The organism is Stenotrophomonas maltophilia group sp. P373 (genome assembly GCF_053295075.1).
Map to the genome: position 1 here is coordinate 3,364,566 of NZ_CM129994.1, position 57,671 is coordinate 3,422,236.

The 57,671-nt window shown below is 66.8% G+C and carries 47 protein-coding genes (1 of these 47 only partly in view); 15 read left to right on the forward strand and 32 right to left on the reverse strand.

The window, feature by feature from the left end; translation table 11 throughout:
• The 9 genes from ruvB to aspS all read right to left on the reverse strand — a co-directional run.
• A protein-coding gene (gene ruvB, locus ACSYHF_RS15655; RefSeq protein ID WP_005418515.1) for a Holliday junction branch migration DNA helicase RuvB crosses the window boundary here: on the reverse strand, window positions 1-382 show its 5' end (the start). 659 nt of this gene lie to the left of the window's left edge; 382 of the gene's 1,041 nt are visible here — the first part of the coding sequence; the start codon lies at window positions 380-382; the stop codon falls past the left edge of the window.
• A gap of 125 nt (window positions 383-507) precedes the next feature.
• Complete coding sequence (locus ACSYHF_RS15660; RefSeq protein WP_032954420.1) at window positions 508-2,427, reverse strand: potassium transporter Kup; 1,920 nt, start codon at window positions 2,425-2,427, stop codon at window positions 508-510.
• Between the two features lie 49 nt (window positions 2,428-2,476).
• Window positions 2,477-3,070 carry a Holliday junction branch migration protein RuvA gene (gene ruvA / locus ACSYHF_RS15665; protein WP_005418517.1) on the reverse strand — a complete coding sequence of 198 codons (594 nt, stop codon included), beginning with the start codon at window positions 3,068-3,070 and terminating at the stop codon, window positions 2,477-2,479.
• Between the two features lie 13 nt (window positions 3,071-3,083).
• Window positions 3,084-3,605, reverse strand: coding sequence for a crossover junction endodeoxyribonuclease RuvC (gene ruvC / locus ACSYHF_RS15670; protein WP_005418518.1), 522 nt, complete (start codon window positions 3,603-3,605; stop codon window positions 3,084-3,086).
• 105 nt (window positions 3,606-3,710) lie between these two features.
• A complete protein-coding gene (locus ACSYHF_RS15675; RefSeq protein WP_138952693.1) occupies window positions 3,711-4,442 on the reverse strand; it encodes a YebC/PmpR family DNA-binding transcriptional regulator in 732 nt (243 codons plus the stop codon).
• 175 nt (window positions 4,443-4,617) lie between these two features.
• Complete coding sequence (locus ACSYHF_RS15680; protein WP_032954421.1) at window positions 4,618-5,250, reverse strand: esterase/lipase family protein; 633 nt, start codon at window positions 5,248-5,250, stop codon at window positions 4,618-4,620.
• Between the two features lie 75 nt (window positions 5,251-5,325).
• Complete coding sequence (locus tag ACSYHF_RS15685; RefSeq protein WP_049415346.1) at window positions 5,326-5,847, reverse strand: GNAT family N-acetyltransferase; 522 nt, start codon at window positions 5,845-5,847, stop codon at window positions 5,326-5,328.
• Between the two features lie 31 nt (window positions 5,848-5,878).
• Complete coding sequence (locus tag ACSYHF_RS15690) at window positions 5,879-6,196, reverse strand: DNA primase (RefSeq protein ID WP_065178902.1); 318 nt, start codon at window positions 6,194-6,196, stop codon at window positions 5,879-5,881.
• A 16-nt stretch (window positions 6,197-6,212) separates the two neighbouring features.
• A complete protein-coding gene (gene aspS, locus ACSYHF_RS15695) occupies window positions 6,213-7,964 on the reverse strand; it encodes an aspartate--tRNA ligase (RefSeq protein ID WP_049415340.1) in 1,752 nt (583 codons plus the stop codon).
• Between the two features lie 158 nt (window positions 7,965-8,122).
• Between aspS and ACSYHF_RS15700 the strand changes: the two genes are divergently transcribed.
• Window positions 8,123-8,869, forward strand: coding sequence for a DUF3011 domain-containing protein (locus ACSYHF_RS15700; RefSeq protein ID WP_188218891.1), 747 nt, complete (start codon window positions 8,123-8,125; stop codon window positions 8,867-8,869).
• A gap of 133 nt (window positions 8,870-9,002) precedes the next feature.
• On the opposite strand, the gene ACSYHF_RS15705 is transcribed toward ACSYHF_RS15700, so the two are convergent.
• From ACSYHF_RS15705 to blaL2, 4 genes are all read right to left on the reverse strand, one after another.
• Entirely contained in the window at window positions 9,003-9,644 is a 642-nt protein-coding gene (locus tag ACSYHF_RS15705; RefSeq protein WP_005418527.1) for a hypothetical protein, read from the reverse strand.
• Window positions 9,645-9,703: 59 nt separating this feature from the next.
• Window positions 9,704-11,260, reverse strand: a complete 1,557-nt coding sequence (locus ACSYHF_RS15710; protein ID WP_134956125.1) for a glycosyltransferase family 39 protein — start codon at window positions 11,258-11,260, stop codon at window positions 9,704-9,706.
• A gap of 104 nt (window positions 11,261-11,364) precedes the next feature.
• A complete protein-coding gene (locus ACSYHF_RS15715) occupies window positions 11,365-12,594 on the reverse strand; it encodes a cation:proton antiporter (RefSeq protein WP_065196681.1) in 1,230 nt (409 codons plus the stop codon).
• A gap of 84 nt (window positions 12,595-12,678) precedes the next feature.
• Complete coding sequence (gene blaL2, locus ACSYHF_RS15720) at window positions 12,679-13,593, reverse strand: L2 family extended-spectrum class A beta-lactamase (protein WP_111127270.1); 915 nt, start codon at window positions 13,591-13,593, stop codon at window positions 12,679-12,681.
• A 173-nt stretch (window positions 13,594-13,766) separates the two neighbouring features.
• On the opposite strand from blaL2, the gene ampR reads away from it, so the two are divergent.
• Complete coding sequence (gene ampR / locus ACSYHF_RS15725; RefSeq protein ID WP_053501019.1) at window positions 13,767-14,633, forward strand: LysR family transcriptional regulator AmpR; 867 nt, start codon at window positions 13,767-13,769, stop codon at window positions 14,631-14,633.
• 78 nt (window positions 14,634-14,711) lie between these two features.
• Here the strand turns inward: ampR and ACSYHF_RS15730 are convergent, their stop codons facing one another.
• Window positions 14,712-16,577 (reverse strand): ABC-F family ATP-binding cassette domain-containing protein, encoded by a 1,866-nt coding sequence (locus ACSYHF_RS15730; RefSeq protein ID WP_005418533.1) that lies wholly within the window; start codon window positions 16,575-16,577, stop codon window positions 14,712-14,714.
• Window positions 16,578-16,910: 333 nt separating this feature from the next.
• Between ACSYHF_RS15730 and ACSYHF_RS15735 the strand changes: the two genes are divergently transcribed.
• Window positions 16,911-19,298: a TonB-dependent receptor plug domain-containing protein gene (locus tag ACSYHF_RS15735; RefSeq protein WP_065178907.1), complete on the forward strand. Its 2,388-nt coding sequence runs from the start codon at window positions 16,911-16,913 to the stop codon at window positions 19,296-19,298.
• 104 nt (window positions 19,299-19,402) lie between these two features.
• Here the strand turns inward: ACSYHF_RS15735 and ACSYHF_RS15740 are convergent, their stop codons facing one another.
• The 3 genes from ACSYHF_RS15740 to ACSYHF_RS15750 form a co-directional block, all read right to left on the reverse strand.
• Window positions 19,403-20,254, reverse strand: coding sequence for a hypothetical protein (locus ACSYHF_RS15740; RefSeq protein ID WP_235646723.1), 852 nt, complete (start codon window positions 20,252-20,254; stop codon window positions 19,403-19,405).
• Between the two features lie 156 nt (window positions 20,255-20,410).
• A complete protein-coding gene (locus ACSYHF_RS15745; protein ID WP_447575789.1) occupies window positions 20,411-20,908 on the reverse strand; it encodes a hypothetical protein in 498 nt (165 codons plus the stop codon).
• Window positions 20,909-20,952: 44 nt separating this feature from the next.
• On the reverse strand, window positions 20,953-21,492 hold the full coding sequence (locus ACSYHF_RS15750; protein WP_197599053.1) for a hypothetical protein: 540 nt from the start codon (window positions 21,490-21,492) through the stop codon (window positions 20,953-20,955).
• Window positions 21,493-21,973: 481 nt separating this feature from the next.
• On the opposite strand from ACSYHF_RS15750, the gene ybaL reads away from it, so the two are divergent.
• Entirely contained in the window at window positions 21,974-23,671 is a 1,698-nt protein-coding gene (gene ybaL, locus ACSYHF_RS15755) for a YbaL family putative K(+) efflux transporter (protein WP_053501185.1), read from the forward strand.
• Window positions 23,672-24,342: 671 nt separating this feature from the next.
• On the opposite strand, the gene ACSYHF_RS15760 is transcribed toward ybaL, so the two are convergent.
• Window positions 24,343-25,629, reverse strand: a complete 1,287-nt coding sequence (locus ACSYHF_RS15760; RefSeq protein WP_053500794.1) for an O-acetylhomoserine aminocarboxypropyltransferase/cysteine synthase family protein — start codon at window positions 25,627-25,629, stop codon at window positions 24,343-24,345.
• Between the two features lie 180 nt (window positions 25,630-25,809).
• Between ACSYHF_RS15760 and ACSYHF_RS15765 the strand changes: the two genes are divergently transcribed.
• From ACSYHF_RS15765 to ACSYHF_RS15775, 3 genes are all read left to right on the forward strand, one after another.
• A complete protein-coding gene (locus ACSYHF_RS15765; RefSeq protein ID WP_005418539.1) occupies window positions 25,810-26,547 on the forward strand; it encodes a response regulator transcription factor in 738 nt (245 codons plus the stop codon).
• Complete coding sequence (locus ACSYHF_RS15770; RefSeq protein WP_095377240.1) at window positions 26,544-27,833, forward strand: ATP-binding protein; 1,290 nt, start codon at window positions 26,544-26,546, stop codon at window positions 27,831-27,833. The genes ACSYHF_RS15765 and ACSYHF_RS15770 overlap by 4 nt, the downstream gene beginning before the upstream one ends.
• 140 nt (window positions 27,834-27,973) lie before the next feature.
• Window positions 27,974-28,774 (forward strand): MipA/OmpV family protein, encoded by an 801-nt coding sequence (locus tag ACSYHF_RS15775; RefSeq protein WP_197599052.1) that lies wholly within the window; start codon window positions 27,974-27,976, stop codon window positions 28,772-28,774.
• A 39-nt stretch (window positions 28,775-28,813) separates the two neighbouring features.
• Here ACSYHF_RS15775 and ACSYHF_RS15780 read toward each other — a convergent pair whose 3' ends face one another.
• The 3 genes from ACSYHF_RS15780 to ACSYHF_RS15790 form a co-directional block, all read right to left on the reverse strand.
• Window positions 28,814-29,359, reverse strand: a complete 546-nt coding sequence (locus tag ACSYHF_RS15780) for a hypothetical protein (protein WP_242441304.1) — start codon at window positions 29,357-29,359, stop codon at window positions 28,814-28,816.
• Between the two features lie 93 nt (window positions 29,360-29,452).
• Complete coding sequence (gene clpB / locus ACSYHF_RS15785) at window positions 29,453-32,038, reverse strand: ATP-dependent chaperone ClpB (protein ID WP_005418568.1); 2,586 nt, start codon at window positions 32,036-32,038, stop codon at window positions 29,453-29,455.
• A gap of 181 nt (window positions 32,039-32,219) precedes the next feature.
• The gene (locus ACSYHF_RS15790) at window positions 32,220-33,041 is read right to left on the reverse strand and encodes a DUF3014 domain-containing protein (protein WP_197599051.1); all 822 of its coding nucleotides are present in this window, start codon (window positions 33,039-33,041) and stop codon (window positions 32,220-32,222) included.
• Window positions 33,042-33,210: 169 nt separating this feature from the next.
• Here ACSYHF_RS15790 and ACSYHF_RS15795 point away from each other — a divergent pair, with 169 nt between their 5' ends.
• Window positions 33,211-33,921 carry a glutathione S-transferase gene (locus tag ACSYHF_RS15795; protein WP_197599050.1) on the forward strand — a complete coding sequence of 237 codons (711 nt, stop codon included), beginning with the start codon at window positions 33,211-33,213 and terminating at the stop codon, window positions 33,919-33,921.
• 165 nt (window positions 33,922-34,086) lie between these two features.
• Here the strand turns inward: ACSYHF_RS15795 and ACSYHF_RS15800 are convergent, their stop codons facing one another.
• The 4 genes from ACSYHF_RS15800 to ACSYHF_RS15815 all read right to left on the reverse strand — a co-directional run bounded on the left by ACSYHF_RS15800 (window position 34,087) and on the right by ACSYHF_RS15815 (window position 39,665).
• Window positions 34,087-35,697, reverse strand: a complete 1,611-nt coding sequence (locus ACSYHF_RS15800) for a hypothetical protein (RefSeq protein ID WP_005418574.1) — start codon at window positions 35,695-35,697, stop codon at window positions 34,087-34,089.
• Window positions 35,698-36,443: 746 nt separating this feature from the next.
• Complete coding sequence (locus ACSYHF_RS15805; protein ID WP_005418578.1) at window positions 36,444-38,162, reverse strand: thiamine pyrophosphate-dependent enzyme; 1,719 nt, start codon at window positions 38,160-38,162, stop codon at window positions 36,444-36,446.
• A gap of 126 nt (window positions 38,163-38,288) precedes the next feature.
• On the reverse strand, window positions 38,289-39,146 hold the full coding sequence (locus tag ACSYHF_RS15810; RefSeq protein ID WP_447575790.1) for an XAC2610-related protein: 858 nt from the start codon (window positions 39,144-39,146) through the stop codon (window positions 38,289-38,291).
• A 36-nt stretch (window positions 39,147-39,182) separates the two neighbouring features.
• The gene (locus tag ACSYHF_RS15815; protein WP_021202058.1) at window positions 39,183-39,665 is read right to left on the reverse strand and encodes a DUF3574 domain-containing protein; all 483 of its coding nucleotides are present in this window, start codon (window positions 39,663-39,665) and stop codon (window positions 39,183-39,185) included.
• A gap of 214 nt (window positions 39,666-39,879) precedes the next feature.
• Here ACSYHF_RS15815 and ACSYHF_RS15820 point away from each other — a divergent pair, with 214 nt between their 5' ends.
• From ACSYHF_RS15820 to otsA, 4 genes are all read left to right on the forward strand, one after another.
• Window positions 39,880-42,315: a TonB-dependent receptor plug domain-containing protein gene (locus ACSYHF_RS15820; RefSeq protein WP_197599136.1), complete on the forward strand. Its 2,436-nt coding sequence runs from the start codon at window positions 39,880-39,882 to the stop codon at window positions 42,313-42,315.
• 165 nt (window positions 42,316-42,480) lie between these two features.
• Window positions 42,481-43,239: a trehalose-phosphatase gene (gene otsB / locus ACSYHF_RS15825; RefSeq protein ID WP_053499173.1), complete on the forward strand. Its 759-nt coding sequence runs from the start codon at window positions 42,481-42,483 to the stop codon at window positions 43,237-43,239.
• Between the two features lie 41 nt (window positions 43,240-43,280).
• Window positions 43,281-45,062, forward strand: coding sequence for a glycoside hydrolase family 15 protein (locus ACSYHF_RS15830; protein ID WP_053499222.1), 1,782 nt, complete (start codon window positions 43,281-43,283; stop codon window positions 45,060-45,062).
• Window positions 45,059-46,423, forward strand: coding sequence for an alpha,alpha-trehalose-phosphate synthase (UDP-forming) (otsA, locus tag ACSYHF_RS15835; RefSeq protein WP_065178921.1), 1,365 nt, complete (start codon window positions 45,059-45,061; stop codon window positions 46,421-46,423). Before ACSYHF_RS15830 ends, otsA begins: the two co-directional genes overlap by 4 nt.
• A 71-nt stretch (window positions 46,424-46,494) precedes the next feature.
• On the opposite strand, the gene ACSYHF_RS15840 is transcribed toward otsA, so the two are convergent.
• The 4 genes from ACSYHF_RS15840 to rluD are packed head-to-tail and all read right to left on the reverse strand — an operon-like array spanning window position 46,495 to window position 49,193.
• The gene (locus ACSYHF_RS15840) at window positions 46,495-46,932 is read right to left on the reverse strand and encodes a thiol-disulfide oxidoreductase DCC family protein (RefSeq protein WP_005418590.1); all 438 of its coding nucleotides are present in this window, start codon (window positions 46,930-46,932) and stop codon (window positions 46,495-46,497) included.
• On the reverse strand, window positions 46,907-47,413 hold the full coding sequence (locus tag ACSYHF_RS15845; protein ID WP_188239674.1) for a DUF4166 domain-containing protein: 507 nt from the start codon (window positions 47,411-47,413) through the stop codon (window positions 46,907-46,909). The genes ACSYHF_RS15840 and ACSYHF_RS15845 overlap by 26 nt, the downstream gene beginning before the upstream one ends.
• A gap of 20 nt (window positions 47,414-47,433) precedes the next feature.
• A complete protein-coding gene (gene pgeF / locus ACSYHF_RS15850; protein WP_111126800.1) occupies window positions 47,434-48,204 on the reverse strand; it encodes a peptidoglycan editing factor PgeF in 771 nt (256 codons plus the stop codon).
• Entirely contained in the window at window positions 48,204-49,193 is a 990-nt protein-coding gene (rluD, locus tag ACSYHF_RS15855; protein ID WP_083297626.1) for a 23S rRNA pseudouridine(1911/1915/1917) synthase RluD, read from the reverse strand. The genes pgeF and rluD overlap by 1 nt, the downstream gene beginning before the upstream one ends.
• Window positions 49,194-49,306: 113 nt before the next feature.
• Here rluD and ACSYHF_RS15860 point away from each other — a divergent pair, with 113 nt between their 5' ends.
• Both ACSYHF_RS15860 and ACSYHF_RS15865 read left to right on the forward strand, forming a co-directional pair.
• Complete coding sequence (locus tag ACSYHF_RS15860) at window positions 49,307-50,194, forward strand: outer membrane protein assembly factor BamD (RefSeq protein ID WP_032960726.1); 888 nt, start codon at window positions 49,307-49,309, stop codon at window positions 50,192-50,194.
• Between the two features lie 199 nt (window positions 50,195-50,393).
• Entirely contained in the window at window positions 50,394-51,599 is a 1,206-nt protein-coding gene (locus ACSYHF_RS15865) for a lipase family protein (RefSeq protein WP_447575791.1), read from the forward strand.
• 114 nt (window positions 51,600-51,713) lie between these two features.
• On the opposite strand, the gene ACSYHF_RS15870 is transcribed toward ACSYHF_RS15865, so the two are convergent.
• The 3 genes from ACSYHF_RS15870 to sucC form a co-directional block, all read right to left on the reverse strand.
• The gene (locus ACSYHF_RS15870) at window positions 51,714-53,348 is read right to left on the reverse strand and encodes an NAD+ synthase (protein ID WP_069139321.1); all 1,635 of its coding nucleotides are present in this window, start codon (window positions 53,346-53,348) and stop codon (window positions 51,714-51,716) included.
• Window positions 53,349-53,528: 180 nt separating this feature from the next.
• The gene (gene sucD / locus ACSYHF_RS15875; RefSeq protein ID WP_005418610.1) at window positions 53,529-54,404 is read right to left on the reverse strand and encodes a succinate--CoA ligase subunit alpha; all 876 of its coding nucleotides are present in this window, start codon (window positions 54,402-54,404) and stop codon (window positions 53,529-53,531) included.
• Window positions 54,405-54,428: 24 nt separating this feature from the next.
• Window positions 54,429-55,598 (reverse strand): ADP-forming succinate--CoA ligase subunit beta, encoded by a 1,170-nt coding sequence (gene sucC / locus ACSYHF_RS15880; RefSeq protein ID WP_005418614.1) that lies wholly within the window; start codon window positions 55,596-55,598, stop codon window positions 54,429-54,431.
• Window positions 55,599-56,006: 408 nt separating this feature from the next.
• Between sucC and ACSYHF_RS15885 the strand changes: the two genes are divergently transcribed.
• Window positions 56,007-57,620, forward strand: coding sequence for a sensor histidine kinase (locus ACSYHF_RS15885; protein ID WP_061480577.1), 1,614 nt, complete (start codon window positions 56,007-56,009; stop codon window positions 57,618-57,620).
• Window positions 57,621-57,671: the final 51 nt, after the last annotated feature.

Sequence of the window (57,671 nt, forward strand, 5' to 3'; positions counted from 1 at the left end):
CCGGGTACAGCACTTCCTCGACCACCGGCGACAGGCGGTGGATCTCGTCCACGAACAGCACGTCGTGCGGCTGCAGGTTGGTCAGCAGTGCGGCGAGGTCGCCGGCCTTCTCGATCACCGGGCCGGAGGTCACCCGCAGGGCCACGCCCAGTTCGTTGGCGATGACGTGGCTGAGCGTGGTCTTGCCCAGGCCGGGCGGCCCGAAGATCAGCACGTGGTCGAGCGCGTCGCCACGCCCCTTGGCCGCTTCGATGTAGATCTCCATCTGCTCGCGCACCGGGGCCTGGCCGAGATAGTCGGCCAGGCGCTTGGGGCGGATGCTGGCGTCGGCGGCGTCATCCTCGCGGGTGGCGCCGGCGCCGATGATGCGGTCGTCGGTCATGCCGTGATTATGCGGTAAATAGTTGCATTCCGGGGCCGGAAGCACGGTAGTGCCGGCCGCTGGCCGGCAACCCATGAACACCGGTGGTGCGGCGGATGCCGGCCAGCGGCCGGCACTACCAGACCTCAGATCTCGACCTGGGCCCCGAGTTCGACCAAACGGTTGCCGGGAATGCGGAAGAAGCCCGTGGCCGGCGCGGCGTTCCGGTGCATCAGCGCGAACAGCTTGTCGCGCCAGATCGGCATGCCGCGGTTGGCGGTGGCCACGATGGTTTCGCGGCTGGCGAAGAAGGTGGTGTCCATCGGGTCGAAGTAGATGCCACCGTGGTCGCACGAGCGCATCAGCGCCAGTGGCACGTCCGGGGTCTCCATGAAGCCGAAGCGCACGTAGACGCGGTAGAACTCGTCGCCCACCGATTCGATCTTCAGCCGCTGCCCTTCCATCGCATACGGGATCGGCAGGGTCTCCACGTGCAGGAACACGTTGCGCTCGTGCAGCACCTTGTTGTGCTTGAGGTTGTGCATCAGCGCATGCGGGGCCACGGTCGGGTCGGCGGTGAGGAACACTGCAGTGCCCGGCACGCGCACCGGCGGTGCCAGCATCAGCCCAGGCAGGAAGGTATCGAGGCGGATGCCGTCCTTGCGGATCTCATCGCGCAGCAGCTCGCGGCCACGGCGCCAGGTCCGCATCATGGTGAACAGGAAGATGCCCAGTACCACCGGGAACCAGGCGCCCTGAAGCAGCTTGGCACCATTGGCGATGACGAAGCCGAGGTCGATGATGAAGAACACCACGCACAGCGGCAGGATCCACTTGCGCGCCTTCGGCCACAGCGACCGGGCCACCAGGGCCAGCAGCAGGGTGTCGATCAGCATGGTGGCCGACACCGAGATGCCGTAGGCCACTGCCAGGTTGGACGAGCTGCGGAAGGCCAGCACCAGGCCGATCACCATTACCGCGATGCCCCAGTTGATGCCTGGGATGTAGATCTGGCCGATGGTGTCGTGCGAGGTGTGCTTGATGCGCATGCGCGGGATGTAACCCAGCTGCATCGCCTGGCGCGAGACCGAGAACGCACCGGTGATGACCGACTGCGAGGCAATCACCGCCGCCATGGTGGCCAGGATGATCATCGGGTACAGCGCCCACGGCGGCACCGCCTCGAAGAACGGGTTTTTCAGCGCCTCGGGGTGGTTGAGCACCAGTGCGCCCTGCCCCAGGTAGTTCAGCACCAGGCACGGCAGCACGAAGAAATACCAGGCGTGGCGGATCGGTTTGGCGCCGAAGTGGCCCATGTCGGCGTAAAGCGCCTCGCCACCGGTCACCGCCAGCACCACTGCGCCGAGGATGAAGATCCCATGCCAGCTGTGCTCCATGAAGAAGCGGATCGCCCACCAGGGGTTGAACGCCTTGAGCACTTCCGGCGCATCGACGATGTTGTAGATGCCGATCGCCGCCAGCGAGATGAACCAGACCGAGGTGATGGGGCCGAAGGCCTTGCCGATCTTCTCGGTACCGAAGCGCTGCGCCGCAAACACCATCAACAGCACCACCACCGTGATCGGCACGATGAAGGCATGCAGGCCCGGCGCGGCCACCTCCAGGCCCTCCACCGCACCCAGCACCGATATCGCCGGGGTGATCACGCCGTCGCCGAAGAACAGCGAGGCACCGAAAATGCCGAGGATGCCGACCACGTAGGCCGAGCGCGAGCCGTTGCGCAGCGTGCGCTGGGTCAACGCCATCAGCGCCATGATGCCGCCCTCGCCGTCGTTGTCGGCGCGCATGATGATGGTCACGTACTTCAGCGTGACCACGATGTTCAGCGCCCAGAACGCCAGCGACAGCACGCCCAGCACGGTGTCGTGGTCGCTGTTGAGCCCGTAGTGTGGCGAGAACGCCTCCTTCAGCGTGTACAGCGGGCTGGTACCGATATCGCCGAACACCACGCCGATCGCACCGATGATCAGCGCCATGCCTCCTGCTGGAGGGGCGTGACCGTGGCTGCCGGGGGCAGCTGCGTGCGGGGTTTGACTGCTGGACATGGGACTCCTGGCGACGCTCAGGCGGTTCGTTGAAGGAAAGGGACGCGGCTCAGCGCAGCGCCGACTGCAGCGCCTTGCGGATCACGGTGGCCACTTCGTCGCCTTCATTGAAGGCGTCGCGGGCCATGCGTGCCGCTTCGGCCGGCTTGTAGCCCAGCTGCTGCAGGGCCACGGTGGCATCGGACAGCGGGTCGGCCGGGGCCGGGCCGCTGCCGGTGGGCAGCGCGCCGCCGGCACCGAACTGGGCGGCACGGTCACGCAGTTCCAGCACCATGCGCTCGGCAGTCTTCTTGCCGATGCCGGGAATGCGGGTCAGCGCGGTGATGTCACCGGCCTGGACCATGCGCGCGAACTCCTCGACGGAAACGCCGGACAGCACCGCCAGCGCGATCTTCGCGCCAATGCCACTGACCTTCTGCACGTCGCGGAACAGGCGCCGCTCCCCCTCGCGCAGGAAGCCGTACAGCGAAACGCTGTCTTCCTTCTGCGCGTAGTGGGTGTACAGCGTGACCTCGCGGCCGAGCTCGGGCAGGTCGTAGAAGGTGCTCATCGGCGCCTCCAGTTCGTAGCCCACCCCGTTCACGTCCACCACCAGCCACGGCGGCGCCTTGTAGGCGACGATGCCGCGCAGTCGACCGATCATTGCGTGCAGCTCCTCATTTGCGGCCCCACGCCTGGCGGGCACTGAGCCCCAGGCGGTTGGCCGTTGCCCGTACGTGGGCATGGGTGATCGCCACCGCCAACGCGTCGGCCGCGTCGGCCTGCAGCTTGGTTTTCAGGTTGAGCATGAGCCCGACCATGTGTTGAACCTGTTGCTTTTCGGCGCCACCACGGCCAACCACGGCGAGCTTGATCTCACTGGCGGCGTATTCGTGCACCGGCAGGTCGCGCAGCACCACGGCCGAGATCGCCGCGCCCCGGGCCTGGCCCAGCTTCAGCGCCGAATCGGGATTACGGGCCATGAACACCTTTTCAATGGCCACTTCCTGCGGCTGGTACTCGCGGCACAGGTCGGCCAGGCCCAGAACCAGCAGCTTCATGCGCTGCGGGAAGTCGTCGGCGCCCAGCAGCACCAGTGGCTGGTGGTGCACGTAGGTGACGCGGCCGGCGGCATCGACATCGATGATGCCGACCCCGGTCCGCTGCGAACCGGGGTCGATGCCGAGGATGCGGGTCATGCTGCACTCCTGGCGGGGCGGAACGGGATGCGCTGGCAGGCGTAGGGGCTCATGACTGTCCGCGGTGACCGTTCAACGGCCCGCGCCCAGGCCGTCGAAGACGGCTCAGGCGTAGGCGTCGGCGCCGAGTTCGGCGTTGGAATACACGTCCTGCACGTCGTCCAGGTCTTCGAGCATGTCCAACAGCTTCTTGACCTGCAGGGCGACGTCGCCTTCAACCTTGATGTCGTTGTCCGCGCGGAAGGTGATCTCGGCGTGGTCGGCGACATGGCCGGCGGCGGCCATCGCATCCTTCACCGCGTTGAACGCGTCAGGGCTGGTGACCACATCGATCGAGCCGTCATCGGGGTAGACCACGATGTCATCGGCACCGGCCTCAATGGCCGCTTCGGTGATGGATTCCTCGTCGGCCCCTGCGGCGAAGCTGAGCACGCCCAGGCGCTTGAACATGAAGGCCACTGAGCCCTCGGTGCCCATGTTGCCACCGCACTTGCTGAACGCATGGCGGACGTCGGCCACAGTGCGCACGCGATTGTCGGTCAGGCAGTCGACGATCACGGCCACGCCACCCGGGGCGTAGCCCTCGTAGCGGACTTCCTCGTAGTCGACGCCTTCCAGCTCACCGGTCGCCTTCTTGATGGCACGCTCGATCACGTCCTTGGACATGTTCACGGCCAGGCCTTTGTCCACGGCCACGCGCAGGCGCGGATTGTTGTTGGGGTCGCCTCCACCGCCGCGCGCGGCAACGCCGATCTCGCGGATGATCTTGGTGAAAATCTTGCCGCGCTTCGCGTCGGACGCGTTCTTGCGGGCTTCGATGGAGGGGCCTCTACCCATGGGTGCTACCGTCTGGCTGCTTCAGGATCAAGGCGCGGATTCTACCTGATCGGGCGCTGCAACCGTGTCTAGGCCCGTATTGTTGTAGAGCCGAGCCAATGCTCGGCTCAATGGGCCCGACGGAATGCAGCCGAGCATTGGCCCGGCTCTACAGGGCGGCCTGCCTCCCCCGCCCCTATGCTGCCGCCGCGTCGCGGCTGTGGTCGAACTTGCCATGGCGCAGGAAATGCGCGGTCTGCCGCGCGGCGTCGGGCGACACCACCAGGCCGCTGTGGCTGGTGCGGACCACGCAATGGTCGGCCAGGCCCGGCAGCCGGGTCTCGGCCAGTGCCACGGTGCCATCGGAGGCATCGTCGATGGCACCCAGCAGGCTGCCCAGCCCGTGCGGCACCGAGCCGGCAATCAGGCCAACCTCGGCCCTGCCCTGCCAGTCCGGCAGGCCATCGAGCAGCAGCTCGCTGCTGCGTCCCAGCGCCAGGCCCCAGCCGTGCTCGGACAACGAGCGTGCGGTGCCACTGCCGCGCAGCGGTGAACCCAGGCAGACCACCCGCTGCACCGGCAGCTGCGGATTGCGCCGCAGCGCTTCCAGCGCCAGCAACCCGCCCAGGCTGTGGCCGACCAGCGACAACGGCCCGGCGTCGGCCAACCGTTCCAGCAGCTGGGGCACCGCCACGTCGGGACCACCGAACACCGAGGAGTAACCGAACGCATGCACCTGGAAACCACGCGCGCGCAGGCGCCAGGCCAGCGGCCCGACCCAGGCGCGGGCATTCCAGATGCCATGCAGCAGCAATACGGGGGGAGTCATGCAAACAGCCTGGCGGTCAGCGGGGCAGGAACGTGAGGTGATTGAACACGCGCGCGCAGCAAGCGGCGGTGAACGTCAGGCCGCGCGCGGTGCGCGGCGCAGGATGAATTCAAGATCGTTGGTATCGCCGACCGGGAACAGGTACTCGCCGGCCTTCTCGAAACCATAGCGGGCGTAGAAGCGTTGCGCGCCGAAGTTCTCCGACCACACGCCCAGCCACAGCGTGCGCGGGCCTTCGCGCTCCAGCCAGGCCAGCGCGGTTTCCAGCAGGCGGCTACCCCAGCCGCAGCTCTGCTGCGTCTTGATCAGGTACAGGCGCTTGAGTTCGCCGTCACCGGGTTTCACATCCGGATGCGGCAGGCCACAGGGGCCGGCGGCGGCATGGCCGACCGCTTCCCCATCCAGTTCCAGCAGCCACACCGCGTAATCGGGGTGGGCCAGGATCACGCGCTGGCGCTCGACCGTGTAGGCCTCCTCCAGGAAGGCCTGCAGGTCCTGCGGCGGGTACAGATGGCCGAAGGTTTCGGTGAATGTGCGGGCGGCCAGCGCCGACAGGGTCGGCGCATCGTCCACAGTGGCGCGGCGGATCGAATACATGCAGGAAGTTGACGCCAGGGCGAAGCGGGGGTCAAGCCTTTTCAGGCGACTCCTCTTCTTCCTCGTCCTCTTCCTCGTACTCCTCTTCGTCCTCGTCCTCTTCTTCCTCGCCTTCCTCGTCCTCTTCGTACTCTTCCTCTTCGTCGTCCTCGTAATCCTCGACGCCGAAGTCTTCACCGTCCCAACGGCCTTCGCCGTCGGCGACGAAGGTCAGGGCCATCGCCGCCGGGCTGGTACCAACGCGGACCAGCCAACCACCGAACACGCGTGCACGCTCGGTGACCAGGTTGGCCTCGGAGCCTTCATTGCCCAGCTTTTCCCACTCCAGCGAAAACGCAAACTCGGTCATTGCCTGGATCTCCTGATCAGTTGGTCTTGGGGCGAACCTGGATGTGCACTTCGGCCAGCTGCGCGTCGACGATCGGCGACGGCGCGTCGGTCATCAGATCCTGTGCACCGGTGGTCTTCGGGAACGGGATGACGTCGCGGATCGACTCGGTGCCGGCCATCAGCGCGGCGATGCGGTCGATGCCGAAGGCGATGCCACCGTGCGGCGGCGCGCCGTAGTTCAGCGCGTCGAGCAGGAAGCCGAACTTGGCACGGGCTTCTTCGGCACCGATGCCGAGCAGCTCGAACACTGCGCTCTGCATGTCCGGACGGTGGATACGGATCGAACCGCCGCCGATTTCATTGCCGTTGAGCACCATGTCGTAACCGCGCGAGACGGCGGTACGGGCGTTGGCGCGCAGATCGGCGATGTCATCCACGGCCGGTGCGGTGAAGGGGTGATGCAGCGCGACGTAGCGCTGTTCTTCCTCGTCCCATTCGAACATCGGGAAGTCGGTGACCCACAGCGGCGCCCAGCCATCGGCGACCAGGCCGAAGTCCTTGCCGGCCTTCAGGCGCAGCGCGCCCATGAAGTCGGAGACCTTGTTGTAGCCACCGGCACCGAAGAACACGATGTCGCCGTTGCCGGCGCCAACATGGGCGACCAGCGCAGCGAAGGAGGCCTCGCTGAAGAACTTCTGGATCGGCGAGCTGACCTCGCCGTTGTCGGCGATCTTGATGTAGGCCAGGCCCTTGGCGCCGTACTTGGCAGCGTGCGCGGCGTACTCGTCGATCTGCTTGCGGCTCAGCGCTGCACCGCCCGGGATGCGCAGCGCGGCGACGCGGCCTTCGGCATCGTTGGCTGGGCCGGTGAACACTGCAAACTCGCTGTCCTTGACCAGCTCAGCCACGTCGACCAGCTCCAGCGCGATGCGCAGGTCCGGCTTGTCCGAACCGTAGCGACGCATCGCCTCGGCCCAGGTCATGCGCGGGAAGCTGGCATCCAGCTGGACGTCGACCACTTCCTTGAAGATGGCGCGGATCATGTCTTCAACGAAGTCCTGCACGTCGCGCTCGCGCACGAAGGCGAATTCCATGTCCAGCTGGGTGAACTCCAGCTGGCGGTCGGCACGCAGCGCTTCGTCGCGGAAGCAGCGCGCGATCTGGTAGTAGCGGTCGAAGCCGGCCACCATCAGGATCTGCTTGAACAGCTGCGGGCTCTGCGGCAGGGCGTAGAACTCGCCCGGGTGCATGCGCGCCGGCACCAGGAAGTCGCGCGCGCCTTCCGGGGTGGCCTTGGTCAGGATCGGGGTTTCGATGTCCTGGAAGCCCTTCTCGTCCAGGTGGCGGCGCAGGGCCTGCACCAGCTTGATGCGGGTGCGCTGCATGCGCTGCATTTCCGGACGGCGCAGGTCCAGGTAGCGGTACTTCAGGCGGGTTTCCTCGCCCGGGTTCTCGTGGGCGTGGAACGGCAGCGGCGCGGCCTTGTTCAGCACAGTGATGGCAGTGGCGATCACTTCCACCTTGCCGGTGCGCATCTTGTCGTTCACCGCGTGGCGGGCGCGCACGACGCCCTCCACCTGCAGCACGTCTTCGTAGCCCAGCGAAGCCGCCACGGCGAACACTTCGGCGTTGTCGACCTCCACGGTCACCTGCACGATGCCTTCATGATCGCGGAGATCGATGAAGCAGACGCCGCCCTGGTTACGGGCCACGTCGGTCCAACCGGCGAGGGTGACAGTCTGGCCAATCAGGGTCTCGTCGACCAGGCCGCAGAAGTGGGTACGCATTGGGGGAAGCTCCGCTGGAGAACGCCGGCACCGGATGGGGGCCGGAAAGCCTCGTATTCTGCGGCCGAGGCCCCGGCCGGGGCAAATCCGGCCAGTCACACCGGCTTGATCATCCCCCTCCCTATAGTCAGGCACCTGCCACCGTATGGGATGCCGCCATGAATCCGCTGTCTCTGGCCCGCCTGGCCGTGACCCTGAGCCTGGGCACCATCGCCACGCTCGCCCTGCCCTCCGCCCCGGCCGCCGCGCAAAGCGGGGTGATCCGTTGCGAGAGCCAGAACAACCGAGAACGCGTGTGCAACACAGGCTGGCGCAATGCGCAGCTGGTCCGCCAGCTGTCCGGCAGCGCCTGCGACGAGGGCCGCACCTGGGGCAGCCGCAATGGCAGCATCTGGGTCAGCAATGGCTGCCGCGCCGAATTCGTCGAGGCCCGTGGTGGCTGGGGCGGCGGCAACGGCGGTGGCTGGGGCGGCAACAACGGCCGGCCCGGCGAAACCATCCGCTGTGAGAGCCAGAACAATCGCGAACGCAGCTGCCCGGTCGGCTGGCGCAATGCCCGCCTGGTCCGCCAGCTGTCCGGCAGCCCCTGCGACGAAGGCCGTACCTGGGGGGTGCGCAACGGCGCGGTGTGGGTCAGCAACGGCTGCCGCGCCGAATTCGCCGAAGCTCGCGGATGGGGGGGCGGCGGGGGCGGTGGCTGGGGCGGCGGCAACAGCAACTACTCCATCACCTGCAGCAGCAACAACAACCGCACGCAGAACTGTGACTGGGATGAGCGCCAGGGCCGGCCGGTGCTGCAGCAGCAGCTGTCCGGCAGCGCCTGCCAGGAGGGCCGCAGCTGGGGCTACGCACGGGGCCAGGTGTGGGTGAGCAACGGTTGCCGGGCGCGCTTCGGTACGCGTTGAGTTACGGGGTCGGATCCCTGGCCAGCGGCCGGGGCTCTGACCCGACCAGGTATCCCGCTTCCACGCATGGCGCGGATCTACTGGGGGTCTTTTCGGGGGCGGAGCGCTTTACAGGAGGCATCCGACCCCGCGATCACGGTGCGGGCGCTTTGTCGTCACCCCACGGCGGCGGCGGCAGATCGACCGGCTTGCTCAGGTCGAACTTCACGCGGAAGCGGCGGCCGTCCGGGCGGCCCAGCTCGTAGACGAAGGTCTGGTCGGGGTCGATCTCCATCGCCCAGGTGTTGTGCGTGGAGACCAGCATGTCGGCACGACGGAACATCGCCACCGAATCGGAGTCGGCCGGGAACTGCTGGCGCTCGGCGGTGCCCGGTGGCGTGCTGTCGCCGCCATAGAGGGTGATCGCATCCGCGCTGCCATCCTGATGGCGATGATCGTGCTTCAGGCGCAGGCCGTTTTCGGTGCGGGTCAGCACCCAGGTGCGCGAGTGGTCATCCCCCACATGGAAGGGAATCCGCAATTCATGGGCAGGATCGGCACAGCCGCGCACATGCATGACCAGGCGCTGCCCGGCGAACGGGTCCTTGCCGGTCGGCGCCGGCGTGTCCTCCACCACCCGGCCTTCAAAGGCCTGGCCGCAATGCGCGGCGATGGCGGCCATGAAGGCATCGGCCGGTGCGGTCGCCAGATCATGGGCGACCGTATCGGAACGCTGCGAGCAGGCAGCGAGGCTGAGCAGGAGGGCGGAAGCGGCAACAACGGCAGGCAGTCTCATGCCCCAACCCTAACGACCCGGGCCGGTGCGCGCAAACCGCGCTGACCGGCCACGTCACTTCAGGGGTGCAGCCAGACCTCGCAACCGCCCACGTCCTGCTTCTGGCCACCGGCGGCATGGCGCCGGGTGATCTCGGCCAGCCATTGCACGCGCTCGGGGCTGCTGCCCACCTGGTTGGGGCAGTTGACCAGCGCGGCCAGCGGCAGTCCCCCCAGTGCTGCGTCATCTGCAGCCAACGATGCGAGCACGTCGTCCGATGCCCAGTCCGGAATCATCACGGCACGGCGGCCGGAGAAATACGGCAGCTCGGAGGACCAGTCCTGACCGAACGCGACCACCACGCCCTGCGCCGGGGTGCCGGTCCGGATGGCCTCGGCGATCTGCAAAACCGGTGTCGGCTCGCGCGCTTCCTTGATGTCCTTCAGCGACTTCACCAGGCCAAAGCCCACCGACAGCACGCACAGGAAGATCGCCAGTGCAACGCCACGGCGCGGCTTGCCCGCCGCTTCGGCCGCCAGCACCGTCGACCACAGCACCAGGCCGATGATCGACGTGGCGAACACGATATTGGCCGCCTGGTAGTAGGGATGGGCGATGTGCAGGTTGGTGAAGACCAGGAACGGCGCCAGGTAGGCCAGCAGCAGGATCCCCACCGCCGTGCGCGTGCGCTTCTGCCACAGCCCGGCGATGACGAAGACCAGGAAGATCCAGTTGGAGCCGATCGCACCGGAGAAGCGCTTCTTGAACACCGTGCCCCACCAGGTAGCCGGATCCAGGCGCTGCTGCAGGGTGCCGTAATTCCAGGTGGACAGTGCATCGGAGGTGATCTGCCGGCCCAGCGCCGACTGCGCCTTCAGCGCATCGGCATGCTGCAGCCACAGGCTGAGCGTGGCCAGCGCGGCAAGCGCGGACAGACCACCCCAGAACAGCAGCTGCCAATGCTGCTGCAGCCACCGCGGGCGCCAGCCGTGCTCGTGCAGGGCCAGCCACAGGAAGGCCAGCGCAACGAACGCGGCAAAGCCGAAGAACGAGGTGACCTTGATGGCCGCCGACAGCACCGCCGCGACGATGGCGACCAGGCCCACCCACACGCGCGGCTGGCTGCGCAGGCGTGCCATCGCCCAGACAAAGAGCAGGCCGAAGAACACCGCGCTGGACTCCATCATCACCGAGCGCCCCCAGAACTGCGCGTACGGTGAGACGGCGAATGCGCCGGCCACGCACAGCGCCAGCGTGCGGTCAGGGCGCCATGCCAGCAGCGTGCGATAGACCAGCCAGATGCAGCCGGCATGGAAGACGGTGGAGACCAGCCGCCCGCTGTTGTCGGCACTCATGCCGGTGACGCTGGACAGCAACGCCGCCAGCCACTGGTAGAACGGGAACTCGAAGGGGATCGACCAGGGCGCGCCCAGCACCGGGGTCACGTAGTCCAGCCAGGGCCCGCCACGTAGCAACCAGTCGATCGACAGGGCAGTCTGCGTCTGCCGGAAACCGGAGGCATCGACCGGGGGCATCGACCAGCTGCAGCCCAGCAGGACCAGCAGCGCGATTGCCGAAAACCACAACAGGATCTTGCCCGGCAACAGGCTGCGGTCTGGGTTGCTTTCCTGGGTCACGCCTGTTGCTCCTGGCTGTGGCCGCCCACGGCAGGGCGCGCTTCACGGGCGCGCAGTGTCTGCGTTGACGCGCGGGAGTGCAAGCCGCTGCACGCGGCTGCGGCTCAGCCCAGCGGTGGCAGCGGCGCCTTCGGCGGCTCGGCGTGGCTGACTTCGGTGGCCGCGACCGGTGCGGTCTCGCCCTCGCCCGCCGGTTCCTGCTCCACCGGATCGACGTCGAAGGGTGTGCGGAACACCAGCGACGGCAGCAGCGTGGTCAGTGCGGCGTACAGCAGCAGCGCACCGAACAGTACCGCCGGAATCTGGAAACGCTCGCGCATGATCGCCGCCAGCACCAGGGTGAAGATCAGGGTCGGGGCCAGCGCCAGCGAGACCCGCAGGCTGCTGCGGAAGCTCTCGCCGAACATCACCCGGCGCTGCAGCCAGACCACGCCGATGCGCAGCGGCAGCACCACCAGCGTGATCACGATGCCCAGCCCCAGCGCCTCGAAGCTCAACGCTTCGCTGGGCACCTTGGTGCCCGCGTTGAAGAAATAGAACGGCACGAAGAACGAGGCGAACAGACGCAGCGCGTGCAGGTTCTCGTGCGAGGCCAGCAGCGGCATGCGCTGGTGCAGCAGGCGCGCGACCAGGCCGGCAATGAACGCGCCGACCAGGTAATACACGCCCAGCAGGTAGGTGATGTAGGCCGCCACCATGCCGACCATCACCAGCAGCGAGAACTCCGAACCCGGCGCGTGCGGCGCCACCCAGCGGCCCAGCGCGATGAACAGCAGCGGCAGGCCGACCATCATCGCCAGCAGCGCCAGGCTGGACAGCGCCATGTGGCCCGGATCGCCGGCCTGCAGCACGATGAACAAGGCAGCCAGCGCCAGCAGCTCACCGGCGATGGCCTTGCTGGTCACCCAGAACCGTTCGTCCTCACTCAGGCCCAGCCGCGACAGCGAGTCCATGATGAAACCGGTGGAGGGCGTCAGCAGCGCCAACGCCAGCAGCCCGGCGGCCTGCCACGGCAATCCTGCGTAACGCCAGGCCAACCAGCCGACGCCGAACAGCGTGCCGGTACGGATGACCAGATGTGCCAGCAGCGGCCACATACCCCGGCGCAGCGCCTGCAGATCCACTTCCAGGCCGGCGAACAGGAACAGCGAGGAAATGCCCAGGGTGGCCAGCAGTCCGATCACCGCATCATGTGCCTGATCCCCCAGCCAGAGCATGCCGATGATGCCGAACAGCAGGCAGGTCAACGGGGCAGGCAGACTGAAACGCTGCAACGCGCGTGGGATCACCAGCAGCGCGAAGATCAGCAACAGGTAGATCAGTTCATGGCTCATGGGGTCTTCCGTGGGGTTGGAACGCGCGCAGGATGCGCGCGCTGAACCGATCCGGCAAGCCATTTTCGAATGACCCCGGTTACCTCATCCGATCATCGCGTCGGCCAGCGCCCCCACCCGTGCAAGCACCGCTGCGCGCTGATCGTCATCGACCGACGCGCCCTGCAGATAGGCGGTGACCACCCACGCTGCGCCGCCCGCATGCGGCCACAGCACGGCAATGTCGTTGCGCGTGTCATCACCGTTGCTGCCGGTCTTGTCCCCCACCCGCCAGCGCTTTCCCAGCCCGGCGCGCAGGCAGGCATCGCCGGTCTGGTTGTCGATGAGCCAATCAGTGAACTGCTGGCGCGATGCCGGCTGCAGGCCATTGCCCACCGCGAAGCGGGCCAAGCTGGTGGCCATCGCGGCCGGGCTAGTGGTATCGCGCGGGTCTCCCTTCGCGAACAGATTCACGTCCGGCTCGTTGCGGTCATTGCGGGTAACGCTGTCGCCCTGCCCGCGCAGGAATGTCGTCAGCGCCGACGGCCCGCCCACCACCTCCAGCAGCAGGTTGGCCGCCGTGTTGTCGCTGGTGGTCAGCGTGCCCCGGCACAGGTCGCGCACCGTCAGGTCCTTGCCCACATGGCGGCGCGCCACCGGGGCGTAGGACAGCAGATCCTTTTCGGCGATGGGCACACGTGTGTCGAGCGAAACGCGGCCTGCATCGGCAAGGCTCAGCACATGGGCAACCAGCATCGACTTGAACGTGCTGCACATCGGGAAGCGCTCGTCCTGACGATGTCCGCCGATGCGACGGCCGTTACCGGTGTTCAGCACGGTGACGCCCAGACGGCCACCGCTGGCTTTCTCCAGCGCGGCGAAATCGGCGGCGCCGGCAATGGCGGCGTTCGCGGCGGATATGCCGGACGATGGGGAAACAGCTCGCGCCAACGCCGGGGCAAGCAGCGAGGAAGCAACGGCAGCACCACTGAACTGCAGGAATCGGCGACGGGCGAGCATAGGGTTCTCCTGGTGACCGCTCGATTATTGGCGCTTCCCCTGCAGCCGACCAGCGCGAAGAATCAAGGCAAGCCATAAGTTGAACTCATGCCTGTCGTAATCAACTTGTTGAGATTTACGAAATTCCTTATTGAACGGTAGGATCAGCCATCACCCTGGCTCACGGCTTTCCGATGCTGCACCCGACCCTGCCGCTCAACGCGCTGCGTGCTTTTGAAGCCGCCGCCCGCCATCAGAACTTCACCCGTGCCGCGCTCGAGTTGTGCGTCAGCCAGGCCGCGCTGAGCCACCAGATCCGGGGTCTGGAAGACCGGCTCGGCATCCGCCTGTTCCATCGCCTGCCGCGCGGCGTGGCGCTGACCGATGAAGGCGCAGCACTGTATCCGGTGCTCAACGAATCGTTCGAACGCATCTCGGCCAGCATCGCGCGCTACACCGGCGGGCCGGCCCGCGAAGTGCTGACGCTGGGGGTGGTCGGCACCTTCGCCACCGGTTGGCTGCTGCCACGGCTGGCCGCATTCGAGGCCGCGCATCCGGACATCGAGCTGCGCCTGCAGACCCACAACAACCGCATCGACCTGGCCGGCGAGGGGCTGGATCTGGCCATCCGCTTCGGTGATGGCGACTGGCAGGGCCAGGCCTGCACGGCGATCCTAAATGCGCCCTTCGCGCCGCTGTGCGCCCCGGCATTGGCGCGGCGGCTGAAGCAGCCGCGCGACCTGGCCACGCTGCCGTTGCTGCGTTCCTATCGCAGCGACGAATGGCCGCGCTGGCTGCAGGCGGCCGGCGTCAGCGGCGTGGAAGCCCGTGGGCCGGTGTTCGATTCCTCGCTGACGGTGGCGATGGCCGCCGCCGGCGGTGCCGGCGTGGCCTTGCTGCCGCTGCGCATGTTCGAGCAGGAACTGGCCGAAGGCCGCCTGCTGCAGCCGTTCGGCACCACGCTGGAGCTGGGCCGATACTGGCTGACGCGGCTACGCTCGCGCGCCGAGCGCGAGCCGGCCAAGCGCTTCCGCGAGTGGCTGCAGGCGCAGGGCGCGTAGGCAGTGCCGGCCGCTGGCCGGCAATCCCTTGATCGTTGTGGGCGCATCGCGCTGCCGGCCAGCGGCCGGCACTACCGGTCAGGACTCGAGCAGTTCCATCCAGGCCGCTTCGGCCTTTTCCAGCTGCGCGGCAGCGGTTTCGCGGTCACGGCCGATCACCGCCATGCGGCTGGCATCGGCATAGTTGGCCGGGTCGGCGAGTTGGCGGTCCAGCTCGGCCAGCACACCTTCCAGCTCGGCCACTTTGGCCTCGGCGGCGGCCAGCTTGTGCGGGTTCACGGGCTTTTTCTGCACCACCTGTGCCACCGGGGCGGTCTTGACCACCACCGGCTCTTCCACCTGCTCCATGCGGGCCTTCGTGCCCTGCGCCTGCGGACGGGTACGCAGCCACGCGGCGTATGCATCCAGGTCACCGTCGAACGGCTCGACCACGCCATCGGCCACGCGCCAGTAGGTATCGCAGACCAGGCCGATCAGGTGGCGGTCATGCGAGACCATCACGATCGCGCCTTCGAAGGTGGCCAGCGCTTCGGCCAGCGCTTCGCGCATTTCCAGGTCAAGGTGGTTGGTCGGTTCGTCCAGCAGCAGCACGTTCGGCTGCTGCCAGGCGATCAGCGCCAGCGCCAGGCGCGCGCGCTCGCCACCGGAGAAACCATCGACCGGCTCGAACGCACGGTCGCCCGGGAAATTCCACTTGCCAAGGAAATCGCGGAACGACTGGTTCGGCGCATCCGGGGCAATCTCGCGGAAGTGCTCCATCGGCGACTGGCCTTCGTGCAGCGACTCCACCGTGTGCTGGGCGAAGTAGCCGATCTTCAGGTCCGGGTGCGCCATGCGCTCACCGACGATCGGCGCCAGTTCACCCACCAGGGTCTTCACCAGGGTGGTCTTGCCGGCGCCGTTCGGGCCGAGCAGGCCAATGCGCTGGCCCGCTTCCAGGCCGAATCCGACGTTGTGCAGGATCACCGCGTCCTGGCCATAGCCAGCCTCGACGTGATTCAGGCGGATCAGCGAGAACGGCAGCTTGGCCGGCGGCGCGAACTCGATGCGGAACTCGCGTTCGGCGCGCACCGCTTCGGTGCCGGCCAGCTTGGCCAGGCGCTTCATGCGGCTCTGCGCCTGCGCGGCCTTGCTGGCCTGCGCCTTGAAGCGGTCGATGAAACTCTGCAGGTGGGCACGCTCGGCCTGCTCCTTCTCGTGCGCGATCTGCTGCTGGCGCAGCTGTTCGGCGCGCTGGCGCTCGAAATCGGTGTAGCCGCCCGGGTAGAGCTTGGCGCCGCCGCCGTGCAGGTGCAGGGTGTGGGTGGCCACGTTGTCGAGGAACTCGCGGTCATGCGAGATCAGCAGCAGGGTGCCCGGGTACTTCAGCAGCCACTGTTCCAGCCAGTACACCGCGTCCAGATCGAGGTGGTTGGTCGGTTCGTCGAGCAGCAGCAGGTCGCTGGGCATCATCAGCGCGCGGGCCAGGTTCAGGCGCACGCGCCAGCCACCGGAGAACGAGGACACCGCGCGGTGGTGGGTCTCGGCCGGGAAACCAAGGCCGTGCAACAGCTTACCGGCGCGCGCTTCGGCGTCGTAGGCGCCCATCTCGGCCATCTTCGTGTGTGCGTTGGCCACCGCCTCCCAGTCTTCGCGGGCGGTCGCCTCGGCCTCTTCGGCCAGCACCGCGGCCACCTCGGTATCGCCGCCCAGCACGAAGCTCAGCGCCGGGTCCGGCAGCGACGGGGTTTCCTGGGCCACGCTGGCGATACGGACCTTGCCGGGCAGGTCGACGTCACCCTTGTCGGCCTCCAGTTCGCCCTTCACCGCCGCGAACAGGCTGGATTTGCCAGCACCGTTGCGGCCGACCACACCTACCCGGTAACCGGCGTGCAGGGTCAGGTCGACATTGGACAACAGCAGCCGCTCGCCGCGGCGCAAGGCGAAATTACGAAGGGAGATCATCGGGGAGGGGTCCATATAACCGGATGGAATGTGCTGGTGAGCACTGTTCCTGCGACGCAATTCTAGCGTTAACGAATACTTGACGCGTCCCGGGATGCGCAGTGGCCGACGTTCCTCTCTCCCACGTCCTCGCCGCGCGCGTCCCGGGTCTCCTCCCCGCCGATGCCTGTCCGGGCTAAATGGTTGCTGCTGCAACGTTTTTTCCGATGACCGGCATTTGACAGGCACTGAATATCCCGTTAATTGCTGTATTGCGCACCGCAACAACCGCCGTCCGCCTCACCCCCGTGATGTCGATTCCGGTGCCGCCCCCGCCAACCGGAGCCCATCCCGATGACCCGCAAGACCAGCCTGATCGCCGCCGCCGTCGCTGTCGCACTCGGTGGCTCTCCGTTCGTCGCCGCCGCCCAGCAGGCCGGCACCGCCGCCAACACCCTGGACACCGTGATCGTCACCGGCACCCGCGTGGCCGACCGCACCGTCGCCGAATCGCAGTCGCCGATCGACATCATCACCCCCGAAGCGCTGCAGTCCACCGGCACCAGCGAACTGGCCACCGCCCTTTCACGCGCCCTGCCCTCGCTGAACTTCCCGCGCCCGGCACTGACCGACGGCACCAGCGGCGTGCGCCCGGCGCAACTGCGCGGCCTGTCGCCGGACCAGGTGCTGGTGCTGGTCAACGGCAAGCGCCGCCACACCTCAGCGATGATCAACGTCAACGGCAGCATCGGTCGTGGCTCGTCTGCGGTGGACATCAACGCGATCCCGATCGCCGCGATCGAGCGCGTGGAAGTGCTGCGCGACGGCGCGTCGGCGCAGTACGGCTCGGACGCCATTGCCGGCGTCATCAACATCGTGCTCAAGGGCAGCGGCAGTGGCGGCAGCCTGGCCGTGGACTACGGCCAGTACTCCGCCGGCGACGGCAACAAGTACCAGCTTTCCGGCGATACCGGCGTCGAGTTCGGCAACGGCCGAGGCCGCGTGCACGTGGCCGGCCAGATCAGCCAGCAGGATGAAAGCAACCGCGCCGGCCCGTACCGCGGCACCACGCCGAACACCGGCAACTTCCCCAGCATCGGCCAGAAGACCTTCATCGTCGGCGACCCGCGCGTGGATGCCACTGCTGCGTCGGCCAACGCCAGCTTCGACTTCAGCGACCACGTGACCGGCTACGCCAGCGCGCTGCTCAGCAATCGCGACATCACCTCGTTTGCGTTCTACCGTTCGCGCAACCACAGCGGGCAGAGCGCGCTGCTGGCGCAGACCTATCCGGACGGCTACGTGCCGGAGATCAACCAGTATTCCAAGGACCGCTCGCTGGTGGCCGGGGTCAAGGGCAACACCGACAGCGGCTGGACCTGGGACCTGAGCCTGAACCACGGCGAGAACACCCTCGATTTCCACACCCGCAACAGCATCAACTACAGCCTCGGTGCGACCAGCCCGCGCTCGTTCTACGACGGCACGCTGAAGTACCAGCAGGACATCTTCAACGCCGACCTGACCAAGTCGCTGGACTGGGGCCTGGCCTACCCGGTCACGCTGTCCTTCGGCGGTGAGTACCGCAAGGAGAAGTGGGACCAGAATCCGGGCGAACTGAACTCGTACACCGGCAGTGGCGCGCAGGGCTTCGCCGGCTTCACCCCGACCAATGAAGTGCATGCCGACCGCCACAACTACGCGGTCTATGCCGGCCTGGAAGCGGACCTGACCGAAAAGTTCTCGGCCGGCATCACCGGCCGCTACGAGGACTACTCGGACTTCGGCGACCGCTTCTCCGGCAAGCTGTCGGCGCGCTATGCGTTCACCGACAAGGTCGCGCTGCGTGCCACCGCCTCCAGCGGCTTCCGTGCACCGTCGCTGGCGCAGCAGGGCTACCAGGCGGTCACCAGCCAGTTCCTCAATGGCGTGTTCGTTGAACGCGGCACCTTCCCGACCACCAGCCCGGCCGCGCAGGCGCTGGGCGCCTCGCCGCTGAAGGCCGAGACCTCCACCTCCTACAGCCTGGGCCTGGTACTGCAGCCGGTCGACCGCCTGTACATCACCGTCGATGCGTACCAGATCGACATCGATGACCGCATCGCGCTGTCGTCCAGCATCACTACCAACGCGGCATCCAGTGCCCTGCTGGCCGGGTTGGGCCTGCCGCAGGTGACTGCGTTCTCGTACTTCACCAACGGCCTGGATACGCGCACCCGTGGCGTCGACTTCGTGTCCAGCTACACGGTGCCGTTCAGCGCCAGCAGCCTGGAGCTGACCGCCGCCTACAGCTACAACGACACCGAAGTGCGCCGCGTCGGCGGCACTCCGGCGGTGTTCGGCACCCTGGGCCTGACCCAGTCGCTGATCGGCCGTGATGAGATCGGTCGCATCGAGGACAGCTACCCGCGCGACAAGGCGATCCTGAGTGGCACCTGGCGTTCGGATCACTGGGAACTGGGCCTGGCCGCAACCCGCTACGGCAAGTTCACCGTGCGCAACTCGGCCACCGCGCTGCGCGACCAGACCTACGGCGATGCCTGGGTGGTGGATGCCTCGGCCAGCTACAAGCCGAGCAGCAACTGGACCCTGACCGTGGGCGCCGACAACCTGCTGGACAAGTACCCGGACCGCACCGAAGACCTGCAGAACTCCACCTTCGGCATGCTGCCGTACAGCAACTACTCGCCGTTCGGCTTCAACGGCGCGTATGTGTACGGGCGGATCAAGTACACCTGGTAAGCGAGTCTCTGGTAGTGCCGGCCGCTGGCCGGCAACTCCTAGCCACATCTCTCACACCCGCCGGAGTGATCCGGCGGGTGTTTTGTTATGTGCTGCGGGCAAGATCAGCCGCGCGGCTGGCAATTGGACGTGCGATGACCTTCTGCGATCACACGGACAGACTCGAGACAGTTGTCCAGACTGTCAAAATTCACGCTCACTTGAAGACCAGGCAGCGACCACCTCGCGCTGCCAAACGTTCCTTCATCAAGCCAACGACTGGCTCGTTGATCCATGCGCTCTTCGAGAATGGACGGCGGATCATCGAATTGAAGGCCGAATGGCAGCGGCCCAGCCCAGGCTCTTGAGTTTCCCAGTCGATCGCGGACGAAACTGATGCCGGTGCATACCGGATGGCTACCGGGCACGCCCTGCCTACTGTCAAAGTAAAGGATGAAGCCATGCTCGTCGGCTCTATCAACGACCTCGCTGCTCGCCTCCGCCATCAGACTCGCAAGACCAAGGTCCCGGAACGCGACCTGGAAATCGGGGTCATTGGTCGATCTGCCGAGGACAGCGAGCACCTGCTCCGCCGAAGGGTACTCGCGCGTTGCCGGTGCGCAAGCCAATGGATGCATGGGAATTCCCAAACTGATATCAAAGATCCCACACGCTCCTGCCTGTTTGATGCATCCAGCCTGATACGTCAGACGGATGCGGTAGTCAGGCAACCACCACGCGTCACGCCTGCCGGCGTGCAAGCTGTCCCCAAAGCCCGCCGTGGCGAGCCTTTCGCGCGCTGTCGTCCTATCGTCCTCCCATTGCAGGCCAAACAGCAGGTCGCCTTCGTACCTGCGCATGACATCCGGAATGCCGGCCGTCACCGCAACGTTGGTGAAGATCAGCTCACCGCTCTTGCCGTGCGAAGCAATGGATCGCCCGTTCCAGTAGTTGCGCTCGCTGAAGGAGAACAGCATGCCCCGCGCGCTCACACGCACAATCGCCTCGTAAGGGCTTTTGGCAGGACGGGCCAGCTCTGGCCTTCGCCTGACGCCAAGCCACTGCAGCATCGTTGAGACGGCTGGGTCAGTGGCGCTTCTGCCAAACAGGGCCGTTATCGCCTGTAGGTCCATTCATTCCTCTTGTGGCAGCCCCAGGCTGACGCAGCGGACTCCTCTTTCACCGTCGTAGTCGACAGCCAGCTCCAGCTTTCCGAGCATCCATGCGTCGACATTGCCAGACAGACCAAACACCATTGGCGCCCCCAGATCGGCAGATGCGTCCGACCTGATCTGGTCCCTGGACATCAGGAAGTTCAGGCCGAAAGGCATCGGCCCTTCATACTGGGTGCCGGTGTAATTTCGCCAGCCCCAGAAGATCACGTCGGTGAGCATCCAGGGGCCATCATCGATGTCGTGATAGGCGGTCTCTGAGACCAGACCGGCATCCTTGAATTCAAGCTGCAGTCCAGCAGCGTCATCTGCCCAGATCCGGTGACCACTGACACCCAGGCGGTAATCATCCAGATTCTGAAGCTGGATTCCGATCCTGGAAAAGATGGTTTCGAGCTCCTTCGATTCCGAATCTCTACCGATCGCGGCGATGAACTCTTCAACGGTGGGATGATTCATGAAATTCCGCCTATCTGTATGGGCGAGATGCGCCTACGTAGCGCTTACGGATGGTGATCGCTACGCTTGATGGGGATGCTCAACGAGATGCAGCGAATCGAGTCATCTGGACCAGAGAAATCAACCGCAAGCTCCAAGCCACTGATGCACCAGACATCCACCTCACCATCAAGTCCCATTTCAACAGCATTCCCTGCACTCAACGCGGCGAGTCGCTCCCTTACATGCTGGCGCAGCATGGAAAAGCTCAGTCCACAGGGCAACGGGCCTGAGTAGGCAGGCTTCTCCTTCCTGACTTTGTTCTTCTTACTCACTCTCGCTCCCCAGAGCGCTACGCTTGTCAGTACCCAGGGCCCTTCGTCCAGGTCGTGGCAAGGAATGCCCACCAGCAGCCCGACGTCCTTGAATTCCAACTGCAGCGTATTTTCCTCGTCAGTCCAGAACCGCATTCCCGCCAACTTCAACGGATAGTGACGAAAGTCGCGCTCACCAATTTCCAGATCAAGGAGCAAGCGGGACAGGGGCGCCGAGCTTGTGTCTTGACCTATCGCCTGAATCACTACGTCAATGGCGGGAAGCTTCATGTGGTCGTTCGCCCATGCGGTCTGGAGAGAGCAGGCCCCTCTGATTGGTCAGCAGAACGGAGTAGCGGACACATGGTGACGTGTTCCGGACTCGAGGAACCCTCCGCCAGATTGCAAACTTCAGCCCCGTCGCCTGCGCCTCCCGGCCGGCCACCGGCCCTTGGATGCTGTCGCATCGACTGAAAACCTTGGCGCACAGGGGCAAAGGGTCCTGCGATGGCACCGCCGCGTATCGAACCCATCCCCTTCCCGTGCCTTTCTCGGCTGGCGTCGGCCTGGCTGCGGTTCACTGTCCAGAGCCACTGGCCACCCCAAATAGGTCCGATCCCGACAGCGCCACCCTCGACCGCCCCGCACACGCCAGGTCGGACGCCGACCACTGATGGCTCCGCCCACGCAACGATCCGATACGCTGGCCCGGTTTGCCGTATCTGGCCTCATCGGTGAAAATCGGGGCACCCCCGATTTCCTGCGAGTGCCGATGCACCATGACACCGACCTGATCAACATCGTGGCCGTTGGCCTGGGGCTCGCCTTCATCTTCGGCGCGCTGGCCAACAAGCTCCGCTTGTCTCCCCTGGTCGGTTACCTGGTTGCTGGCATCTGCGTAGGCCCGTTCACCCCCGGCTTCGTCGCCGACCAGGCGCTGGCCAACCAGCTGGCCGAACTGGGCGTGATGCTGCTGATGTTCGGCGTCGGCCTGCACTTCTCGCTGAAGGACCTGATGGCGGTCAAGGCTATCGCCATCCCCGGCGCCATCGGCCAGATCGCGGTGGCCACCCTGCTCGGCTGGGGCGTGGCCTCGCTGATGGGCTGGCCGGCCATTCACGGCGTCATCTTTGGTTTCTCGCTGGCCACGGCCAGTACCGTAGTACTGCTGCGGGCGATGGAGGAACGCCGTCTGCTGGAAACCATGCGCGGCAAGATCGCGGTCGGCTGGCTGATCGTGGAAGACCTGGCCTGCGTGCTGGCACTGGTGATGATGCCGGTGATGGCCGGTGTGTTCGGCCCCGACGCGGCCAAGGAGTCGCACTCGCTGGGCAGCGTGCTGGCCGACATCGGCTGGACCTTCGTGCAGCTGGGCCTGTTCGTGGCGGTGATGCTGGTGGTCGGGCGCCGGGTCATCCCTTGGATCCTCGAACGTATCGCCGGTACCGGTTCGCGCGAACTGTTCACCCTGTCGGTGCTGGCAATCGCGCTGGGGGTGGCGTTCGGCTCGGCGATGCTGTTCGGCGTCTCGTTCGCGCTGGGCGCGTTCTTCGCCGGCATGCTGCTCAACGAATCGGAACTGAGCCACAAGGCCGCGCACGATTCGCTGCCGCTGCGCGATGCGTTCGCGGTGTTGTTCTTCGTCTCGGTCGGCATGCTGTTCGACCCCAACATCCTCGTCCAGCATCCGTGGCAGGTGCTGGCCACGGTGCTGATCATCATGTTCGGCAAGTCGGCAGCCGCGTTCTTCATCGTGCGTGCGTTCGGCCACCCGACCAGCACTGCGCTGACCATCTCGGCCAGCCTCGCCCAGATCGGCGAGTTCGCCTTCATCATCGCCGGCCTCGGCGTGGCGCTGCAGATCCTGCCGAAGGAAGGCCAGTCGCTGGTGCTGGCCGGCGCGCTGGTATCGATCATGCTCAACCCGCTGGTGTTCGGCCTGCTCGACCGATGGCAGGCCAAGCAGGAAAAGCAGCCGCAAACGCCGGAGCCGGAGGAGGCGACCGGCCCGTCGCGCGACCTGCATGACCATGCCATCGTGATCGGCTATGGCCGGGTGGGCAGCGAGCTGGCCCAGGTACTGCGCGATCGCGGCGTGCCGGTGCTGGTGATCGATGACAACAAAGAGCACGTCGAGCAGGCGCACGCCAGGGGCCTGGCAGCGATCCGTGGCAGCGCCGCCGCCGACCGGGTGCTGGCCGAGGCCCATCCGGAGCGGGCCAAGATCGCAGTGCTGGCGATCCCACAGCCGCTGGAAGCCGGCGAGGCACTGGCCAAGCTGCGTGCGATCAACCCGGACCTGACCCTGCTGGCACGTGCGCACAGCGATGCCGAAGTGAAGCATCTGCTGGAGCATGGTGCCGATGGCACGGTGATGGCCGAGCGCGAGCTGGCCTATTCGCTGGCGGAGATGGTCATGTCCACGCCGCCGTACCGGAATCTGGGGCAGCACAGCATTCCGGTGGTATGAGGGGTGTGCTTGCGGCGGGGCTTGCAGCCCTGCACCTGCCAAGGCAAAGGCAAAGGCAAAGGCAAAAGCTGACTATCCGTGGGATGGCGGGGTGGGTCCGCTTGCAGGGGCCGCTGCAAGTACCCCTCCGGGGCCCGGCCCAGCCGCTGGCGGCTGTGCGTTCGGGCGCTTGCGAAGCAGTGCTTCGCAAGCAAAGCGCCCTCACCCATGTAAGCTCGGTCGCCGCTTGCTCGTGTGCGCAATCCTGCGCACACGGCAAGACCGGGGTTGGGCGTCCTGCCCAACCCGCCCGAGGCATGCCTCGGGCCCATGCGGCTCACGCCCCCGCAAGCGGACCCACCCCGCCTTCGACAATTTCCCGCGTTCTGCAGTAGATCCACGCCATGCGTGGATGCTGTTTGATGAACTGTCGGAATGTTCGATTCCGATGGTGATCCATCCACGCATGGCGTGGATCTACCAGGATTGATGCCGACCGTCGGCACATGGGGTCAGATCTGTTTTCCACAGGAAAACGGATCTGACCCCGGAAAAAAAAAATCCCCGGTCGACCCGCATCGACCGGGGATCTGGATCGCCACGTTGCCACGCCTTGGAGAGGCAGTTCCACCCTAGCGCATCGCGTGGCCGGCGGTGATCGCCTGTGGCGATGACGACCAAGCGCGTGGCTATCAGGCGGCGGCCAGGGCCTGCTCCAGGTCGGCGCGCAGGTCGCCGATGTGTTCGATGCCGATCGACAGCCGCACGGTGTCCTCACTGACGCCGGCCTTGGCCAGCTCCGCGGCATCCAGCTGGCGATGGGTGGTCGAGGCCGGATGGGTGGCCAGTGACTTCGCATCACCCAGGTTGACCAGGCGGGTGAACAGCTTCAGGGCATCGAGGAAGCGCGCGCCGGCTTCACGGCCGCCGGGCAGGCCGAAGGTCAGTACGCCCGAGCCGTGCCCACCCAGATAGCGCTGCGCGGCGGCATGCTCGGGATCGTCGGCCAATCCCGCGTAACGCACCCAGGCGACCTTGTCGTGCGCCTTCAGGAACTGCGCGACGGCCAGTGCATTGGCGTTGATGCGCTCCATGCGCAGGGCCAGGGTCTCGATGCCCTGCAGGATCAGGAACGCATTGAACGGCGACAACGCGGCACCGGTATTGCGCAGCGGGACCACCCGCGCGCGGCCGATGTAGGCCGCCGGCCCCAGTGCTTCGGTATAGACCACGCCGTGGTAACTGGGGTCGGGTTGGTTGAGGCGGGCGAAACGCTTCGGCTGCGCCGCCCAGTCGAAGCGGCCGGAGTCGATGATGGCACCGCCAAGGCTGTTGCCGTGGCCACCCAGGTACTTGGTCAGCGAGTGCACGACGATGTCGGCACCGTGCTCGAACGGGCGCAGCAGGAACGGCGTGGCCACGGTGTTGTCGACGATCAGCGGCACACCCGCGGCATGTGCGACCTCAGCAATGGCGGCGATGTCGGTGACGTTGCCGCGCGGGTTGCCGATCGATTCGACGAACACCGCCTTGGTGCGCTCGTCGATCAGCGCGGCGAACGCAGAAGGATCGGCCGGGTCAGCGAAGCGCGCCTGGATGGCATACTGCGGCAGCGTGTGTGCCAGCAGGTTGAGGCTGCCGCCATACAGCGCGCTGGAGGCGACGATGTTGTCACCGGCCTCGGCGATGGTCTGGAGGGCATAGGTGATCGCGGCCTGCCCCGAGGCCAGCGCCAGCGCACCGATGCCACCTTCCAGTGCGGCCAGGCGTTGCTCCAGCACGTCGGTGGTAGGGTTCATGATGCGGGTGTAGATATTGCCGGGCACCTTCAGGTCGAACAGATCGGCGCCGTGCTGGGTGTCATCGAAGGCATACGCCACGGTCTGGTAGATCGGCACCGCCACCGCGCGGGTGGTCGGGTCGGGACGGTAGCCGCCGTGCACGGCCAGGGTTTCCAGTTGCCACTGCGGTTCGCTCATTGCACCAGGCTCCATCCGGGGAAACCGCCACCATAGGCCAGCCCGCGCCCGCCACTGAAAGCCACTGGCGATGACGCCCGTACCGGCGGTTATCAGGTTGGCCGCGATTCAGGCAGCCGTCATGGGGCGCTGCTAGGCTGCGCCGCCGGGCGCTGCTGCCCGGGCACGGAGGCCCCACCCATGCAGCCATCGCCCTGGCATCCCACCACCAGCAGTTCGCCTACGTCGGTCATGCTGGTAGAGGACGACCGTCGCCTGGCCGAACTGGTGAGCGACTACCTCCACCAGCATGGCTTCGCTGTGCAGCACATCGCACGCGGCGACCTGGCCGGCGCCGCCTGCCGCCAGCACGCGCCGGAGCTGGTGGTGCTGGACCTGATGCTGCCCGGCCTGGGCGGCATCGACGTGTGCCGCCAGATCCGCAGCTTCTCCGATGTGCCGATCCTGATGCTGACCGCCTGCGAGGACGACATCGAACAGGTGCTGGGCCTGGAATCGGGCGCCGACGACTATGTGCACAAGCCCATCGAACCACGCCTGCTTCTGGCCCGCCTGCGCGCCCTGCTGCGCCGCCGCCACGGCAGCAGCAACACCGGCACGCCCAGCCGGCTGATGCACGGCGAACTGCTGATCGACCGCATGCAGCGTGAGGTACACCTGCACGGTGCCACGGTGGACGTGGGCACCACCGAATTCGAGATCCTGTGGCTGCTGGCCAGCCAGCCGGGGCAGATCCTGTCCCGTGACCAGATCCTGCAGGCGGTGCGCGGAATCGGTTTCGACGGCCTGGACCGCAGCGTTGACGTCTGCATCGGCAAGCTGCGTCGCAAGCTCGGCGACGATGCGCGCGAGCCGCGGCGGATCAAGACCGTGTGGGGCCGCGGCTACCAGTTCAATCCGTCGGCCTGGACGGCATGAAGCGGCTGTTCCTGTGGCTGTGGTTCATCACCGGCGCCTGTTTCCTGGCCTCGGTGTTCTTTCTCAACCGGGTGCTCGACAGCATCTATACGCCCGTGCAGGATCGCGTTTTCGTCCAGCAGGTGCGCGGGCAGGTGTACGCCCTGCGCAGCGGCCTGGCCGGCCTGGACGGTAGCCAGCAGCGTGAGCGCCTGCAGCGGTGGCAACCGCACTATGGCATCGCATTGACCCTGCTCGACAAGCCTCCCGCGCTGACCCCGCAGGAACAGGCAGCCGTGCAGGCCGATGGCTTCATCGTGCGCGATCAGTACCAGCAGGTCCTGCTGCCCATCGAAGGCATCGATGGTCGCTGGTTGCACCTGCGCGTGCCTGGCGCGGTGCAGATGACCACGTACATGACCATCGCGGCCTACCTCAGCATCCTGCTGCTGGTCGGCGCCAGCCTGTACGCCTGGGTACGCCTGCTCTGGCGCGATCTGGATGCCCTGCGCGTGCATGCCGACCGCATCGGCGCCGGCGATCTGCAGGCACGCGCGCAGGTCTCGCCACGCTCGCAGATCCGGGTCATCGTCGACCATTCCAACCGCATGGCCGCGCGCGTGGCCGAACTGGTACAGCGCCAGCGCGACCTGACCCATGCGATCTCCCACGAACTGCGTACGCCGATCGCGCGCGTGGCCTTCGGCCTGGACCTGATGCAGGACAGCGATGACCGCGAGCGCCGCGAACGACTGGCGCAGGGCCTGCATGGCGACCTGGCCGAGCTCAACCGGCTGGTCAGCGAACTGCTGGCCTACGAACGGCTGGAGCATCCCAGCGAGGGCGAACCGATGCAGCGGATCGAAGCCAACGACTGGCTGCAGGCCTGCCTGGCCGATGCCCGCCGCGATGCCGAACGTGCCGGCCTGGTGCTGCGCGTGCAGCCCAGCGCCCTGCCTCGGCTGGAAGCGGAACCGCGCCTGCTGCAGCTGGCGCTGAGCAATCTGGTCGGCAATGCCCTGCGCCACGCGCGCTCGCAGGTGGACGTGTCGCTGGTGAGTGTGGGCGGGCGCGCCTGCCTGCGCGTGGACGACGACGGCCCCGGCATCGCCGAGGCTGACCGCGAAAAGGTGGTCCGCCCGTTCACCCGCCTGGATGACAGCCGCAGCCGCGACACCGGCGGCTTCGGCCTGGGCCTGGCGATCGTCGGCCGCATTGCCGCACGCCACCACGGCGAACTGCGCATCGGTCGCGCCGCCCTCGGCGGCGCACGCCTGGAAATGCACTGGCCGCTGGCTGCCAGCTGAACGCCCACGGGCGCAATTACAGTTGATTACAACTCCCGCACAACTGCGGACGGATCGGTCGCCGGCGTATCGCCACGCTAGCGACCCTGCAGCACTCGCCGGATGCGCGCGCTGCTTTCCTCCCATTGTCGAGAGTTTCCATGTCCCAGCTTCGCCGTTCCCCCGCCCTGCTCCACCTGGCCCTGTTGCCGCTGTTCACCGCCCCGATCGCCCACGCCAAGGATGACCACTGGACCTTCGAGCTCGCCGCCGGCGGTGGCGTGGCGCCGCGCTACAGCGGCAGCGAGGAGTACCGTGCGACGCCTTCGCTGTCCCTCGATGTCACCTCGCCGGGGGGCTGGTTTCTGGGCACCAGTGGCATCGGCTGGGGCACGACCCTCGGCGAGCACACCCGCGTGCGCGCCTATGTCGGTGCCAGCGGTATCCGCAGGGACAAGGATTCGCTGCTCGGCGGTTCGGACTTCCTGCGCGGCATGGGCGATATCGATACCCGTCCCCTGGTCGGTGTCTCGGCTGGATATACGCTGGGCGAGGCCGTGCTGAGCGGCTCCTGGCAGTTCACCCGCAAGGACGAGGACAAGGCTGAGAACGGACTGGCTACCCAGCAGATCCACCTGAACCTGAGCATGCCGCTGTTCGACCTGGCCGGTGGCGTGGTCAGCGGCAGCGTCTCCACCGACTACGGCAACCGTGGCTACATGCAGACCTGGTACGGCGTCAGTCCGGAACAGGCCGCGCGCACCGGCTTTGCCGAGCACAAACCGAAGGCGGGCCTGGTCAGCGCCGGTGTCGGCCTGAAGTGGAGCCACCGCGTGGGCCGTAATGGCAACTGGTACATCTCGGCCGAAGGCACGCGCCTGCTCGGCGATGCCGCCGACAGCCCGATCGTGCAGAAGGCCAACCAGTTCGGCGTGATGAGCGGCTATACGCACCGCTTCTGATGCATGAAGGGCGCCGCGGGGCGCCCTCTTTCGCTGCGATCAGTGGCAGGCTTGTGCGGCGCCGCTGCCGCACAAGCCGACCTCGCGCAGCCAGCCGATCCACTGCACGACGTCGTCCTTCTCCGGCTCGGCGCGGAACGACTTCTGCACGGTGTGGAAGCCCTGCCTGCCCTGCATGCCCTTGATCCAGGTGAACTCCGGTTTGCCGGTGCCGGGGTTCAGCGGGCAACTGAGCATCAGCAGCGCGAATGGCCGTCCGCCCTCCTCGCCTTCGCGGATCCAGTGGCTCTGCGCTGCCGGACAGGCCACGCGCCACCCCGCCTCGATGATGCCGAGGAACTCGCGCGGACTCACATGGCCACTGTTCGGCGCATCATTGACAGTGACCATGTCGGTCCAGTCCTGCACGGTCTGGCCCTGCGGCACGTACTCGGTGATGCGGTTGCCTTGTGCGTCGGTGCTCTGGTGGGCCTGCTGGTAACCCTTCATCGGCGGCAGCTGGACCTGTTCGACGGCTGCAGCGTGTCCAGAAACAGCAGCGAGCGCCAGCGCCATGCAGAGTGAAACCCTTCGGGTAACGTCCATGCGGTTCTCCTCGTCCTTGCGAAAGTGAAACGGGATCATTGTGCCTTGCCAGGGCTTTGGTGGCGCGCCAGCCAGGGCAGGCGCGCCACCGGTTCAAGCCTTGGCGAAGACCAGGCGTCCCCCGTCGTTGCCGACTTCGATGGTGTCACCGTTGACGAAGGCACCGGACAGGATCTGCTGCGCCAGCGGATTCTCCAGCTGCGACTGGATCGCGCGCTTCAGCGGGCGCGCGCCATACACCGGGTCGAAGCCGACGTTGCCGAGCAGATCGAATGCCGCATCGGAGACCGCCAGCTTCAAACCGCGCTCGGCCAGGCGCTTCTCGAGCCCGCGCATCTGGATGCGTGCGATCTGCTTGATCTGCTGCTTGTCCAGCGGGTGGAACACCACGATGTCGTCCAGGCGGTTGATGAACTCCGGACGGAAGTGCGCCTGCACCACGCCCATCACTGCTGCCTTCATCTGCGTGTAGGCCTCCGGGCTGTCGTCGCTGCTCATGTCCTGGATCTGATGCGAGCCCAGGTTCGAGGTCATCACGATGACGGTGTTGCGGAAGTCCACCGTGCGGCCCTGGCCGTCGGTCAGGCGGCCATCGTCCAGCACCTGCAGCAGGATGTTGAACACATCCGGATGCGCCTTCTCCACCTCATCGAGCAGGATCAGCGAATACGGGCGACGACGCACTGCCTCGGTCAGGTAACCGCCTTCCTCGTAGCCGACGTAGCCCGGGGGCGCACCGATCAGGCGGGCGACGCTGTGCTTTTCCATGAACTCGCTCATGTCGATGCGGATCATCGCGTCGGCACTGTCGAACAGGAACTCGGCCAGCGACTTGCACAGCTCGGTCTTGCCGACGCCGGTCGGGCCGAGGAACAGGAACGAGCCGGCCGGACGATTCGGATCGGACAGGCCGGCACGCGAGCGGCGTACCGCATCGGAGACGACCTTGATCGCCTCTTCCTGGCCGACCACACGGTTGTGCAGCACTTCTTCCATGCGCAGCAGCTTGTCGCGCTCGCCTTCGAGCATCTTGTTGACCGGGATGCCGGTCCAGCGCGAAACGACCTCGGCGATCTCCTCATCGGTCACGCGGTCCTGTACCAGCTTGAAGTCCTTGTGCTCGGCTTCCTGCGCGGCGGCCAGCTGCTTTTCCAGTTGCGGCAACAGGCCGTACTGGATTTCGCTCATCTTGGCGAAATCCTGGCGGCGCTGCGCAGCTTCCAGCTCCAGCTTGGCCTGCTCGACCTGTTCCTTGATCTTGGTGGCGCCCTGCAGCGCTGCCTTCTCCGACTTCCAGATTTCATTGAGATCGGAGAACTCGCGCTCCAGCGCATCGATGTCCTTTTCGAGATCGGCCAGGCGCTGCCGCGAGGCTTCGTCCTTTTCCTTCTTCAGCATCTCGCGCTGGATCTTCAGCTGGATTACCCGGCGTTCCAGGCGATCCAGCTCCTCCGGCTTGGAATCGATCTCCATGCGCAGTCGCGAGGCGGCTTCGTCCATCAGGTCGATGGCCTTGTCCGGCAGCTGGCGGTCGGTGATGTAGCGGTTGGACAGCGTGGCGGCAGCCACGATGGCCGGGTCGGTGATTTCCACACCGTGGTGCACGGCGTACTTTTCCTTCAGCCCGCGCAGGATCGCGATGGTGTCCTCCACCGTGGGTTCGCCGACGAACACCTTCTGGAAGCGGCGCTCCAGCGCGGCGTCCTTCTCGATGTATTTGCGGTACTCATCCAGCGTGGTCGCGCCGATGCAGTGCAGCTCGCCACGCGCCAGGGCGGGCTTCAGCATGTTGCCGGCATCCATCGCGCCATCAGCCTTGCCGGCGCCGACCATGGTGTGCAGCTCGTCGATGAACAGGATGATCTGTCCTTCGTTCTTGGCCAGGTCGTTGAGCACGCCCTTCAGGCGCTCCTCGAATTCACCGCGAAACTTGGCGCCGGCGATCAGCGCGCCCATGTCCAGCGACAGCACGCGCTTGCCGCGCAGGCCTTCGGGTACTTCGTCATTGATGATGCGCTGGGCGAGCCCTTCCACGATTGCGGTCTTGCCCACGCCGGGTTCGCCGATCAGCACCGGGTTGTTCTTGGTCCGGCGCTGCAGCACCTGGATCGTGCGACGGATTTCCTCGTCACGGCCGATCACCGGATCGAGCTTGCCGCTCTCGGCACGCGCGGTCAGGTCGATGGTGTACTTCTCCAGCGCTTGCCGCTGTTCCTCGGCATTCTCCGACTGCACGTTCTCGCCGCCACGCAGCTTGTCGATCGCAGCCTGCAGGCGGGTCTTGTCGGCACCGGCGGCGCGCAGCGCCATGCCCAGCGTGCCGCCGTCTTCCAGCGCCGCGAGCACGAACCACTCGCTGGCAATGAAGGCATCGCCGTGCTGCTGGGCCAGCTTGTCGGTCTGGTTCAGCAGGCGCCCCAGGTCATTGCCCATCGAGACGTTGCCGGCCTGGCCGGACACCTTCGGCAGTGCATCCAGCGCCTCGGTCAGGCGCTCGCGCAGCACCGGCACGTTCACCCCGGCCTGGGCCAGCAGCGGGCGCGTGCTGCCGCCCTGCTGGTCCAGCAACGCGCTGAACAGGTGAACCGGTTCGATGATGCTGTTGTCGCGGCCCACGGCCAGCGACTGTGCGTCTGCCAGCGCCTGCTGGAAACGCGAGGTGAGCTTGTCCATCCGCATTGCGAATCCTCATCGGTCATCAGGGCCGGCCCGCGCCGGCAATGCTGGGAAGATGCGGTTGCCCCACCCCGTTTCAAGGGTGGCTGCGACTGCACCCCGAGGCCAGTCAGCCTGCGGCCAGCATGCCGGAACGGGTGTGGTCGGCGCGTTGATCCCGATCAGTTCCGCGCGGTGAGCGGACTCAGCCGGTGATCGCGCTGCGGATCGCCCGCAGCTGCTGCTTGACCGCCCGCGCCTGCACGGCGTCCATGCGCAACAGCGCCTTCTGGCCTATCGAGCGCGACTGCAGGGTGGAATCGACGAAGCGGTAGCGACCGCGCTCATCACGCTGCACCAATGGCGCCTGCACCAGTTCCGGGGTCTCCAGCAGATGGTCGATCACCGCCACCAGACGGTCGTTGAAGTAGCCCTCGGGCCGGCCCAGGTCGACGTAGGCCTGCTGGATCAACGGATAGAAGCGCTTGTACGCCGTAGCCGTTGCCGCTGGATCCAGCGCAGTGAAGGCCTGCACATAGGGCGCGTAACGCGCCGAGTTGCTTGCCGCAATGCGTTCCCCTCCCTCGCCAGGCTCGACCTGCAGGTTGCCCGGCAGCGGCCGTGCGGCCAGCGCCGTCGGCGGCACGCTTGGTTTGTCCAGGTTGTCGACCTGGGTGACCAGGCGCTGGATCAGGTGATCGCGCAGCAGCAGGGTCATCGGGCCCTCGCCCTGGAACAGCTGGCTCAATGCGCCCCAGGCAGCCGCATCACTGTCGGCCAACTTGGGCAGCGCCGGGTCAGCGGCGGCCTCGGTGTCCAGCGGATGCCTGATCGGCGGCGGTGCTGGCGCGGGGTCCGCGGCCGCCTGCGGTTGCGGCGGTGCGCTGGTGCTGGCGGGGGTTGAGTGCACCGGCACCGAAGCACCGTCTGCCAGGTGCCTCAGCTGATCGCGGAACAACCAACCGGCCGCGCCGCCGATCACCACCACACCCAGCACCCAGGGCCATACCGCCTTTCCACTCTGCATGATGCAGCACCTCGTTTCACACGCATGGACAAGGTGTGACCCCACCGGTTCCAGCCGGTTCCCTGCCTGTTCCGCTGCCGTTCGGCTTCGGCCCACGCCAAAGCCGCGCTCACGCCTGCTTTGCGTGCCGCGCGCGAGGCTGTGGGTCTTGTCCTGCGGAGACACTGCCATGCAATATGCGCTGTACTACTGGACCGGTATCCAGGGCCGTGGCGAGTTCGTGCGCCTGGCGCTGGAAGATGCCGGCGCCGACTACATCGACATGGCGCGGGTGCACGGTGATGCGGTGATGCAACCGTTTCTCGACGGCAGCAGTGACGGGGCACAGCCCTTCGCGCCGCCGTTCCTGAGGGCCGGTCGCCAGGTCATTGCGCAGGTCGCCGCCATCCTGGACTTCCTCGGCCCGACGCTGGATCTGGTGCCGCAGGCCGCATCGCGGCGGATGCAGGCGTTGCAACTGCAGTTGACCATCGCTGACCTGGTGGCCGAGGTGCATGACACTCACCATCCGATCGCCGCATCGAAGTATTACGAAGAGCAGAAGACCGAGGCCAAGGCACGGGCCGCGTCACTGCGCCGCGAGCGCCTGCCCAAGTTCCTCGGCTATTTCGAGCAGGTGCTGGCCGCCAACGGTGGCCGCCATGCACTGCGCGAGCATTCCTATGTGGATCTGTCGCTGTTCCAGCTGCTGAGTGGTCTGGACTACATGTTCCCGCGCCGCATGCAGGCACTGGCGCCCGCCGTGCCCCTGCTGCGCGCGCTGCAGGAGCGGGTGGCGAAGCGGCCGAACATCGCCGCCTACCTGGGCTCGGAACGGCGGCTGGCATTCAACACCAATGGCATCTTCCGCCATTACCCGGAGCTGGACGCCGAGCGGTAGTGCCGGCCGCTGGCCGGCAGAGCGCGCTGTAAGCATTCGCCGCCTGCAACACGCCCCTGTAGAGCCGAGCCATGCTCGGCTCAGAGCAGCCGAGCGCAGGCTCGCCTCTACAGAGCACCAGAAGTGGAAGAAGCGGTAGCGCCGGACCATGCCCGGCGTCACCGGTCAATGATCGGTGCGATCACCCAGCGGCTTCACCGGCTGCTTCTGCAGCGACAGCAAGCCCAGCAGCACCGCCAGGGCCACGTAGGCACCGGCAAACTGCAAACTGATGATGCGCGCCAATCCTTCCAGCTCCCACGGCAGGTAGATGCCGCCGCGCGGATCCACCGAGTGGATCAGCCCGAACAGGGTCAGCACCGCCGCCACCAGCAGGAAGCCGCAGGCACGGCGCAGGCGGCCATCGACCATCGCCGCCACCGCCGAAATCCACAGCATCGAGGTGATGATGAAGCCGTTGCCGAGGGTGAAGATCACCGCCAGCTCCGGCAGGCCGTGGCCGTCGAGCTTGGTCAGCAGCTGGGGCAGCTGATCCGGTGTGATCCAGCCGGGTGCCTTGATCGCCAGCAGGTAGGCCACCGACGGCAGGAAACCGAACACCATCGCGCCGGTATGGTGGCGCGGCGTGGCCTGGAAGGCCTGGGTGGTGATGTCGATGGCCACGTACACGATGATCGGTGCCAGCACCGCCAGCGGCAGCCACTGCACCAGCCCGGAGATGATGCCAAGCATGCCGCCGATGCCGACGAACAGGCCAGTCAGCAGCGTATAGCCGCTGCGCGCGCCCATGTGCTTGTACGCAGGCTGGCCGATGTACGGCGTGGTCTGCGCCACGCCGCCACAGACGCCTGCCACCAGCGTAGCCACCGCTTCCACCAGCAGGATGTCGCGGGTGCGGTAGTCATCGCCGGCCGCACGCGCGCTTTCAGAAACATTGATGCCGCCGACCACCATCAGCAGGCCGAACGGCAGCAGCAGCGGCAGGTAGGTCATCGCGGTGGGCAGGCCGTCGAGGAAGCCCAGTGTCGGCAGCGGCAGCACCACCTGCGGCGGCACCCACTCCGGTACATGGAAGCCGGGGGCGCCCAGCCCGGCCAGGCCCAGGCCGTAGTACAGCGCGGTGCCGAACACGAAGGCCAGCAGCACGCCCGGGCCTCGCACCGGCAGCTTGCCCTTGGCGATCAGCACATACAGCAGCAGGCCCAGCGTGGTGAAGCCGACCAGCGGCGAGCGCAGCGTCTCCAGCAGCGGCAACAGGCCCATCAGCACCAGCGCGATGCCGGCGATGGAACCCAGCAGCGCGGCACGCGGCAGCGCACGGGTGACTGCTTCACCGAAGAACGACAGCACGAACTTGAGCACGCCCATGATGACCAGCGCCGCCATGCCCAGCTGCCAGGTGGCGATGCCCGCCGCGTGCGGGTCCATGCCCTGCTGCTTGAACGCGATGAAGGCCGGGCCAAGCACCAGCAGGGCCATGCCGATGCTGGTGGGGGCATCCAGGCCGAGCGGCATGGCGGTGACGTCGTCACGGCCGCTGCGCGCGGCCAGCCGGCGTGCCATCAGGGTGTACAGCAGGTTGCCTATCAGCACGCCGAAGGCCGTGCCGGGGAACATGCGGCCGAACACCACGTCGGCGGGGAACTGGAAGATCCCGACCAGGGCCATGGCGATGAAGCCGAGGATGGAAAGGTTGTCGACGACCAGGCCGAAGAAGCCGTTGAAGTCGCCGGCGACGAACCAGCGACGCGGTGCGGCGGAAGCGGGAGCGGACATGGAAGGGGCGGTGGGGGTGGGGACCGCCGATGGTAGGCCCAGCGGCGCCTGGGCGCCAATTCCGTCGTGGAATGATGGGTTCCAGCCAACGGCGGGGCCCCTCGTGGCTGGGCGCGGGTAGAGCCGACTGTTAGTCGACTGGCATTGCCAGTTGGGCCGGTCGGGATGGGCTGCGCAGGACACGCCGTAAACCCATCCCTGGGGGCTCGATGGCGCCATCCATGGCGCCAACGGTCCTGCGCAGCCCATCCCGACCGGCCTCCCACAGTTTCCTGCGCGTACCAGCCACGGAAGAGAATCAAAAGATCAAAAGCAAAGGCAGGCTCTCGTTGTAGCGCCGAGCGCATGCTCGGCTGCTGTACGCGAAGCTTCTGAGCCGAGCACGGTTCGGCTCCACAAGAACAATTCGATCATTTCCACGCTATCCACGCATGGCGTGGATCTACCGGCAGATCGCGATGATCTGTCTAAGCCGGGGTGGGTCCGGTTGCGGGGGCGTGAGCCGCATGGATGCGGCGACCGAGCTTACATGGGTGAGGGCGCTTTGCTTGCGAAGCATTGCTTCGCAAGCGCCCGAACGCACAGCCGCCAGCGGCTGGGCCGGGCCCCGGAGGGGGACTTGCAGCGCCCCCCGCAACCGGACCCACCCCGCCATCCCACGGATACCCAGCTGTTGCTGTTGCTGTTGCTGTTGCTTCGACCTTCGCCTCTGCAGGTGCAGGGCGCAGCCCTGCATCGACCACCCCCTACTTCTTCAGGAAGTTGTCCACCAGCAGATGCTTCACGTCATCGAAGCGGCCGTTCAATACCGCCTTGGCGGCATACAGCGCCGTGCCGGCGACCTGCTTGGCCTCGATCTGTGGTGGCATCACCAGCTCGGCGCGGCTGGTGTGCACATCCAGCAATGCCGGGCCGCGCTGCGACAGGAAATCCTGCACCGCTTCCTCCAGATCCTCGCTGCGGGTGACCGTGCGGCCATGGAAGCCGATTACTTCGGCCAGTCGGCCGAAGTCCGGGTTCTTCAGGTCGGTGTAGTTATCCAGAAGGCCTTCCACCTTCTGCTCCAGCTCGACGAAGTTCAGCGAGCCGTTGTTGAACACCACCACCTTGATCGGCAGATTCTCCTGTACCGCGGTCAACAGGTCGCCCAGCAGCATTGCCAGGCCACCATCGCCGGACAGCGAGATCACCTGCCGGCCGGGGAAGGCCTTCTGCAGTCCCAGCGCCTGCGGCATCGCGTTGGCCATCGTGCCGTGCAGCAGGCTGGTCAGCGTGCGGCGGCGGCCGTTCACGCGGATATGGCGCAGCACCCACACCATCGGCGAGCCGCCGTCGGCGGTGAACAGTGCATCCTCGGTAGCGTGCTTCGAGAGCAGCGCGGTCAGGTGCTGCGGATGGATCAATTCGCCTTCGCCCGGCTGCTCTTCCTGTTCGCGCTTCTTCAGCGCCTTGTCGCGATGCTCGATGCACTCGTCCAGGAAACTGCCGTCCTCGCGCGGCGGCAGCATCGGCAGCAATGCATCCAGCGTCGGTGCGATATCGCCGACCACGCCGAGGTTCACCGGGTGGCGGCGGCCAAGGTGGCTGCCATCGCGGTCGACCTGGATGATGGTGGCCTTGTCCGGGTAGAACTGGCCCCAGGCGAAGTCGGCGCCGAGCAGCAGCAGCGTGTCGCACTCCATCAGCGTGTGGAAGCCGGACTCGATGCCGAAGATGCCGGTCATGCCCATGTTGTACGGGTTGTCCGGTTCGACGAAATCCTTCGCGCGCGAGGTATGCGCGATCGGGGCCTGCAAGCGCCGTGCCAGCTCCAGCAGCTGCGCGTGCGCGCCCTGGCAACCGGCACCGGCGTAGATGCCGATGCGCTTGCCCTGCCCCAGCAGCTCGGCGATGCGCTGCAGCTCGGCGTCGGAGGGGCGCAGTACCGGCTGGGTGTAATGCACCGAGAACGGCACGTCGTGCTTCACCTCGGCCTGGCTGATATCGGCCGGCAGGATCACCACCGCCACGCCACGGCGGCTGATCGCGGCCTGGCAGGCCAGGGCCACCACGCGTCGCGCCTGCTCCGGGCTGTGCACCTGCTCGCAGAACACCGTGCAGCTGCCATAGACCGCCTTGAAATCCACTTCCTGCGGGAATTCCATGCCCAGCTCGCTGGTCACCACCTGGCTGGCGATCAGCACCATCGGCGCACGGTTGCGGTTGCTCTCGAACACGCCGTTGATGAAGTGCAGGCCACCGGGACCACAGGAACCCGCGCAGGCGGTCAACTCGCCGCTCACCAGCGAATCGGCGCCGGCAGCGAATGCGGCCACTTCTTCATGGCGCACGTGCACCCAGGCGATCTCGCTGCCATGCATCGCATCGGTCACATGGTTGAGCGTATCGCCCACGATGCCGTAGCAACGGCGGACACCGGCCTGCTGCAGGGCGTCCACCACGATTTCGGCTACGCGCTTGCTCATCGGATACATCCTCGAACGGGGGAACCCCCGAGGCTAGACCCGATGAAGTGATGCCTCCGCAAAAAAAGGGGACGGAGGGAATTAAGTCGCTTGTGCCACAAACGACTTAATTCCCTCCGTCCCCTTTTACTCGTTGACGTTGATCCAGCCCAGCACGTCGCCGTGATTCGGGCTGCGATAGCGCAGCTTCACCCAGCCGTTCTGTTCATCCTGCAATTCCACGCGATCGCCCTGCACCAGGTAACGCTTGGTGCTGGACGCACCAGGCCGGTCGAACAGGAACAGCCGCGCGGGTACCACGGTGGCCTGCTGGCCGCGCAACGGTCCATCCGGCGGTGCGCCCAGGCCATCGGCAATGGCACTTTCCAGCACACGGCCAGCGGGATCATAGGTGCGCCAGACGGCCAGCGGACCCTGCTCGTCGGCCTGCTCCCACTGCAGCGCGGCGTTTACCGTATCGCCCAGCATCAGCACGCTCTCGGCGCGGTACAGATAGAGTGTCGCGCCTGCAAAGCGATACTGGTCGGTGTACCACATCGGGCCGCTGCGGCAGCTGCTGGTCAGGGTGCGGCTCACGTGGTCGACCATCAGGCCCATCAGCTCGCCGCAGCTCTCCCTGCCGTGGGTTGCAGCCCGCAGCGCGCGGAACCCGGCACTGGCGGGATCGAACCGGTACACCGCCACCGCTTCGTTGACCATGCCCACCGAGGCGCGTGCGACCAGTTCCGGGTAGCCATCGAAATCGACGTCCTCCAGACCCCAGCGCGAATTGCCGTCGGCATCCGCCGCGCCGGCCAGCGTCTGCCGCTTGCCCGACGGTGACAGCTGCACGGCAATGCTGCCGTCCTCCAGGGGATCGGCCTGTGCCTGCACGTGCGCGGCCACCTGGAAGCGCAAGGTTTCGCCGTCGTCCCCACCGGCGTGCGCCGTCGGTGCCAGCGTGCCGGCCAACACCAGGCCCAGCAGGCATTCCCTGTAGTTCATCATTGCTCCCTGCGGCACCGCAGCGGCACCTTCAACTCAGAACGATACCTCGACCGGCTGCCGCGACCACAGCACCGACTGATGCCTGGTCTGCTGCTTCCACGCCAGGCGGATCGCTTCGATATCGGCGCGGCGCTGCGGGGTGTCCTCATGCAGCACCACCAGCACCTTGGTGCGCAGGCGGTTGGGCGCGGCATCGCCGCGGAACAGCCACTGGCCATAGGCATCGAACACGGTCAGGCCATCCGGGAAGCGCGGGGTCACTTCCTTGTCCAGGAAGGTGCGCCACTGCGCGTCGCTGATGGTGTCGGCCTGCGGGCGGTTGCCGGCGCCCTGCTCCTCGCCCACGCCGAAGTACAGCTCGCTGCGCACCCAGCCGTGCGCGGAAGACGGGCGCGCGGCGTCGCCCTTCAGTTCGGCGGTAGTGGCCGTGGCATAGGCGCTGGGCGCCTGCGATGAGAGGCTGGCGCAGCCGCTGGTGGCCAACAGCACGGCGAAGACGAGGCCAAGGTGTTTCATCGGTACAGCTCCGGGGAAGGGGGACAAGGCGAGCCGGCAGCGTACAGCGCCACCGGCCCGGCGTGCTGATGCCAACCGGGCATCAGCTCATGCCGGACCGGCAGGGGCTTGCATCCGCACCGGTCATCACGCGAAGATAATATATCGCTTCATCCGGATGGATGTAAGTGAAACTATCTCCCCTTCCCCCGTCGTCGTTGTTGCTGGAGCCCCCATGTCCGCCCGCCTGCCCGCGTCGCCGCTCGGCCTCGCCATCGCCCTCGCGCTTTCCTCCGCCGCCGCCCCGGCCCTGGCCCAGGACGCCACCAACCTGGATACGGTGATCGTCACCGGCACCCGTGCCGCCGACCGCACCGTGCTCGAATCCACCTCGCCGGTGGATGTGCTCACCGCCGAGGACATCCGCAAGGCGGGCGTGGTCAACGGTGAGCTGGGCAGCGCGCTGCAGGCGCTGCTGCCGTCGTTCAACTTCCCGCGCCAGTCCAACTCCGGTGGCGCCGACCATGTGCGCGCCGCGCAGTTGCGTGGCCTGTCGCCGGACCAGGTGCTGGTGCTGGTCAACGGCAAGCGCCGCCACCACACCGCGCTGGTCAACACCGACAGCAAGATCGGCAAGGGCACCACCCCGGTCGATTTCAATTCGATTCCGGTCAGCGCGATCAAGCGCATTGAAGTGCTGCGCGATGGCGCCGGGGCACTGTACGGCTCGGACGCCGTGGCCGGCGTGATCAACGTGATCCTCGACAACGGCGGTGACGGCGGCGAGATCGAGGCGAGCTACGGTGCCAACCACACCGACCTCAAGCCGATCGGCCGCACCCTCACCGACGGCCAGACCGGCAACCTCAGCGCCAAGGTCGGCACTTCGCTGGGCGAAGACGGCGGCTTCCTGCGCGTCGGCCTGGAATACAAGCACCGCAACGGCACCAATCGCGCCGGCTTCGACCAGATTCCGCCATGGGACCAGACCCCGGGCAACCTGGCGCTGCAGGGCAAGCGCAACTATGTGCTGGGCGATGGCAAGAGCAAGGACATCAACCTGTGGCTGAACACCGAGATCCCGGTGGGCCAGACCTCGACGTTCTACGCGTTCGGTACCTTCAACCAGCGGGATACCGAAGGCGCGAACTACTTCCGCTATCCCGATGGCGATGCCAACTGGAAGCAGGTCTATCCGAACGGCTACCGGCCGATCTCCGAAGGTGAGAACCGCGACGTGCAGGCCGTGGCCGGCGTGCGCGGGCAGTGGGGCGAATGGAGCTACGACGGCAGCCTGGATTACGGCCAGAACGACTTCACCTACCGCCTGCGTGATTCGCTCAACGCCTCGCTGGGCCCGACCAGCCCGACCCGCTTCAAGACCGCCGATTACGAGTACGCACAGACCGTGGGCAACCTCGACCTGAGCCGCGTGTTCACCCAGAGCGAGAGCATCAGCCACACCCTGGGCCTGGGTGTGGAAGCGCGCCACGAGCGCTACCAGACCCGCCCCGGTGACCCGGCCAGCTACGCGGCCGGCCCGTTCACCGACCGCCCGACCGGTTCGCAGGCCGGTGGCGGCCTGACCCCGCAGGATGCAGCCACCCTGTCGCGTGATGTGGCCAGCGCCTATGCCAGCCTGTCCAGCCAGTTCGGCGAAAAGTTCTCCACCGATCTGGCCGCGCGCTACGAGCACAACGACGACTTCGGCGGCGAACTGACCGGCAAGCTCGGCCTGCGCTATGAGTTCACCCCGGCGTTCGCGCTGCGCGGCGCGATCTCCAACAACTTCCGCGCGCCGTCGCTGGCACAGATCGGCTACGAGTCCACCTCCACCGGCTACAACGCAGGTGGCCAGCTGGTGCAGGGCCGCCTGCTGTCAGTCAACAATCCGATCGCACGCGGCCTGGGGGCGCAGAACCTGAAACCAGAGAAATCGCTGAACACCTCGCTCGGTTTCACCAGCCGCATCGGCGAGCATTTCGACCTTTCGCTGGACTTCTTCCAGATCGACATCGATGACCGCATTGCACTGTCGGAGAGCATCACCGGCGATGCACTGACCGACTACGTGGCCGCCAACTACGGCGTCAGCGGCCTGCAGAGCGCCAGCTTCTTCGTCAACGCCGCCGACACCCGCACCCGTGGCGCCGAGCTGGTGAGCAACTGGCGCCAGTCGCTGGGCGATGGCCAGCTGCTGCTGACCGGCACCTATGCGTATACCAAGACCACGCTGAAGAACGTGCTGGCCACCCCGGCCCAGCTGCGCGCGCTGAATCCGGACTACGTGCTGTTCGGCATCGAAGAGACCAACACGCTGACCGACGCCACGCCGCGCACGCGTGGTAGTTTCTCGGCCGCATGGAGCAACGACCACTGGTCGCTGAGCACACGCGTGAACCGCTATGGCAGCGCCACCCGCGTGTTCAACTTCGGTGACGGCTACATCCCGCGCCAGACCTACCAGGCCGAGTGGCAGCTGGATGCGGAAGTCGAATACCGCATCACCCCGCAGTGGAGCGTGGCTCTCGGCGGGCAGAACCTGACCGACAACTATCCGGATCGATCCAACAGCGATATCCACTACTTCGGCAACCTGCCGTACGACGTGCTGTCGCCGATCGGCAGCAACGGTGCGTACTACTACGGCCGCGTCCGCTATACGTTCTGATTGCATTGGACCAATCACTCCCGGTGGGTGCGGACCGTTGGTCCGCCCTGCCTGGGTTCAATGCAGGCTGACCCTTTGTGCCGACCAACGGTCGGCACCCACCGAAGCAAGGCCGTAGCCTGCCCTCGACCCCACGTACACGCCCACGCTGGCAAGCTGGGCGTCATGGCTGAACCGCTCCCCCTGCGTCCGCCGCCGCCATTGCTGGATGACGCCTGCGCGTTGTTCCTTGATGTCGACGGCACCCTGATCGAATTCGCTGCACGCCCGGATGCCGTGCAGCTGCTGCCGGATGTGCGCGAAGCCATCGGCCGCATCAGCGACCGCCTGGAAGGTGCCGTGGCACTGATCAGTGGTCGCCCGCTCGAACAGCTGGATCAACTGTTCGCTCCGCTGCAACTGCCTGCTGCTGGCCTGCATGGCCATGAACTGCGTGGGCAGGATGGTCGCGTACTGCGCGACGAACACGATGACGACACCGCCGAATGGCTGCACGCACTGCACCAGCAGGCGATGCGCTTCGCCCACGGCCATCCCGGCGTGCTGGTGGAAGACAAGGGTGTCGGCCTGGCCCTGCACTGGCGCGGCGCGCCGCATGCAGCCAGGGACGTCCGCGCCTTCGCCGACCGCCACGTGCGGGGCCGTGCCAGCTACCGCCTGCAACCCGGCGACCATGTAGTCGAATTCGTGCCCGTCGGCACCGACAAGGGCCGTGCGGTGCTTCGGATGATGCAGTACCTGCCCTTCCGCGGTCGCCTGCCGGTGTTCCTCGGCGATGACCTGACCGATGAGTTCGGTTTCGATGCCGCCAACGGCCAGCATGGCTGGAGCGTGCTGGTGGGTGAACGTGAACCCAGCGCGGCGGTGTTCGCGCTGCCCGACATACGCAGCGTGCACGCCTGGCTGCGTGAGAATGCCTATTGACCCGGCCAACCCCCACGGCCGCAACCGAGATGTACCGCGTGATGACCCAACCCGATCTTGATCTGGGCGTGGTCGGCAACGGCAGCTTCGGCGCCCTGGTCGACAAACGTGCCCGCGTTGTCTGGAGCTGCCTGCCCACCTTCGACGGCGACCCTACCTTCTGCGCGCTGCTCGGCCCCAACCAGCAGACCGGTGGCGACTTCGCCATCGAGCTGGAAGACTTCGCCAGCAGCGAGCAGGAATACCTGACCAACACGGCGATCCTGCGCACCGTGCTGCGCGACATGCACGGCGGCGAACTGGAAATCCTCGACTTCGCCCCACGCTGGCGCCAGAACGACCGTTTCTACCGCCCGGTCAGCCTGATCCGCCAGGTGCGTCCGCTGGCTGGCAGCCCGCGCATCACCGTACGCGCACGCCCGCTGGCGGACTGGGGCGCGCGCGTTCCGGAATCCACCTGGGGCAGCAACCATGTGCGCTGGGTGCTGCCCGAACACGTGCTGCGGCTGACCACCGACGTGCCGGTGCGCTTCGTGCGCGATGGCCTGCCGTTCGTGCTCAACCATCCCATCCACCTGATCCTGGGCGTGGATGAATCGCTCAACCGTTCGATCAGCGGCTATGTGCAGGAGGCCTTCCAGCGTACCCGCGATTACTGGCGCGAATGGGTGCGCTACCTGTCCATTCCCCTGGAATGGCAGGACGCGGTGATCCGCAGTGCGATCACGCTGAAGCTGTGCCAGTACGAGGACAGCGGCGCGATCATCGCGGCGATGACCACCTCCATTCCTGAAGCCCCCGGCAGCGTGCGCAACTGGGACTACCGCTACTGCTGGCTGCGTGATGCGGCGTTCGTGGTGCGGGCGCTGAACCGCCTCGGCGCCACGCGCACGATGGAACAGTTCCTCGGCTACATCTTCAACCTGGCCACCACCGACGGCACGCTGCAGCCGCTGTATGGCATCGGCTTCGAAGCCAAGCTGGACGAAGATGAGGTCCCCAGCCTGTCCGGCTACCGCGGCATGGGCCCGGTACGGCGGGGCAATCTGGCCTGGGTGCAGCGCCAGCACGATGTCTACGGCAGCGTCGTGCTGGCGTCCACGCAGCTGTTCTTCGACCGGCGCCTGCAGGACCCGGGTGATGCGCACACCTTCGCCCGCCTCGAACCCCTCGGCGAGCAGGCCTTCGCCCTGCACGACGTACCCGATGCCGGCCTGTGGGAGTTCCGCGGCCGCACCGAGGTACACACCTACACCAGCGCGATGTGCTGGGCCGCCTGCGACCGCCTGTGCAAGATCGCCGTACGGCTGAAGCGCGATGACCGCGCCCACTACTGGCGCACACGTGCCGACACCATCCACGCGCGCATCATGGCCGAATCGTGGAGCGAAGAGCTGGGCCACTTCACCGATACCTTCGGTGGCCATCGCCTGGACGCCTCGCTGCTGCTGCTGGCCGACATCGGCTTCATCGACGCGATGGACGCCCGCTTCATCGCCACCGTCGAAGCCATCGGCCGTGACCTCAAGCATGGCAATTCGCTGTACCGCTATGTCGCTCCGGATGACTTCGGTGAGCCGGAAACCAGCTTCACCATCTGCACGTTCTGGTACATCGATGCACTGGCGGCGATCGGGCGCCTGGACGAGGCGCGCGAGATGTTCGAACTGCTGCTGAAGCAGCGCAACCACCTGGGCCTGCTGTCGGAGGATCTGGCCTTCGACACCGGCGAGGCCTGGGGTAACTTCCCGCAGACCTATTCGCATGTCGGCCTGATCACCGCCGCGATGCGCCTGTCGCGGTCCTGGCAGGAGGCATCGTGAGTCGTCTGGTCGTGGTATCAAATCGTGTGGCCGTGCCCGGCGAGAACCGCGCAGGCGGCCTGGCGGTCGGCCTGCTGGCCGCCCTGAAGGAGCGCGGCGGGCTGTGGTTCGGCTGGAGCGGCAAGACCGTGAAGGAAGGCAGCGGCACGCTGCACCGGCAGAAGGACGGTGACATCGACTACGTCACCATGGACCTGAGCAAGCGCGAGGTCGATGGCTACTACAATGGTTTCGCCAACCGCACGCTGTGGCCATTGCTGCACTTCCGGCTGGACCTGGTCGACTACGACCGCGGCACCCGCGAGACCTACCACAAGGTCAATGCGCTGTTCGCCGACAAGCTCGCGCCATTGCTGCGCGAGGACGACATCGTCTGGATCCACGACTACCACCTGATCCCGCTCGGCGCACTGCTGCGCGAGCGCGGCATCGGCTGCCGCATCGGCTTCTTCCTGCACATTCCGATGCCGTCGGCCGACCTGCTGCAGGCCATGCCCGACCACCTGCGGTTGTTCTCCGCGCTGTACGCCTACGACCTGGTCGGCTTCCAGACCCAGCGCGATGCCGATCGCTTCCAGACGTACCTGCGCCTGTTCGGTGGTGGCCGCGTGCTCGACAACGGTGAGCTGGAAGCACCCGGTGGGCGCCGATTCCGCGCGGCGGCCTTCCCCATCGGCATCGACACCGACCTGATCGCACGCCAGGCCGGCACCGCCGCGACCAAGGCCGCAGTGAAGAACCTGCGCAGCAGCCTGCGGGACCGCCAGCTGGCGATCGGCGTGGATCGCCTGGATTACTCCAAGGGCCTGCCCGAACGCTTCCTCGGCTTCGAACGCTACCTGCAGCGTCACCCCGACCAGCGCGGCTCGCTCACCTACCTGCAGATTGCGCCGGTCTCGCGCGGCGATGTCACCGAGTACCGGCAGCTGCGCAGCCAACTGGAACAGATCGCCGGCCACATCAACGGTGGCCACGCCGAGCCGGACTGGACGCCACTGCGCTACGTCAACCAGAACTTCACCCATGCCACGCTCACCGGCTTCTACCGAGCGGCGGCGGTCGGCCTGGTCACGCCGCTGCGCGATGGCATGAACCTGGTGGCCAAGGAATACGTGGCCTCGCAGGACCCGGAGGATCCCGGCGTGCTGGTGCTGTCACTGCTGGCCGGCGCCGCCGACGAATTGAAGCAGGCACTGCTGGTGAACCCGCACGACCTCGACGGCGTGGCCGATGCGATCGCCACCGCAGCGACGATGTCACTGAGCAGGCGCAAGGAACGCTGGCACGCGATGATGGAACATCTGCGCACCTACGACATCAACCACTGGCGCCGCAGCTACCTCGACGCGCTGGAAGGCTGAAGAAAAAAGGGGACGGAGGGGATTAAGTCGTTTATGCACAAACGACTTAATCCCCTCCGTCCCCTTTTTCGTCAATCCAGGAACCGCGCGGCCTGTTCCGGTGCGGGTAGATGGCAGGTGTCATGCCGACCGAACCAGCGGTAGCGGTTGCGTGCCAGCGCGCGATACGCCGCATCACGCCAGCCGCGCGGCACGAGCCGCAGCACGCCGGCCAGGCGCCAGGCGCCGCCCAGCCCCGCAAGTACGCGCAGGATCGCATCGGTGTCGGTCCAGGCACCCTGTGCATCCAGCAGCAGGAACGACATCGGGTCCTGCGGATCCAGCCCGTGCGCGCGCAGCATCGCGCTGCCCTTCTGCCCCTGCATCGCTGCAAAGCGGTAGCGCCCCCTGCGGTCGAAACGCAGCAGGAACCGAACCCAGCGATTGCACAGTGCGCACACGCCATCGAACACGACCACCGCGCTGCCAGCCTCGGCGGCAGCGTCACTGCGGTTCGAGCCAACCTTCATAGCGGATCAGGGCTCCGGCCCAGGGCAGCGTCACATCGACCAGGAAAGTGTAGCGCTCGCCCTGCCAGGCTTCACGGCAGCGCACACCGCCGAACCAACGCGTCGGCAGCGGCAGCAGCCCGAACGCCCAGACCCGACGCACCGACCAGTCGATACCACCGTCGCGGGCCTGCAGCGCGAACTCGAAGCGCACCGCGCCCAGTTGCTCGCGCAGATACCCTTCGTGCGCCCACAGCCGCGACACCATTGACCAGCGGCCGAACCGCCGCGCCCACTGCTCGCCCTGCCGGTAGCGGTTGAACGCCACCTCGGTGGGCAGCGCGTCACCGTCCTGTGGCAACCGCGCCAACGCAGCCAGCAGCGGCACCAGCCAGTGCCGCCCCCTCACGATACGCGCCCGCCCCACGTAGCGGCAGGGCAACGGCGCGGCATGCAGCGCCTGCACCGGTCCTGCCAGGGTGGCAAAGGCCGGCCCCAGCACACGCGCGAACAGCGGCGCAGTCAGGGCGCGATCCAGGCCAGGGTCGCCATGCGCCCGGTGCGACGATCGCGCCGATGCGAATACAGGTCCGGGTCGGCCATCGTCGACACCGTGCCACCATACACCTGTGCCGGGTCCATCCCCGCAGACTGCAGGCGCTGCCGCGCCAGCGCGAACAGGTCCACCTTCCAGTGTCCGGGACGGGTCGCGACGAACGCCCGCTCAGCAGCGGGATCATGGCCGACGAAGGCGTGATAGACCTCCTCGCCGATCTCATAGTCGGACGGCCCGGCGGCCGGGCCCAACCAGGCCCGCAGCTGCGCCGGCGACGTCTGCATGGCGGCCACCGTGGCCTCCAGCATGCCGTCGGCCAGCCCCCGCCAGCCGGCATGGGCCGCGCCCACCTCGCTGCCGTCTGCGGCGGCGAACACCACCGGCAGGCAGTCGGCGGTCAGGATCGCCAGCACCACGCCCGGCACCGAGGTTACCGCCGCGTCGGCCACCGGCTCGCTCGCGCCGGGCGCCGGCGGTGCATCGAAGCGCAGCACGGTGCTGCTGTGCACCTGGCGCAGCCAGTGCGGTGCCGACGGCAGCGCCAGCCCCTGCTGCAGCAGCTGGCGGTTGTGCTCAACGTTGGCTGGGGTATCACCATCGGCCGCGTGCCGGTTGCCCAGGTTGAACTGCGCGAACGGCGCCGGCGAGATGCCCGCACCGTGCCGGCGCGTGGTCAGCGCATGGACGCCTGCGGGCGCCGGCCAGTCGGCCTGCAGCAACGGCAGCGCGGCCGCCATCACCAGCGGTCCCGCTCGCGGGCGGCGAAGGCTTCGCTGTCTTCGCGCAGCACCTTCATCAGGTGCAGCATGTCCTCCGGCACCGGCGCGGTGTTGCGCACCGGTTCACCGGTGATCGGGTGCATGAACTCCAGGGTCTCGGCGTGCAGGGCCTGGCGCTTGAAGCCGCGCAGCGCGGCCACCAGCTCGTCGCTGGCGCCCTTGGGCAGCTTCAGCGCGCCGCCATACAGCGGGTCGCCGATGATCGGATGGCGCACGTGCGCCATGTGCACGCGGATCTGGTGGGTACGGCCGGTTTCCAGGCGGCACTCCAGCGCGGTGTGTGCCCGGAAGCGCTCGCGCAGGCGGTAGTGGGTCACCGCCTCCTTGCCGTCCTCACGCACCGCCATCTTCAGGCGGTCGCGCGGGTGGCGGTCGATCGGGGCATCGGCTGTACCACCGGCCACCAACGCGCCCATCACGATGGCCAGGTACTGACGGTGCACGTCACGTGCCGCCAGCTGCTCGACCAGCGCGGTCTGCGCTTCCAGGGTCTTGGCCACCACCATCACGCCGCTGGTGTCCTTGTCCAGGCGGTGCACGATGCCGGCGCGCGGCAGCACCGCCACCGACGGATCGCGGAACAGCAGCGCGTTGACCAGGGTGCCGCTGTGGTTGCCGGCACCCGGATGGACCACCAGGCCGACCGGCTTGTTGATCACCAGCAGGTGCTCGTCCTCGAACAGCACGTCCAGCGGGATGTCCTCCGGCTGGGCATCGGTCTGGGTTTCCAGCACCGCGTTGAGGGTCACCACCTCGCCGCCGCGCAGCGGATCGCGCGGGCGCACCTGGGCACCGTCCAGCAGGACCTCCCCGGCCTTGATCCACTCGGTCAACCGCGAGCGCGAGTATTCGGGGAACAGTTCGGCCACGACCGCGTCGAAACGGCGGCCGGCGGCGGTGTCGGGGACGATGGCCTGGCGGGCCGATTCAGAGGGTTGTTCAGACATGGCAGGGGGCATTCTTTGAAATTTTGGGGTCCCGGCGGCCGGTTTCAGTCGCTGGACAGGACACTAGGCTATCATCGACCCTTCGTATTCCAGCCGCGTCCCGCCTCGACCCCATGATCCGACGCTCCGCCATGCTCTCCGCGCCCGTCCGCCTCACCGCCCTGCTGCTGGTGCTGGTCATCGCCGCAACCGGCTGCCATCGCGGCGCCAAGAAGGGTGATCGCCCCGATGAAGGCGTGCCGGTCGAACAGCTGTACGAGAAAAGCCACAAGCTGATGCAGGGCGGCAACTGGAGCGGCGCCGAAGCCAGCTTCCGCCGTCTGGTGGCCCAGTATCCGTACGGTCCGTACACCGAGCAGGCGATGATCGAAACCGCCTACGCCCAGTACAAGGCCGGCAAGCACGATGACGCGGTGTCCAGCATCGACCGCTTCATCCGTACCTACCCGACCCACCGCAACATTGCCTATCTGTACTATCTGCGCGGCCTGGCCAACTCCAACCGCAGTACGGTTTTCCTGCGGCGCGTATGGTCGCTGGATGCCAGCCGCCGCGACCTGTCCACGCCGCACCAGGCGTACTCGGACTTCAACATCGTGGTTGATCGTTACCCGAACAGCCGCTACGCCGCCGATGCGCGCCAGCGCATGCTGGAGCTGCGTGACGTGTTCGCCCAGCACGAGCTGGACAACGCGCTGTACTACATGCGCCGCGGCGCCTGGGTGTCAGCCGTGGGCCGCGCCAACTACCTGCTGGAAACCTACCCGCAGAGCGCCTTCCAGTACGACGCCGTGGCCGTGCTGGCCGATTCCTACACCCACCTGGGCAACAAGACCCTGGCCGACGACGCCCGCCGCGTCCTGCAGCTGAACCAGCCGGACCACCCGTGGCTGGAAGGCAAGTGGCCGAAGTACCCGTGGATGATCCGCAAGCTGAACCCGTTCGCCGGCGAGAAGTCCGCCAGCACCGGCCAGCGCAACGCGCGACTGGAAAAGAAGTAAGCGAGGGCCCCGAAAGGGGCCCTTCTTCTTTGTAGAGTCAAGCCATGCTCGACTGCTTTCCTCGTCCGCCTCCCCGCGCCGGGGCCGGCACCTAGGAATGCTACGAATCCACGGCGGATGCGACGCCGGTCGCAGCCTGCCCGGGCACGGCCATCCACACTGCAGCGCCACGGCCACACCGGCCATCACGGAGCGCCCCATGGCCCGTCTGCCCTGCTGCAGTATCCGCCCTCTGTCCTGCCTCCTCGCCATCGCGCTGCTGGCGCTGACCTCGGCGCCGCCGGCCGCCGCACAGGACGCAGCGGGCGAACTGCTGTCCGCAGCCCCCTATCGCGCCACCTGGGTGCCGTCCCAGGCCGCCCAGGCCTACAAACTGCACTACCGCACCCCTGACCACCGCGGGCAGCTGGCCGAAGGCACCGGCCTGCTGTACCTGCCCGCCGGCACGCCGCCCCTCGGCGGTTGGCCGGTGGTGTCGTGGGCGCATGGCACCCAGGGCATTGCGGATCGTTGTGCGCCCTCGGTCTCCGGCCCCTACCAACCCGAACGCGACGGGCGCTTTCTCGATCGGTTCCTGGCACAGGGCTATGCAGTGGTCGCCGCGGATTACCAGGGCCTCGGAAGCTCAGGCGACCATGCCTATCTGCATGTGCGCACTGCCGCGCGCAACGCCATCGACATGATCAAGGCCAGCCGCCAGTACCTCGGCAACGGGACGCTGTCGCCGCGCTGGGTCTCGGTCGGCCATTCGCAGGGTGGTGCCGCCGCGCTCACGGCAGGCCACATCGCCCCCACCTATGGCGGACCGTCGCTGCAGTACCGCGGCAGCTTCACCACCGGCACGCCCACCGCAGTCGAACTGACCGCGCTGGTGATGAAGCCGGACAACCGCACCGCCAATCCGGGCGCGCTCAACGCGTATCACGCGTATCTGCTCGATGGCCTGCTGCAGGTCGCCCCGCAGATCGACCGCGTCCTCAGCGATGAAGGCCGCGCGCGGGTGGCGGTGGCACGCGAGCAGTGCCTGGGCGAACTGGCCACCACGCTGGACGGCACCGACACCGGCAGCATGTTCACTGAGCCGCTGGCCAGCGTGCCGGGCATCTGGGCGGTGCTGTACGACTATCTCGGCGTACCGCGCCGCGGCTTCAGCCAACCGCTGATGTTGGGCCATGGCAGCCAGGACCGCGATGTGCCCTACCTGACCACCCTGCTGTACGCCGCTGGGCTGGCCCTGCGAGGCGAGCCGGTCGCGTTCCGGCGCTACCCCGTCGACCACCGGGGCACGCTGGACGCAGCGGCGGCCGATGGCCTGCGGTTCGTACGTGCGCGACTGGGGGACGATCCCTTCAACGACGCTGCGGAAACCGCCGGTCTCGAACAGTTGCTCGACGGAGTCCGGTAGATCCACGCCAAGCGTGGATGATCTTCGACCATCGTGCGGACCAAGCTCCGCACCCACCGGGGAGGGGCCAACGGGTTGTCGGCCAGCGGCCGGCACGACCCGCCAAGCGCTGCCTCAGCCCTTGTAGCCGTTACTGATCGGGTAGCGCCGCTCGCGGCCGAACGCGCGGCGCGAGACCTTCGGCCCCGGCGCGGCCTGGTGCCGCTTCCACTCGCTGATGCGCACCAGGCGCAGCACGCGGTCGACCACGGCTGCGTCGTAGCCGGCGGCCACGATCTCGCCGCGCGACTGCTCCTGGTCGATGTAGCGGTAGAGGATGCCGTCCAGCACGTCATAGGCCGGCAACGAGTCCTGGTCCAGCTGGTTCTCGCGCAGCTCGGCCGACGGCGGGCGACTGATCACCGCCGGCGGGATCACCGGTGCGCCGCCCACGGTATTGCGCCACTTGGACAGGCCGAACACTTCGGTCTTGTACAGGTCCTTCAGTGGCGCATAGCCACCGCACATGTCGCCGTAGATGGTGGCGTAGCCGACCGCGTACTCGCTCTTGTTGCCGGTGGTCAGCAGCAGGCCACCGAACTTGTTGGCCAGCGCCATCAGGATCACGCCGCGGCTGCGCGACTGCAGGTTCTCTTCGGTCACGTCCGGCGCGGTGCCTTCGAACATCGGCGCCAGCGATTCCATCAGGCCCTTGAACGCCGGCTCGATCGACACAGCCTCAAGCTTCACCCCCAGCGCCCGGCACTGCTCGGCGGCCAGGTCGTTGGACAGGCCGGCGGTGTAGCGCGAGGGCAGGCGCACGGCGGTCACGTTCTCCGCGCCCATCGCATCCACGGCCAATGCCAGCACCAGGGCCGAGTCGATGCCACCGGAAAGGCCCAGCCACACCTTCCTGAAGCCGTTCTTGCGGCAATAGTCCTGGATGCCACGGGTCACCGCGCGCCAGGCCAGCGCGTCCATGCTCTCGTCGCCGTCGTCCATCCACACATGCGGCATGAAGCGACGGGTCTCACCGTCATACTCCACCACCAGCCACTGGTCGACGAAGGCAGCAGCGGCCGGGTGCACCGTGCCATCACCATCCGCCACCACCGAAGCACCGTCGAACACCAGCGCATCCTGGCCGCCCACCACGTTGAGGTAAGCGATGGCCACCCCGCTCTCGCGGGTACGCGCGGCCAGCACGGCGTCGCGCTGCGCGTGCTTGCCACGCTCGTAGGGCGAAGCATTCGGCACCACCACCAGCTGCGCACCCGCGCGCGTGGTGTCGGCCAGCGGCTCGGCGAACCACAGGTCCTCGCAGATCAGCAGGCCGACCGGAATGCCATTGACCTCGAACACGCAGCTGCCACCATCCGGATCGACGTCGAAGTAGCGGCGCTCGTCGAAGACCGCGTAGTTGGGCAGTTCGCGCTTGCGGTAGGTCTGCTCGACCAGGCCGTCACGCAGTACGCTGGCAGCGTTGTAGACCACCGCGCCAGCCGCCTGCGGCCAGCCGACCACGGCGGTGATGCCACGGCAGGCGGTGGCGATGCGGGTCATCGCCTGCTCGCACTCGTACAGGAAACCCGGGCGCAGCAGCAGGTCCTCCGGCGGGTAGCCGCTCACCGCCAGCTCGGGGAACATCACCAGCTCGGCGCCGTACTCATCGCGCGCCTGGCCGATCATCTCGATGATGCGCTCGGTGTTGCCGGCGACGTCGCCGACTGGGAAGTCGAACTGCGCCATCGCGATGCGGATCGAAGCCATGGGAATCCAGCCTGTGGTTGCAATGCTTCCATTGTAACGCCGGGGTCAGATCCCTTTTGCATGGCAAAAGGGGTCTGACCGCATGCCAGACGCAGAAAGGCCGCCCAAAGGCGGCCCTTCTGTTTCAGGCAGCCGGCCAGCGGCCGGCTCTACAGCGTCGTCTGCGCGAGGCAGTCGATCTTATTTCACCAGCTTGGCGATGGCGGCGCCCAGGTCGCCCGGCGAACGGACGGTGACCACGCCAGCCGCTTCCATCGCGGCGAACTTGCCTTCCGCGGTGCCCTTGCCGCCCGAGGCGATCGCGCCCGCGTGACCCATGCGCTTGCCGGCCGGAGCCGACGCACCGGCGATGAAACCGACGACCGGCTTCTTCACGTGGTTCTTGATGTACTCGGCGCCGGCTTCTTCGGCGTCACCGCCGATCTCGCCGACCATGATGATGCCTTCGGTCTGCGGGTCTTCGTTGAACAGCTTCAGGCAGTCGACGAAGTTCAGGCCGTTGATCGGGTCACCGCCGATGCCGATGCAGGTGGACTGGCCCAGGCCGACTTCGGTGGTCTGCTTGACCGCTTCATAGGTCAGGGTGCCCGAACGCGACACGATGCCGATCTTGCCCGGCTTGTGGATGTGGCCCGGCATGATGCCGATCTTGCACTCGCCCGGGGTGATGACGCCCGGGCAGTTCGGCCCGATCAGCACGGTGTCCGGGTAGGAACGGGTCAGCACGTTCTTCACGCGCAGCATGTCCAGCACCGGGATGCCTTCGGTGATGCAGACGATGACCTTGATGCCGGCAGCCGCAGCTTCCAGGATCGCGTCGGCCGCGAACGGCGGCGGCACGTAGATGACCGAAGCGTTGGCGCCGGTGCTCTGCACGGCGTCGGCAACGGTGTTGAAGACCGGCAGGTCGATGTGGGTGGTGCCACCCTTGCCCGGGGTCACGCCGCCAACAACCTGGGTGCCGTACTCGATCATCTGAGTGGCGTGGAAGGTGCCCTGCTGGCCGGTGAAGCCCTGCACGATCACCTTGGTGTTCTTGTTAATCAAAACAGACATGGGAATTTCCTTCGGTGTCGTGGATCAGGCGGCGTTCTTGACCGCTTCAACGACCTTCTTGGCGCCGTCGTTGATGTTGTCAGCCGGGATGATGGCCATGCCGCTGTCACGCAGCAGCTGCTTGCCCTCTTCCACGTTGGTGCCTTCCAGGCGCACCACGACCGGAACCTTGACGCCCACTTCCTTCACGGCGGCGATGATGCCTTCGGCAATCATGTCGCAGCGGACGATGCCGCCGAAGATGTTGACGAAGATGCCTTCAACCTTGTCCGAGGACAGGATCAGCTTGAACGCTTCGATGACGCGCTGCTTGTTCGCACCGCCGCCCACGTCCAGGAAGTTCGCCGGCTCGCCGCCGTTGAGCTTGATGACGTCCATGGTGGCCATGGCCAGGCCGGCACCGTTCACCATGCAGCCGATGTTGCCGTCCATGGTGACGTAGTTGATGTCCAGCTCCGAAGCGGTCACTTCGGTTTCATCTTCCTGGGACTTGTCGCGCATCGCGACCAGTTCCTTGTGGCGGAAGTTGGCGTTGTCGTCGCTGTTGAACTTGCCGTCCAGCGCGTACAGGTTGCCATCGTCCAGGATCGCCAGCGGGTTGATCTCAACCAGCGCCAGGTCCTTCTCGTTGAAGATGCGGTACAGGTTCACCATGATGTTGGCGAACTGGCCGGCCTGCTTGGCGGTCAGGCCCATCTTGAAGCCGATGTCACGGCCGTGGTAACCCTGCACGCCCTCGACGAAGTCCACGTTCAGGGTGTGGATCTTGTCCGGGGTCTCGGCAGCGACCTGCTCGATTTCCATGCCGCCTTCGGAAGAGGCGATGTAGCTGATGGTGCGGGTGCCGCGATCCACCAGGACCGACAGGTACAGCTCCTTGACGATCTCACCGGCGGTGGTCACCAGCACCAGGTTGATCGGCAGCTCGACGCCGGCGGTCTGGTAGGTGGCCATCTTGGTGCCGAGCATCTTGGCCGCTGCGGCCTTCACGTCGTCGACGGTCTTGCAGAACTTGACGCCGCCAGCCTTGCCGCGGCCGCCAGCGTGGATCTGCGCCTTGACCATCCAGGGGCCCTGGCCCAGCGACTGGGCGACTTCAACCGCCTCGTCCGGGGTCGCCGCGACCTTGCCGGCCGGGACCGGGATGCCGTATTCGGCAAGCAGTTGTTTTGCCTGGTATTCGTGGAAATTCATGCGTCACCGTGGGAATAGGAACGACCGCACGCAATTCCTCAGGGCCCCCTGGAAGAGGCACCGGCACGGACCGCGGCGGGCCCACTATTGTGGCCGAGCCGGCGCCGGGGCGCAAAGAAGTCTGTACAAAACGCCAGACCCGGCCAGATTTCCGCCGTCATTCAGGCAGTTGCGCCCGGGGGCCGGCTGGCCAGCGGTATCCACCCCAGGCCAAATGCGCGATCCGGGCCGCAGCGGCGGGCCCCTGCCGGGGGCCCTATACTGGTCAGCCAGGGTGTGTAGCGTCGGGGGTGCTCGACGGTTTTCCACCGCAGGCCACATCGAAGCGACGTACCGCCCGGCCTCAGGGGACGCCGGGCAGGCCCGCCGCAGATTCCAGACCCAGGCAGCCAGAAGGGGAGTTCCGGCGTGTCACCCAGTGCTTCATTGATCGACCGCATCGAATCGATTCCGCGGCGTGAGCTGTATTTCTTCGCGCTGTACCGGGTGCTGATCGCTTCGGTCATCGCCGCCCTGCTCTACAGCCCGCTGTCGGCCATGGTCGGCGAAGCCCACCACCCGCGGCTGGCCGACACCGTCGCCGCCATCTACCTGGTGCTGTCGCTGCTGGCGCTGGTGATCGGCCGCAACGAACGCTGGCTGCGCCCGATCGTGGTCAGCGGCGTGCTGGTGGACATCGTCGCCGCCACCCTGTTGTCGCATGCCCTGCCGGGTGCCAGCGCCGGCATCTCGATGTCGCTGCTGTTCAACATCGCCGCTGCCGCCACCCTGCTGCCGCTCAGCCTGGGGCTGGGCCTGGCACTGGCCGCCAGCCTCGCCACCGGCGTGGAATACACCTGGAAGCTGCTGGAAGGCGGCGATCCCACCCGTACCCTGGCCGAACTGGCCATGTTCGCCACCAGCTACCTGGCGCTGGCCTTCATCAGTTACCAGGTCGGCAGCCGCGCGCGTCGCAACCAGCAGCTGGCCAACCAGCGCGGCGACGAAGTAGCCAACCTGTTCCAGATCAACGAGCTGATCATCCGCCGCATGCGCACCGGCGTGCTGGTAGTCGACGCCGACAACCGTGTCACCCTGGCCAACGAGGCCGCCTCGATGCTGCTCGGTGACAGCGACGGCAGCGGCGAAAGCGGCCGCCTGGACCTGGCCAGCGCCGCCCCGGAACTGGCCCGTCGCCTGCAGCGCTGGCGCAACGGCTGGGCGCAGGACGAACTGCCGCTGCAGCTCAACCCCGACCAGCCCGAAGTGCAGCCCCGCTTTGCGCGCCTGCTGGCCGGCAGCGAGCTGGCCCTGGTGTTCCTGGACGACTCCAGCGTGGTCTCGCGCCGTGCCGAGTCGCTCACCCTGTCAGCAATGGGGCGCTTCTCGGCCAGCCTCGCCCACGAGATCCGCAACCCGCTGGCCGCGATCAACTACGCGGTGCAGCTGCTGGAAGAAGGCACCGGCTTCAACGAAAGCGACCGCCGCCTGCTGCAGATCATCCGCCAGCAGTGCCAGCGCACCAACGGCATCGTCGAAAGCGTGCTGGGCCTGGCCCGGCGCGAGCGCGCCACGCCCGAAAACGTCGACCTGGCCGCCTTCGTGCGCCGCTTCGTGCTGGAGTACAAGCAGGGGCAGACGCTGGAGACCGACAGCATCGAGCCGATCATCAACGACACCTCGGTGCTGGCCCAGGTCGACAGCAAGCACCTCTACCAGGTGCTGACCGTGCTGGTGCACAACGCGCTCAAATATGGCCGCATTGGCCAGCAGCCGGCGCGGGTGCGCCTGCGCGTGGCGCAGCACGAGCGCAGTGCGGTCATCGACGTGATGGATCGCGGCCCCGGTATTCCCGAGAGTGTCGCCGCACAGTTGTTCCGGCCGTTCTTCACCACGTCCGAGCATGGCACCGGGCTGGGCCTGTATATCGCCCGCGAGCTGTGCCGAGCCAACCAGGCGCGGCTGGACTACATCCCGGTTCCCGCTGGAGGCTCCTGCTTCCGCCTGGTGCTGCCCGGCCCGCATACGCTGTTGCCCACCTGATCTCGATTCTGTGCGTCAAACATTTGTCGCTTCCAGCCCCCTCGTTTATCT

Bases quoted from the DNA above. Each gene is read 5' to 3' on its own strand.
- ampR (WP_053501019.1), top strand. From the start codon at position 13,767: ATGCTGCACCCGACCCTGCCGCTCAACGCGCTGCGTGCTTTTGAAGCC.
- ybaL (WP_053501185.1), top strand. From the start codon at position 21,974: ATGCACCATGACACCGACCTGATCAACATCGTGGCCGTTGGCCTGGGG.
- aspS (WP_049415340.1), bottom strand. From the start codon at position 7,964: ATGCGTACCCACTTCTGCGGCCTGGTCGACGAGACCCTGATTGGCCAG.
- ACSYHF_RS15705 (WP_005418527.1), bottom strand. From the start codon at position 9,644: ATGAGACTGCCTGCCGTTGTTGCCGCTTCCGCCCTCCTGCTCAGCCTC.
- ruvA (WP_005418517.1), bottom strand. From the start codon at position 3,070: ATGATCGGTCGACTGCGCGGCATCGTCGCCTACAAGGCGCCGCCGTGG.
- ACSYHF_RS15790 (WP_197599051.1), bottom strand. From the start codon at position 33,041: ATGCAGAGTGGAAAGGCGGTATGGCCCTGGGTGCTGGGTGTGGTGGTG.
- otsB (WP_053499173.1), top strand. From the start codon at position 42,481: ATGGCTGAACCGCTCCCCCTGCGTCCGCCGCCGCCATTGCTGGATGAC.
- sucD (WP_005418610.1), bottom strand. From the start codon at position 54,404: ATGTCTGTTTTGATTAACAAGAACACCAAGGTGATCGTGCAGGGCTTC.
- ACSYHF_RS15685 (WP_049415346.1), bottom strand. From the start codon at position 5,847: ATGTATTCGATCCGCCGCGCCACTGTGGACGATGCGCCGACCCTGTCG.
- rluD (WP_083297626.1), bottom strand. From the start codon at position 49,193: ATGTCTGAACAACCCTCTGAATCGGCCCGCCAGGCCATCGTCCCCGAC.
- ACSYHF_RS15660 (WP_032954420.1), bottom strand. From the start codon at position 2,427: ATGTCCAGCAGTCAAACCCCGCACGCAGCTGCCCCCGGCAGCCACGGT.
- ACSYHF_RS15690 (WP_065178902.1), bottom strand. From the start codon at position 6,196: ATGACCGAGTTTGCGTTTTCGCTGGAGTGGGAAAAGCTGGGCAATGAA.
- ACSYHF_RS15815 (WP_021202058.1), bottom strand. From the start codon at position 39,665: ATGAAACACCTTGGCCTCGTCTTCGCCGTGCTGTTGGCCACCAGCGGC.
- clpB (WP_005418568.1), bottom strand. From the start codon at position 32,038: ATGCGGATGGACAAGCTCACCTCGCGTTTCCAGCAGGCGCTGGCAGAC.
- ACSYHF_RS15700 (WP_188218891.1), top strand. From the start codon at position 8,123: ATGAATCCGCTGTCTCTGGCCCGCCTGGCCGTGACCCTGAGCCTGGGC.
- sucC (WP_005418614.1), bottom strand. From the start codon at position 55,598: ATGAATTTCCACGAATACCAGGCAAAACAACTGCTTGCCGAATACGGC.
- ACSYHF_RS15800 (WP_005418574.1), bottom strand. From the start codon at position 35,697: ATGTCCGCTCCCGCTTCCGCCGCACCGCGTCGCTGGTTCGTCGCCGGC.
- ACSYHF_RS15680 (WP_032954421.1), bottom strand. From the start codon at position 5,250: ATGACTCCCCCCGTATTGCTGCTGCATGGCATCTGGAATGCCCGCGCC.
- ACSYHF_RS15805 (WP_005418578.1), bottom strand. From the start codon at position 38,162: ATGAGCAAGCGCGTAGCCGAAATCGTGGTGGACGCCCTGCAGCAGGCC.
- ACSYHF_RS15765 (WP_005418539.1), top strand. From the start codon at position 25,810: ATGCAGCCATCGCCCTGGCATCCCACCACCAGCAGTTCGCCTACGTCG.
- ACSYHF_RS15870 (WP_069139321.1), bottom strand. From the start codon at position 53,348: ATGGCTTCGATCCGCATCGCGATGGCGCAGTTCGACTTCCCAGTCGGC.
- ACSYHF_RS15745 (WP_447575789.1), bottom strand. From the start codon at position 20,908: ATGAATCATCCCACCGTTGAAGAGTTCATCGCCGCGATCGGTAGAGAT.
- blaL2 (WP_111127270.1), bottom strand. From the start codon at position 13,593: ATGCTCGCCCGTCGCCGATTCCTGCAGTTCAGTGGTGCTGCCGTTGCT.
- ACSYHF_RS15795 (WP_197599050.1), top strand. From the start codon at position 33,211: ATGCAATATGCGCTGTACTACTGGACCGGTATCCAGGGCCGTGGCGAG.
- ACSYHF_RS15750 (WP_197599053.1), bottom strand. From the start codon at position 21,492: ATGAAGCTTCCCGCCATTGACGTAGTGATTCAGGCGATAGGTCAAGAC.
- ACSYHF_RS15730 (WP_005418533.1), bottom strand. From the start codon at position 16,577: ATGATCTCCCTTCGTAATTTCGCCTTGCGCCGCGGCGAGCGGCTGCTG.
- ACSYHF_RS15770 (WP_095377240.1), top strand. From the start codon at position 26,544: ATGAAGCGGCTGTTCCTGTGGCTGTGGTTCATCACCGGCGCCTGTTTC.
- ACSYHF_RS15810 (WP_447575790.1), bottom strand. From the start codon at position 39,146: ATGAACTACAGGGAATGCCTGCTGGGCCTGGTGTTGGCCGGCACGCTG.
- ACSYHF_RS15840 (WP_005418590.1), bottom strand. From the start codon at position 46,932: ATGAAGGTTGGCTCGAACCGCAGTGACGCTGCCGCCGAGGCTGGCAGC.
- ACSYHF_RS15760 (WP_053500794.1), bottom strand. From the start codon at position 25,629: ATGAGCGAACCGCAGTGGCAACTGGAAACCCTGGCCGTGCACGGCGGC.
- ruvC (WP_005418518.1), bottom strand. From the start codon at position 3,605: ATGACCCGCATCCTCGGCATCGACCCCGGTTCGCAGCGGACCGGGGTC.
- ACSYHF_RS15715 (WP_065196681.1), bottom strand. From the start codon at position 12,594: ATGAGCCATGAACTGATCTACCTGTTGCTGATCTTCGCGCTGCTGGTG.
- ACSYHF_RS15780 (WP_242441304.1), bottom strand. From the start codon at position 29,359: ATGGACGTTACCCGAAGGGTTTCACTCTGCATGGCGCTGGCGCTCGCT.
- ACSYHF_RS15865 (WP_447575791.1), top strand. From the start codon at position 50,394: ATGGCCCGTCTGCCCTGCTGCAGTATCCGCCCTCTGTCCTGCCTCCTC.
- ACSYHF_RS15820 (WP_197599136.1), top strand. From the start codon at position 39,880: ATGTCCGCCCGCCTGCCCGCGTCGCCGCTCGGCCTCGCCATCGCCCTC.
- ACSYHF_RS15740 (WP_235646723.1), bottom strand. From the start codon at position 20,254: ATGCTGTTCTCCTTCAGCGAGCGCAACTACTGGAACGGGCGATCCATT.
- ACSYHF_RS15775 (WP_197599052.1), top strand. From the start codon at position 27,974: ATGTCCCAGCTTCGCCGTTCCCCCGCCCTGCTCCACCTGGCCCTGTTG.
- ACSYHF_RS15735 (WP_065178907.1), top strand. From the start codon at position 16,911: ATGACCCGCAAGACCAGCCTGATCGCCGCCGCCGTCGCTGTCGCACTC.
- ACSYHF_RS15860 (WP_032960726.1), top strand. From the start codon at position 49,307: ATGATCCGACGCTCCGCCATGCTCTCCGCGCCCGTCCGCCTCACCGCC.
- ACSYHF_RS15830 (WP_053499222.1), top strand. From the start codon at position 43,281: ATGACCCAACCCGATCTTGATCTGGGCGTGGTCGGCAACGGCAGCTTC.
- ACSYHF_RS15675 (WP_138952693.1), bottom strand. From the start codon at position 4,442: ATGGGTAGAGGCCCCTCCATCGAAGCCCGCAAGAACGCGTCCGACGCG.
- pgeF (WP_111126800.1), bottom strand. From the start codon at position 48,204: ATGGCGGCCGCGCTGCCGTTGCTGCAGGCCGACTGGCCGGCGCCCGCA.